At 72.3% G+C, this 57052-nt stretch carries 53 protein-coding genes and 1 riboswitch; of the genes, 30 read left to right on the forward strand and 23 right to left on the reverse strand.

Annotated features, from left to right (window positions below):
• Positions 1–398 precede the first annotated feature (398 nt).
• From F9C41_RS36195 to F9C41_RS36245, 11 genes are all read left to right on the forward strand, one after another.
• A complete protein-coding gene (locus tag F9C41_RS36195) occupies positions 399–1013 on the forward strand; it encodes a class I SAM-dependent methyltransferase (protein ID WP_230690272.1) in 615 nt (204 codons plus the stop codon).
• A gap of 17 nt (positions 1014–1030) precedes the next feature.
• Positions 1031–2737, forward strand: a complete 1707-nt coding sequence (locus F9C41_RS36200) for an ABC-F family ATP-binding cassette domain-containing protein (protein WP_155391362.1) — start codon at positions 1031–1033, stop codon at positions 2735–2737.
• Positions 2738–2827: 90 nt separating this feature from the next.
• Complete coding sequence (locus F9C41_RS36205; protein ID WP_155391363.1) at positions 2828–3421, forward strand: MBL fold metallo-hydrolase; 594 nt, start codon at positions 2828–2830, stop codon at positions 3419–3421.
• Positions 3422–3489: 68 nt separating this feature from the next.
• Positions 3490–4116: a thiamine phosphate synthase gene (thiE, locus tag F9C41_RS36210; protein ID WP_230690273.1), complete on the forward strand. Its 627-nt coding sequence runs from the start codon at positions 3490–3492 to the stop codon at positions 4114–4116.
• 183 nt (positions 4117–4299) lie between these two features.
• Positions 4300–4412: riboswitch (TPP riboswitch) on the forward strand.
• Positions 4406–5452, forward strand: a complete 1047-nt coding sequence (gene thiO, locus F9C41_RS36215; RefSeq protein ID WP_155391365.1) for a glycine oxidase ThiO — start codon at positions 4406–4408, stop codon at positions 5450–5452. (Overlaps the previous riboswitch by 7 nt.)
• Positions 5452–5652, forward strand: coding sequence for a sulfur carrier protein ThiS (gene thiS / locus F9C41_RS36220; protein WP_407924775.1), 201 nt, complete (start codon positions 5452–5454; stop codon positions 5650–5652). The genes thiO and thiS overlap by 1 nt, the downstream gene beginning before the upstream one ends.
• Before the next feature lie 5 nt (positions 5653–5657).
• Positions 5658–6428: a thiazole synthase gene (locus tag F9C41_RS36225; RefSeq protein ID WP_155391367.1), complete on the forward strand. Its 771-nt coding sequence runs from the start codon at positions 5658–5660 to the stop codon at positions 6426–6428.
• Positions 6425–7069, forward strand: coding sequence for a thiamine phosphate synthase (locus F9C41_RS36230; protein ID WP_407924776.1), 645 nt, complete (start codon positions 6425–6427; stop codon positions 7067–7069). The genes F9C41_RS36225 and F9C41_RS36230 overlap by 4 nt, the downstream gene beginning before the upstream one ends.
• Positions 7070–7201: 132 nt before the next feature.
• Complete coding sequence (gene thiD, locus F9C41_RS36235) at positions 7202–7987, forward strand: bifunctional hydroxymethylpyrimidine kinase/phosphomethylpyrimidine kinase (protein ID WP_155391369.1); 786 nt, start codon at positions 7202–7204, stop codon at positions 7985–7987.
• A 17-nt stretch (positions 7988–8004) separates the two neighbouring features.
• Positions 8005–9537, forward strand: a complete 1533-nt coding sequence (thiC, locus tag F9C41_RS36240) for a phosphomethylpyrimidine synthase ThiC (protein ID WP_155391370.1) — start codon at positions 8005–8007, stop codon at positions 9535–9537.
• Between the two features lie 165 nt (positions 9538–9702).
• Positions 9703–10479 carry a hypothetical protein gene (locus F9C41_RS36245; protein ID WP_155391371.1) on the forward strand — a complete coding sequence of 259 codons (777 nt, stop codon included), beginning with the start codon at positions 9703–9705 and terminating at the stop codon, positions 10477–10479.
• A 34-nt stretch (positions 10480–10513) separates the two neighbouring features.
• On the opposite strand, the gene F9C41_RS36250 is transcribed toward F9C41_RS36245, so the two are convergent.
• The 6 genes from F9C41_RS36250 to F9C41_RS36275 form a co-directional block, all read right to left on the reverse strand.
• On the reverse strand, positions 10514–11389 hold the full coding sequence (locus F9C41_RS36250) for a hypothetical protein (RefSeq protein WP_155391372.1): 876 nt from the start codon (positions 11387–11389) through the stop codon (positions 10514–10516).
• Between the two features lie 27 nt (positions 11390–11416).
• Entirely contained in the window at positions 11417–12505 is a 1089-nt protein-coding gene (locus tag F9C41_RS36255) for a uroporphyrinogen-III synthase (protein ID WP_155391373.1), read from the reverse strand.
• Positions 12506–12524: 19 nt separating this feature from the next.
• The gene (gene nirD, locus F9C41_RS36260) at positions 12525–12875 is read right to left on the reverse strand and encodes a nitrite reductase small subunit NirD (protein ID WP_155391374.1); all 351 of its coding nucleotides are present in this window, start codon (positions 12873–12875) and stop codon (positions 12525–12527) included.
• A complete protein-coding gene (gene nirB, locus F9C41_RS36265) occupies positions 12872–15361 on the reverse strand; it encodes a nitrite reductase large subunit NirB (RefSeq protein WP_155391375.1) in 2490 nt (829 codons plus the stop codon). The genes nirD and nirB overlap by 4 nt, the downstream gene beginning before the upstream one ends.
• A gap of 71 nt (positions 15362–15432) precedes the next feature.
• Positions 15433–16923: an FAD-dependent oxidoreductase gene (locus tag F9C41_RS36270; protein WP_155391376.1), complete on the reverse strand. Its 1491-nt coding sequence runs from the start codon at positions 16921–16923 to the stop codon at positions 15433–15435.
• Entirely contained in the window at positions 16920–19061 is a 2142-nt protein-coding gene (locus F9C41_RS36275) for a molybdopterin oxidoreductase family protein (protein WP_155391377.1), read from the reverse strand. Before F9C41_RS36275 ends, F9C41_RS36270 begins: the two co-directional genes overlap by 4 nt.
• A 317-nt stretch (positions 19062–19378) precedes the next feature.
• On the opposite strand from F9C41_RS36275, the gene F9C41_RS36280 reads away from it, so the two are divergent.
• Both F9C41_RS36280 and F9C41_RS36285 read left to right on the forward strand, forming a co-directional pair.
• Positions 19379–19639 (forward strand): DUF6364 family protein, encoded by a 261-nt coding sequence (locus tag F9C41_RS36280; RefSeq protein WP_155391378.1) that lies wholly within the window; start codon positions 19379–19381, stop codon positions 19637–19639.
• Positions 19578–19922 carry a type II toxin-antitoxin system PemK/MazF family toxin gene (locus F9C41_RS36285; protein ID WP_196280101.1) on the forward strand — a complete coding sequence of 115 codons (345 nt, stop codon included), beginning with the start codon at positions 19578–19580 and terminating at the stop codon, positions 19920–19922. The genes F9C41_RS36280 and F9C41_RS36285 overlap by 62 nt, the downstream gene beginning before the upstream one ends.
• On the opposite strand, the gene F9C41_RS36290 is transcribed toward F9C41_RS36285, so the two are convergent.
• From F9C41_RS36290 to F9C41_RS36300, 3 genes are all read right to left on the reverse strand, one after another.
• Positions 19919–20446 carry a MarR family winged helix-turn-helix transcriptional regulator gene (locus tag F9C41_RS36290; RefSeq protein WP_155391380.1) on the reverse strand — a complete coding sequence of 176 codons (528 nt, stop codon included), beginning with the start codon at positions 20444–20446 and terminating at the stop codon, positions 19919–19921. The genes F9C41_RS36285 and F9C41_RS36290 overlap by 4 nt on opposite strands.
• A 53-nt stretch (positions 20447–20499) precedes the next feature.
• Positions 20500–21093 carry a malonic semialdehyde reductase gene (locus tag F9C41_RS36295; protein ID WP_155391381.1) on the reverse strand — a complete coding sequence of 198 codons (594 nt, stop codon included), beginning with the start codon at positions 21091–21093 and terminating at the stop codon, positions 20500–20502.
• A gap of 251 nt (positions 21094–21344) precedes the next feature.
• Positions 21345–22688, reverse strand: a complete 1344-nt coding sequence (locus F9C41_RS36300; protein WP_155391382.1) for an MFS transporter — start codon at positions 22686–22688, stop codon at positions 21345–21347.
• A 347-nt stretch (positions 22689–23035) separates the two neighbouring features.
• Here F9C41_RS36300 and rplM point away from each other — a divergent pair, with 347 nt between their 5' ends.
• From rplM to glmM, 3 genes are all read left to right on the forward strand, one after another.
• On the forward strand, positions 23036–23479 hold the full coding sequence (gene rplM, locus F9C41_RS36305) for a 50S ribosomal protein L13 (protein WP_155391383.1): 444 nt from the start codon (positions 23036–23038) through the stop codon (positions 23477–23479).
• Positions 23480–23499: 20 nt separating this feature from the next.
• Complete coding sequence (rpsI, locus tag F9C41_RS36310) at positions 23500–23994, forward strand: 30S ribosomal protein S9 (protein ID WP_155391384.1); 495 nt, start codon at positions 23500–23502, stop codon at positions 23992–23994.
• A gap of 137 nt (positions 23995–24131) precedes the next feature.
• Positions 24132–25472, forward strand: a complete 1341-nt coding sequence (gene glmM, locus F9C41_RS36315) for a phosphoglucosamine mutase (RefSeq protein WP_155391385.1) — start codon at positions 24132–24134, stop codon at positions 25470–25472.
• 70 nt (positions 25473–25542) lie between these two features.
• On the opposite strand, the gene F9C41_RS36320 is transcribed toward glmM, so the two are convergent.
• Complete coding sequence (locus tag F9C41_RS36320; RefSeq protein ID WP_155391386.1) at positions 25543–26148, reverse strand: hypothetical protein; 606 nt, start codon at positions 26146–26148, stop codon at positions 25543–25545.
• A gap of 236 nt (positions 26149–26384) precedes the next feature.
• Between F9C41_RS36320 and glmS the strand changes: the two genes are divergently transcribed.
• Positions 26385–28295 (forward strand): glutamine--fructose-6-phosphate transaminase (isomerizing), encoded by a 1911-nt coding sequence (glmS, locus tag F9C41_RS36325; RefSeq protein WP_155391387.1) that lies wholly within the window; start codon positions 26385–26387, stop codon positions 28293–28295.
• 200 nt (positions 28296–28495) lie between these two features.
• Here glmS and F9C41_RS36330 read toward each other — a convergent pair whose 3' ends face one another.
• The 3 genes from F9C41_RS36330 to F9C41_RS36340 form a co-directional block, all read right to left on the reverse strand.
• Positions 28496–30274 carry an alpha/beta hydrolase gene (locus F9C41_RS36330; RefSeq protein WP_155391388.1) on the reverse strand — a complete coding sequence of 593 codons (1779 nt, stop codon included), beginning with the start codon at positions 30272–30274 and terminating at the stop codon, positions 28496–28498.
• Positions 30271–30597 carry a hypothetical protein gene (locus F9C41_RS36335; RefSeq protein ID WP_155391389.1) on the reverse strand — a complete coding sequence of 109 codons (327 nt, stop codon included), beginning with the start codon at positions 30595–30597 and terminating at the stop codon, positions 30271–30273. The genes F9C41_RS36330 and F9C41_RS36335 overlap by 4 nt, the downstream gene beginning before the upstream one ends.
• 139 nt (positions 30598–30736) lie before the next feature.
• Positions 30737–32347, reverse strand: coding sequence for an amidohydrolase (locus F9C41_RS36340; RefSeq protein ID WP_155391390.1), 1611 nt, complete (start codon positions 32345–32347; stop codon positions 30737–30739).
• A gap of 23 nt (positions 32348–32370) precedes the next feature.
• Here F9C41_RS36340 and F9C41_RS36345 point away from each other — a divergent pair, with 23 nt between their 5' ends.
• From F9C41_RS36345 to F9C41_RS36355, 3 genes are all read left to right on the forward strand, one after another.
• A complete protein-coding gene (locus F9C41_RS36345) occupies positions 32371–32745 on the forward strand; it encodes a holo-ACP synthase (protein WP_155391391.1) in 375 nt (124 codons plus the stop codon).
• A gap of 160 nt (positions 32746–32905) precedes the next feature.
• Positions 32906–34381 carry an NAD(P)H-hydrate dehydratase gene (locus F9C41_RS36350; protein ID WP_155391392.1) on the forward strand — a complete coding sequence of 492 codons (1476 nt, stop codon included), beginning with the start codon at positions 32906–32908 and terminating at the stop codon, positions 34379–34381.
• Between the two features lie 214 nt (positions 34382–34595).
• Positions 34596–35177: an endonuclease domain-containing protein gene (locus F9C41_RS36355; protein WP_155391393.1), complete on the forward strand. Its 582-nt coding sequence runs from the start codon at positions 34596–34598 to the stop codon at positions 35175–35177.
• Positions 35178–35284: 107 nt separating this feature from the next.
• Here F9C41_RS36355 and tsaE read toward each other — a convergent pair whose 3' ends face one another.
• The 3 genes from tsaE to alr all read right to left on the reverse strand — a co-directional run bounded on the left by tsaE (position 35285) and on the right by alr (position 38116).
• Complete coding sequence (gene tsaE / locus F9C41_RS36360) at positions 35285–35776, reverse strand: tRNA (adenosine(37)-N6)-threonylcarbamoyltransferase complex ATPase subunit type 1 TsaE (protein ID WP_155391394.1); 492 nt, start codon at positions 35774–35776, stop codon at positions 35285–35287.
• The gene (locus F9C41_RS36365; protein WP_230690291.1) at positions 35773–36888 is read right to left on the reverse strand and encodes an alpha/beta fold hydrolase; all 1116 of its coding nucleotides are present in this window, start codon (positions 36886–36888) and stop codon (positions 35773–35775) included. Before F9C41_RS36365 ends, tsaE begins: the two co-directional genes overlap by 4 nt.
• A 91-nt stretch (positions 36889–36979) precedes the next feature.
• Positions 36980–38116 carry an alanine racemase gene (gene alr / locus F9C41_RS36370; protein ID WP_155391396.1) on the reverse strand — a complete coding sequence of 379 codons (1137 nt, stop codon included), beginning with the start codon at positions 38114–38116 and terminating at the stop codon, positions 36980–36982.
• Between the two features lie 227 nt (positions 38117–38343).
• On the opposite strand from alr, the gene tsaB reads away from it, so the two are divergent.
• The 8 genes from tsaB to F9C41_RS36410 all read left to right on the forward strand — a co-directional run bounded on the left by tsaB (position 38344) and on the right by F9C41_RS36410 (position 46977).
• Positions 38344–39021, forward strand: coding sequence for a tRNA (adenosine(37)-N6)-threonylcarbamoyltransferase complex dimerization subunit type 1 TsaB (tsaB, locus tag F9C41_RS36375; RefSeq protein ID WP_155391397.1), 678 nt, complete (start codon positions 38344–38346; stop codon positions 39019–39021).
• A complete protein-coding gene (gene rimI, locus F9C41_RS36380) occupies positions 39018–39458 on the forward strand; it encodes a ribosomal protein S18-alanine N-acetyltransferase (RefSeq protein ID WP_155391398.1) in 441 nt (146 codons plus the stop codon). The genes tsaB and rimI overlap by 4 nt, the downstream gene beginning before the upstream one ends.
• A gap of 87 nt (positions 39459–39545) precedes the next feature.
• Positions 39546–40595, forward strand: a complete 1050-nt coding sequence (gene tsaD, locus F9C41_RS36385) for a tRNA (adenosine(37)-N6)-threonylcarbamoyltransferase complex transferase subunit TsaD (protein WP_230690274.1) — start codon at positions 39546–39548, stop codon at positions 40593–40595.
• 26 nt (positions 40596–40621) lie between these two features.
• Positions 40622–40876 (forward strand): hypothetical protein, encoded by a 255-nt coding sequence (locus F9C41_RS36390; RefSeq protein ID WP_155391495.1) that lies wholly within the window; start codon positions 40622–40624, stop codon positions 40874–40876.
• A 173-nt stretch (positions 40877–41049) separates the two neighbouring features.
• Entirely contained in the window at positions 41050–42672 is a 1623-nt protein-coding gene (locus F9C41_RS36395) for an alkaline phosphatase D family protein (protein WP_155391400.1), read from the forward strand.
• Between the two features lie 58 nt (positions 42673–42730).
• Positions 42731–43420: an HAD family hydrolase gene (locus F9C41_RS36400; protein ID WP_155391401.1), complete on the forward strand. Its 690-nt coding sequence runs from the start codon at positions 42731–42733 to the stop codon at positions 43418–43420.
• 55 nt (positions 43421–43475) lie between these two features.
• Positions 43476–45179, forward strand: a complete 1704-nt coding sequence (locus tag F9C41_RS36405) for an ABC transporter ATP-binding protein (protein ID WP_155391402.1) — start codon at positions 43476–43478, stop codon at positions 45177–45179.
• A gap of 58 nt (positions 45180–45237) precedes the next feature.
• Positions 45238–46977, forward strand: coding sequence for an ABC transporter ATP-binding protein (locus F9C41_RS36410; protein ID WP_155391403.1), 1740 nt, complete (start codon positions 45238–45240; stop codon positions 46975–46977).
• Positions 46978–47064: 87 nt separating this feature from the next.
• Here the strand turns inward: F9C41_RS36410 and F9C41_RS36415 are convergent, their stop codons facing one another.
• From F9C41_RS36415 to F9C41_RS36445, 7 genes are all read right to left on the reverse strand, one after another.
• On the reverse strand, positions 47065–48027 hold the full coding sequence (locus F9C41_RS36415; RefSeq protein WP_196280102.1) for a DNA adenine methylase: 963 nt from the start codon (positions 48025–48027) through the stop codon (positions 47065–47067).
• Between the two features lie 42 nt (positions 48028–48069).
• Entirely contained in the window at positions 48070–49245 is a 1176-nt protein-coding gene (locus F9C41_RS36420) for an ROK family transcriptional regulator (protein WP_155391405.1), read from the reverse strand.
• A gap of 29 nt (positions 49246–49274) precedes the next feature.
• Positions 49275–50420: a sugar ABC transporter permease gene (locus F9C41_RS36425; RefSeq protein WP_155391496.1), complete on the reverse strand. Its 1146-nt coding sequence runs from the start codon at positions 50418–50420 to the stop codon at positions 49275–49277.
• 116 nt (positions 50421–50536) lie between these two features.
• Entirely contained in the window at positions 50537–51307 is a 771-nt protein-coding gene (locus F9C41_RS36430) for an ATP-binding cassette domain-containing protein (RefSeq protein ID WP_155391406.1), read from the reverse strand.
• Positions 51308–51403: 96 nt separating this feature from the next.
• A complete protein-coding gene (locus F9C41_RS36435) occupies positions 51404–52489 on the reverse strand; it encodes a sugar ABC transporter substrate-binding protein (protein WP_155391407.1) in 1086 nt (361 codons plus the stop codon).
• A 412-nt stretch (positions 52490–52901) separates the two neighbouring features.
• Positions 52902–53381, reverse strand: coding sequence for a Cys-tRNA(Pro) deacylase (ybaK, locus tag F9C41_RS36440; protein ID WP_155391408.1), 480 nt, complete (start codon positions 53379–53381; stop codon positions 52902–52904).
• A gap of 88 nt (positions 53382–53469) precedes the next feature.
• The gene (locus tag F9C41_RS36445; protein ID WP_155391409.1) at positions 53470–54639 is read right to left on the reverse strand and encodes a class I SAM-dependent methyltransferase; all 1170 of its coding nucleotides are present in this window, start codon (positions 54637–54639) and stop codon (positions 53470–53472) included.
• Between the two features lie 328 nt (positions 54640–54967).
• Between F9C41_RS36445 and groES the strand changes: the two genes are divergently transcribed.
• Together groES and groL are read left to right on the forward strand one after the other, a co-directional pair.
• Complete coding sequence (groES, locus tag F9C41_RS36450; protein ID WP_186315790.1) at positions 54968–55282, forward strand: co-chaperone GroES; 315 nt, start codon at positions 54968–54970, stop codon at positions 55280–55282.
• Positions 55283–55350: 68 nt separating this feature from the next.
• Entirely contained in the window at positions 55351–56991 is a 1641-nt protein-coding gene (groL, locus tag F9C41_RS36455; protein ID WP_155391410.1) for a chaperonin GroEL, read from the forward strand.
• Positions 56992–57052: the final 61 nt, after the last annotated feature.

Below are 57052 nucleotides of genomic sequence, written 5' to 3' on the forward strand. Positions count from 1 at the left end.
GCCCGCCGGTCCGGCCGGGCGCCGCGGCACCGGGACGGCCGGGGACCGCACCGGGATGCTCGCGCGGGGGCTTGCGCTCCGAGAACCCGTCGAAGCGGTCGGGGTTCTGCGGGGGTTCGGGTGCGCGGCGCCGGCCTGTCCCGTCGGCGGCTCCCGTCCGACTTGGTGACTCAGAGTTATGGGCACTGTCGCGTAGTGACCCGTGCCGACCGGCGCCCGTGTCCCCGGGTAAGCGGGGACCGGGCGTGTCTCGGTCGCGCGGGTCACGACGGGAAGATGGCGGCCAGTCCCCCGAACCGGTGCCGTAGCCGTGAGCCATGTCGCACAGCGTAATGGACGACACAGTCGCCAATAACCCTGCGGCCGTCGAGTCCGTCCGTTCGGGGGAGAATGTGCGGGTGGGCGAGCATTACTTCACTGCAGATCCGGGCGCGTCGGCGCGCCCGCGCGAGGTCTTTTTCACCATCGAGGGACAGGAGTACGACCTGGTAGCAGCGGGTGGTGTGTTCTCCGCCACCCGCCTCGACCCGGGCACGACGGTGCTGCTGAAGAAGGGCGAACTGCCCGCGCCGGGCACCGCCGGAAATTTTCTGGACCTGGGCTGCGGGTACGGCCCGATCACCATGGTGCTGGCCACCCGGGCTCCGCTGGCCGAGATCTGGGCGGTCGACGTCAACTCGCGCGCCCGCGACCTCACCGAGGAGAACGCGCAGCGGCTGAAGGTGGCCGACCGGGTGCACGTCGCCGAGCCGGACGGGGTGCCGGCCGACGTCGAGTTCGCGCAGATCTGGTCCAACCCGCCGATCCGGGTCGGCAAGGAGGAACTGCACCAGCTGCTGCTGCGCTGGCTGCCGCGACTCGCCCCGGACGGCACGGCCTGGCTGGTCGTCGCCAAGCACAAGGGCGCCGACTCGCTGCAGCAGTGGCTGGCCGCCCAGGGCTGGCAGGCCGACCGGCACGCCAGCGGGTCGGGTTTCCGGGTGCTGAAAGTGACTCGCCCCCGGCCGGTCTGATCAGGCAGTATTCCCGCGTGGGATACGTGGATGTGGCCGGCGTGGCGTACACGCTGCCGGACGGGCGCGAACTCTTCTCCGACGTGTCGTTCCGCGTCGGCGAGGGGGCCAAGGTGGCGCTGGTCGGCCCGAACGGGGCCGGCAAGACGACGCTGCTGCGGATGGTCTCCGGCGACCTGCCGGTGCCCACCGGCGGCATCGCGCGCTCGGGCGGCCTCGGCGTGATGCGCCAGTTCATCGGCATGCTGGGCTCCTCGGCCGCGACCGGGGTGCCCGGCGGGGCCGAGATGACGCTGGCCGAGATGGCGCTCGGGCTGGTCGAGCCGCGGCTGCAGGCCGCGGGCGCGCGCCTGGTCAAGGCGGAGCAGGCCATGCGGGTGGCGGATTCGCGGGGCAAGCTGACCAGCAGCGCCCAGCAGGCGCAGCTGCGCTATGCGGAGGCGCTGTCGGCGTTCGGCGAGGCCGGCGGGTACGAGGCCGAGGTGCTCTTCGACACCGTCGCCACGCTCATCCTGAACCTGTCCTGGGACGAGTGCCGGGACCGGCCGGTGCGCACCCTGTCCGGCGGCCAGCAGAAGCGTTTCGCGCTGGAGCTGCTGCTGCGCGGCACCGACGAGGTGCTGCTGCTCGACGAGCCGGACAACTTCCTCGACGTGCCCGCCAAGCGCTGGCTGGAGCAGCGGCTGCGCGAGTCGAAGAAGTCCGTCCTCTACGTCTCGCACGACCGGGAACTGCTCAACCAGACCGCCGACCGGGTGGTCGCGGTGGAGGGCGGCAGCGCCTGGACGCACGTCGGCTCGTTCGCGTCGTGGCACGAGGCGCGGGTCGCCCGGCACGACAGCATGGAGGAGCGCCGCCGCCGCTGGGACGAGGAGCACGAGAAGCTGCGCACGCTGATGCTGATGTACAAGCAGAAGGCGGCGTACAACGACGGCCTGGCCTCGCGTTACCAGGCTGCGCAGACCCGGCTGCGCAAGTTCGAGGAGGACGGCCCGCCGCCGCTGCCGCCCAAGGACCAGCAGATCCAGATGCGGCTCAAGGGCTCCCGCACCGGCAAGCGCGCCGTCATCTGCGAGCAGCTGGAGCTGGAGAACCTGACCTTCCCGTTCGACCTGGAGCTCTGGTACGGCGACCGCCTGGCGGTGCTCGGCGCGAACGGCACCGGCAAGTCCCACTTCCTGCGCCTGCTGGCGCAGCAGGCGCACGGCGGCGAGGACTCCGGGCGCTCGGCCGACGGCGCGACACACGCGAAGGTCAAGCACACCGGCGTCGTGCGCCTCGGCGCGCGGGTCGTGCCCGGCCACTTCTCGCAGACTCACGACCGGCCCGACCTGGCCGGCAAGGAACTGATCGACATCCTGTGGCGCGGTGACACACACCGGCCGTCGCTGGCCCGCGAGGCGGCCTACAAGGTGCTCGACCGCTACGAGCTGGCCAAACAGGCGGAGCAGCGCTTCGGCACGCTGTCCGGCGGCCAGCAGGCCCGCTTCCTGGTGCTGCTGCTGGAACTGAGCGGCATCACCCTGCTGCTGCTCGACGAACCCACCGACAACCTCGACCTGGCCAGTGCCGAGGCTCTGGAACAGGGCCTGCTCGGCTTCGAGGGCACCGTCGTGGCGGTCACCCACGACCGCTGGTTCACCCGCGGCTTCGACCGCTTCCTGCTGTTCCAGGCCGACAACGAGGTGGTGGAGACCCCCGAGCCCGTCTGGGACGTCCGCTGACCGCTGCCCCGTGCGATGTTGGCACGTTTCCGGCGATCGGTGGCATCCGTGCCACTCGTCAAGATCGGCATGGCCCACGATGATGATCACATGAACGACGCACCCCTCGGCCGTGCCGCCGCCCTCCACATCCTGGCTACCGGATACACCACGTCGACCGGCCCCGGCGTGGCCGCGACCGTCTCCCTGGTCCTCGACGGCGACCTGCGCATCGTGTTCGACCCGGGCATGGTCGCGCATGCCTCGGTCATCCCCGATGCGCTCGCCGCGCTCGGGCTGGAGCCGTCCGACGTCACCGACGTCGTGCTCAGCCACCACCACCCGGACAACGTCATCAATGCCGGGCTGTTCACCGCGGCGCGCATGCACGACCACAAGGCGATCTACCGGGGTCACGAGTGGACCGACCGGGACGCCGAGGGCTACGTGTTCTCCGACTCCGTACGGCTGATCAGCACGCCGGGCCACAGCCACGAGGACATCACCCTGCTCGTCGGCACGCCGGAGGGCGTCGTGGCGCTCGCGGGCGACCTGTGGTGGCGGGCGGACGGGCCGGCCGACGACCCGGTCGCGCCGGACCGCGACCAGCTGCGGGCCAGCCGGGAGCGCGTGCTGGCCGTGGCCGACCTCGTGGTGCCCGGCCACGGTGCGCCGTTCACGCCGGACGGCACCACTCCCCGCTAGCCCGGTGGACGGCGGCTGTCACGGGAGGGCGCATCCCATTCACCGATGAGAATCGATAGGGTATGGGCATGGCGCTGGGGAGACTCCATCTGATCACCGACGGCAGGCCCGGCAGGGATCCGGTCGCCCTGGTGCGGGCCGCGTTGCGCGTGGCCACGCCCGACCTGGTCATCCAGTTCCGGCCGGCGGACGACTGGACCGACCGGCTCGCGTACGAGCTGGCCAACCAGATCGTCGCGCTGTGCCGCCCGGCCGGGGTCCCGGTGCTGGTCAACGACCGGCTGCACGTCGCGCTCGCGACCGGGGCCGCCGGCGGCCACGTGGGCGCGGACGATCTGCCGGTGTCGGCGGCCCGGCGGCTGCTCGGCCCGGCCGCAGTGCTCGGCGCGACCTCCCGGCTGCCCGCGACCGCCCTGCGCGCGGTCGGCGACGGGGCCGACTACCTGGGAGTCGGCCCCTGCTATGCGACGTCCTCGAAGGACGGTCTGCCGGTGTCGATCGGCCCCGAGGGCCTGCGTGCGGTGGCCCGGCAGTGCGCGGGCACCCCGATCATCGCCATCGGCGGCATCACCGCCGCCCGCGTGCCCGAGTTGCGGGCAGCCGGAGCCCATGGGGTCGCCGTCATCGGCGCGGTCTCCGACGCCGCCGACCCGTCCTATGCCGTCGCGGAGCTGCTCGCCGCCGTCGCGTCCTGAAGCGACGCCGGAGGGTGTCCGGCGTGCCCAGGACACGTGCCGGGCGCGCCGTCGCGACGCGGGCCGGGTGTGGCGAGGGTCGCGGCGGGCCGGGCACGGGTTGCCTCGAGGTGCGGACGGGGTTACGCTCCCGACAGTCGTCACAGACGGCAACACACCTGTAACGCGTGAACCACATTGAACCAAGAACCCCACGGGAGCCCGGTGAACCGGGCTGAGAGGGGAGCTGATCCTCGCTCCCGACCGTAGAACCTGATCCGGGTAATGCCGGCGCAGGGAGGAGGCCGCGGTGGCACCCCTTTCCGTATCCGTCGTCGGCGGCGGCATCATCGGGCTCAGCATCGCCTGGGAGTGCGCCCGCCGCGGGCACGCCGTCACCGTGCACGACCCCGATCCCGGCCGCGGCGCGTCCCATGTCGCCGCGGGCATGCTGGCCCCGGTCGGGGAGTCCTACTTCGGCGAGCGGGAGCTGACCGCGCTGCTGCTGGAGTGCGCCCGGCGCTGGCCGGGGTACGCGGCGGAGCTGGCCGCGGCGACCGGGCACGAGCTGGGGCACCGGACCGAGGGCACGTTGCAGGTCGGGCTGACCGCCGACGACCTCGCGCAGCTGCGCCGGCTGTGGACGTACCAGCGGGAACTGGGCGCGGAGGTGGTCGCGCTCGACGGCGACGGGCTGCGCGAGCGGGAGCCGCTGCTGCACCCGCGGGCACGGGGCGTGCTGGTCGAGTCGGATCACCAGGTCGATCCGCGCCGGGTGGTGGCCGCGCTGTGCGAGCTGGTCCCGGTGCGCCGGGAAGCCGTACGCAGGCTGTCCGATCTCGACGCCGACGTGGTGGTGCTCGCCGCGGGCTGCGCCAGTGCCGCGCTGGGCGGGCTGCCGGTGCGGCCGGTGCAGGGCGCGGTCCTGCGGCTGCGCGGCCAGGCCGCGCCGCGCCACGTCATCCGGGGGTACGCCGACGGCCACGCCGTCTACGTGGTGCCCCGCCGCGACGGGGAAGTGCTGGTGGGGGCGACGGTCGAGGAACGGGCCGACGGCCACGCCACCGCGGGCGGCGTACGCGACCTGCTCCGCGCGGCCACCGACCTGGTGCCGGAGCTGGCCGAGCACGCACTGGTCGAGGTGTCGGTGGGACAGCGGCCCGGCACCGCCGACAACGGACCGATCGTGGGCGAGCTGGCACCCGGTGTGCTGGTCGCCACGGGGCACTACCGGCACGGCGTGCTGGCCGCCCCGTACACCGCGTCAGCCGTCGCCGACCTGGTCGACGGCGCGACGCTGCCCCTGCTGTGGGAACCCTTCACCCCGCAGCGCCTGACCGCCGGAGGTATCGAATGATCACCGTGGTCGTGAACGACACACCCCGCCCCACCAAGCGCGGCGAGACCGTCGCCGACCTGATGGCCATCCTCGACGTGCCGTCGCGCGGCGTCGCCGTCGCGGTCAACGGCGAGGTCGTGCGACGCGCCGACTGGCCCGCGCACCGGCTGCTCGACGGGGACCGGGTCGAGGTCCTCACCGCGGCGCAGGGCGGCTGACCGGCATGGACGACCGGTTCGTACTGGGCGGAGTCGAGTTCGGCTCCCGGCTCATCCTCGGCACCGGCGGCGCGAGCAGCCTGCACTCGCTGGAGCAGGCGCTGCTGGCGGGCGGCACGGAGCTGGTCACCCTGGCGCTGCGGCGCATCGACCCCGGCCTGCCGGCCGGACTGCTCGACGTGCTGGAGCGCTGCGGGGTGCGGCTGCTGCCCAACACCGCGGGCTGCTACACCGCCGCCGACGCGGTGCGCACGGCGCACCTGGCGCGGGACGCCTTCGACACCGACTGGATCAAGCTGGAGGTGATCGGGGACGACCGCACGCTGCTGCCCGACGCCGTCGAGCTGCTGCGGGCGGCCGAGCGGCTGGTCGACGACGGGTTCACCGTGCTGCCGTACACCACCGACGATCCTGTCCTGGCCCGGCGGCTGGCCGACCTGGGCTGCGCCGCGGTGATGCCCGCGGGCGCGCCGATCGGGTCGGGGCTGGGCATCTCGAACCCGCACCACATCGAGCTGATCCGGGAGGCCGTACGCTGCCCGGTCATCCTCGACGCCGGGATCGGCACCGCCAGCGACGCGGCCCGCGCGATGGAGCTGGGCTGCGACGCGGTCCTGCTGGCCAGCGCGGTGACCCGGGCCGCCGACCCGGTGGCGATGGCCACCGCGATGCGCCACGCGGTGCTCGCGGGACGCCTCGCGTCGCAGGCCGGGCGCATCCCGGTGCGCCGCCACGCGCTCGCCTCCACGGCCGCGGACGGGCTCCCGACATGGTGACCGGGCCGCGTTCCGGCGCGGTGCGCGGCGTGGTCGTGGTGACCGACCGCCGCCAGGCGGCCCGGCCGCTGGTCGACGTGGTCGCCGGGGCCGTGACCGGGGGCGCGCGGATCGTGCTGCTGCGGGAGAAGGACCTGCCGCGCACGCAGCGCCTGCGGCTCGCGGCGGCCCTGCGCGAGCTGCTCCGCCCCGTCGGTGGGCTGCTCATCGTGGCCGGTCAGGACACCCTCGACGGGGAGGCGCTGCACCTGCGCGCGGGCGCGGTCGGCCCGCTGGGGCGGCCCCGGCTGCTGGGCCGCTCGTGCCACGACGAGGCGGAACTCGACCGGCTGTCCACCGAGGACTACGTGACGCTGTCGCCGGTCTTCCCCAGCCGCAGCAAGCCCGGTCACGGCCCGCCGCTCGAACCTGCCGGGCTGTGCCGCCTGGCCGCCCGCGCGGGCCGTCCGGTACTGGCGCTGGGCGGGGTCGAGACACCCGAGCTGGCCGCGGCCTGCCGTGACGCCGGGGTCGCCGGGGTGGCCGTGATGGGCGCGGTGATGCGGGCCGCCGATCCCGCGCAGGCGTACGCGCGGCTGCGTGCCGCATGGGACGGCGTGTGCGACGGATCATCGCGCGACGGCGGGAGAGTGCTGGCATGAGCGAACGCAGTGAGCGAGTCAGCAGGTTCGGCGATGCCGTTGACGAGCGCAGCGAGGAGATGGCATGAGTGAACGCAGTGAGCGAGTCAGCAGGTTCGGCGTTGCCGTTGACGAGCGCAGCGAGGAGATGGCATGACCACTCCCTACTTGGTCCTCACCATCGCCGGCTCGGACAGCAGCGGCGGCGCGGGCATCCAGGCCGACCTGAAGACCTTCGCGGCACTGGACTGCTACGGCGCGAGCGTCATCACCGCGGTGACCTCGCAGAACACCAAAGTCATCACGGACGTGCACCCGATGCCGCCCACCGTGGTCGCCGCGCAGCTCGGCGCGATCCTCGACGACATGCCGGTGGCCGCGGTGAAGGTCGGCATGGTCGCCAGCGGGGAGATCGCGGCGACCATCCGGGCCCGCGCCCGCAACGGCGAGCTGCCGAAGATGGTGCTCGACCCGGTGCTGACCGCGTCGACGGGGCGGCGGCTGGGCGTGGTCAGCGCGATCGAGCGGCTGCTGCCGTACGCGACCGTCGTCACGCCCAACATCGACGAGGCGTCGGCGCTGCTCGGCTGGCAGGTCAGCACCCCCGCGGACATGGCCGGCGCGGCGGCGCAGATGGCCTCGCACGGCCCGGCCTGCGTCGTGGTGACCGGTGGCGACCTGGGCGGTCCGGAGGTCGTGGACGCGGTGTGGACCGCCAACGGGGCGCGTTTCCTGCGCTCGCCGCGCGTGGAGACACCGAACGACCACGGCACGGGCTGCACCTTCTCGGCGGCGATCGCGGCCCGGCTGGCGCACGGCTACCCGGTCGACGACTCGATCGCCTACGCGAACCGCTACGTCCGCTCGGCGCTGCTGGCGGCGGCGGAGTGGCGGCTCGGCAGCGGAGCCGGTCCGCTGAACCATTTTCCCCGCCTGTAGCTCAAGGAGGCAGCAACATGAGGCGCAAGGTCTACGTATCGGGGTCCCGCCCCGACATCCAGGTGCCGTTCGCCGAGGTCGACCTGACCGACGGCAGCACCCCGGTCCGGCTCTACGACACGTCCGGTCCGGGGGTCTTCGACCACCTGCCGCGGACGAACTGGGTGGCCGACCGCAGGCTCCACGGCGCGCCGGTCACCCAGCTCGGCTGCGCCCGGGCCGGGATCGTCACGCCGGAGATGGAGTACGTGGCCGTGCGCGAGGGCGTCACGCCCGAGCTGGTGCGGGACGAGATCGCGGCCGGCCGGGCGGTGCTGCCCGTGAACGTGAACCACCCCGAGGTCGAGCCGATGATCATCGGTAAGGCGTTCCTGGTGAAGGTCAACGCCAACATCGGCACCTCCGCGGTCACCTCCGACGTCGCGGAGGAGGTGGAGAAGCTGACCTGGGCCACCCGCTGGGGCGCGGACACGGTGATGGACCTGTCCACCGGCCCGCGCATCCACGAGACCCGCGAATCGATCATGCGCAACTCGGCCGTGCCGATCGGCACCGTGCCGATCTACCAGGCGCTGGAGAAGGTCAAGGGCGACCCGCTCAAGCTGACCTGGGAGATCTACCGCGAGACCATCATCGAGCAGGCCGAGCAGGGCGTCGACTACATGACCGTGCACGCGGGCGTGCTGCTGCGCTACGTGCCGCTGGCGGCGGACCGGGTCACCGGCATCGTGTCGCGCGGCGGCTCCATCATGGCGGCCTGGTGCCTGGCCAAGCACCGGGAGAACTTCCTCTACACCAACTTCGAGGAGCTCTGCGAGATCTTCGCGAAGTACGACATCACCTTCTCCCTGGGTGACGGGCTGCGTCCCGGCTCGATCGCCGACGCCAACGACGAGGCGCAGTTCGGCGAGCTGCGTACGCTCGGCGAGCTGACCGAGCTCGCGTGGCGGCACGACGTGCAGGTCATGGTCGAGGGACCGGGACACGTGCCCATGCACAAGATCAAGGAGAACGTGGACCTGCAGCAGGAGGTGTGCCACGAGGCGCCCTTCTACACGCTCGGCCCGCTGACCACCGACATCGCCCCGGCCTACGACCACATCACCAGCGCCATCGGCGCCGCGATGATCGGCATGTACGGCACCGCGATGCTCTGCTACGTCACGCCCAAGGAGCACCTGGGGCTGCCGGACCGCGATGACGTCAAGGCGGGCGTGATCGCGTACAAGATCGCGGCGCACGCCGCGGACCTGGCCAAGGGGCACCCCGGCGCGCAGGACTGGGACGACGCGCTGTCCAAGGCCCGCTTCGAGTTCCGCTGGGAGGACCAGTTCAACCTGTCCCTGGACCCGGAGACCGCGCGCTCCTATCACGACGCGACCCTGCCCGCACCCGCCGCGAAGACCGCGCACTTCTGCTCCATGTGCGGCCCGAAGTTCTGCTCCATGCGCATCAGCCAGGAGCTGAAGGAGTACGCCGCGAAGGGCATGGCCGACAAGTCCGCCGAGTTCGTCGCCTCCGGCGGCCAGGTCTACCTCCCCCTCGCCTGACCACCGCCGCTTGATCATCCGACTTGCCTGGCACCCGTGCGTATCTTGAGGCCGGATACGACCAGGTGCCAGGCAAGTCGAATGATCTGCAGGGGTCCGACGCAACCTGATGGGGTGTTCGGGCGTGTCTGGTTCCATCGGTGGAATCCAACACGGGGAGAGCCCATGCGAACGATCACGAACCACACGTCCACTCCCGACATCGTGCGTGGCACGCCGGGCCGGGGGATCCGCCGTGCCTCGGTCGCCTGCCTGCTCGGCGCGCTGGTGAGTGCCGGGCTGCTCGGCTGCGACCCGGCCGCGCCGCCGCAGACCTCACCGCCGCAGGCATCGTCGGCGCAGGCATCGCCGACGGGGGCCGGGGCGGGCGGCACCGTGGCCGCCTCGCCGTCGGCGCCACCGGTCGGGCTCACCGAGCTGCCTGATGCAGCGTTCCTCGTCCCCGCCGACCTTGGCACCGGATTCCGGGTGCTGACCGACGAGCCGATGGGCGACGGCTTCGAATACAGCCTCGACTACTGCCGACGCAACGGGCAGTGGGACGGCACGCCGGAGGGGCCGAGCGGATCGTCGATGTCGGCGAAGACCGCGCGGCAGGTGGTGTTCGCGGGCCCGGACAGTTTCCTGTCGCTGCAGTGGATCTGGGCGCTGCCCTCCGTCGACCAGGCGCGTCAGGCGATGGCCCACGCGCGTGCCGGGTTCGAGCACTGCGCCGTGGTGAAGCTGAACGGGGCGACCGACACCTTCACGATCCTGAAGTCGGGCTTCGCCGGGGACGAGTCCATGCTGGTCCGGCACGGTGAGCGGCACCTGCTGCTGTTCGTGCGTGCGGGCGCGGCGTACGCCTCGGTGGACCTCGCTCGCAGCTTCGACGCGGCGCGCGCCGAGGCGCTCGCGGACCTGGCCGTACAGCGGATCTGCGACGCGACGCCGACCTGCTGAACCTGGCCGACCCGTGCGGCGGTCGCCGCACGGGTCAGAGGACGCCGGGGCGGCGGGGGGCCAGGGCGACGATGGACGAGGCGATCAGGCCGACCACCACGGCGATCATCGCGCCCAGGTAGGCGTCGGCCTGGTCGGTGAGCGCGCGGGAGATGCCGGGGCCGCCGATGACGTACGCCATGGCGACCGGCAGCGGGCCGACCGCCCCGGACAGCGCGATCAGCAGCCGCGACCTCCCGCCGTGCCGGGCGATCAGCGCACAGGCCAGCGCCACCAGCAGGGCGATCACGGGCATCGAGAACGAGGCCCGGGGGATCGGCTGCAGGCCGCTGATGTCGAGCACGCCCAGCCGCATCGGGTCGTAGTACTCGCCCAGCGCGTCGCGGTTGCGGCCGAACCCGGTGGTGTCCAGGTAGGACACGATCGCCAGCAGCCACACCAGGCCGGTGCAGGTCCACAGGTTGGCGGCCAGCGGGATGCGGCCCACCGCCAGCAGGGCGACGAACAGGCCCGCGACGACTCCGGCGGCCACCGCGATGGCGGCGGTCAGCTCCGGGTCGAAGGTCGCGCTGAGTTTGGCGTACTGCACCGGTTGCAGCGTCAGCGGGAAGGCGGCCGCGGCCGCGCCCAGCGCCGCGGCCAGGGCGGTCGCGATGCGCACCGCGGCGCCGATGCGGCGGCGGTCCCGCAGGGCCAACCCGGCCGCGAAGGTGGCCCCGCCGGCCACGGCGACGATGATGAACCACACCACCCAGGTCAGCTGGAGGTTCCAGTCGTTGTCGGTGCCCGCGGTGAACTCGCGGTCCAGCCGTAGCACGTCGAGTCCATAAACGACGCCGAACTGAGCGGCCGCGACCAGCGCCGCCATGCCGAACGCCGCCGCCAGCAGCCTGCCCCAGAAACGCATCACGCGGGGACCATACGTCCGTTGGCGGTTTCAGTCCACCGGCAGCCGGTAGCCCCTTTTGACCACCGTCTGGACGAACGCGGGATCGCCGAGACCGGCCCGCAGCCGGGCCACGGCCATCTCGACGGCGTGCTCGTCGGCGCCGCGCGGCAGCGCGGGCAGCAGCGAGGCCCGCGAGCGCACCTTGCCCGGCATCGAGGCCAGTGCCCGCAGCACCGCCATCGGGGCCGGGGCCAGCGGGCGCAACTCGCCGTCCACCATCGCCGCGTGGCCGCGCAGGGTCAGCTGGTGCTCGGCGACCTGCAGCGTGACCGCCCGCCGGGGCAGCTCGTCGGCGATCGCGCGGACCAGCGCGCCGAGCCGGGCCCGCGCCGGGGCGATGACCGGGATGCCGTGCCGGATCAGCGGCGCGGCCGTCACCGGCCCGACGCATGCGGCGATCACGTCGGCCCGCAGCGCCTCCAGGACCGCGTCCCCGCCCGGCCCAGCGGCCGCCAGCAGCGCGCCGACGGCCGGGGCCGAGGTGAACGTGATGGCGTCGACCAGGCGGTTCGACACGAGGTCGACCAGCCGGTGCAGCGGGGCCGAGTCCAGCGGCGGCGCCCAGCGGTAGACCGGCACCTCGATGACCTCGGCGCCGGCGGCGCGCAGCGACGCGCAGAACTCCGGCTGCTGGTCGCCGTGCAGCTGCACGGCCACCGTCTGCCCGCCCACGCCGCGCTTGAGCAGGTGGGCCAGGCACTCGTCGCAGCTCTCCGAGTCCGGCGACCACTGGTCGTGCAGGCCCGCCGCCCGCACCGCACCGCGCGCCTTCGGGCCGCGGGCCACGATGTACGCCTCGGCCAGCACCGCCCGCAGCGGGTCGGCCAGACCCCAGCCCTCGGCGGCCTCCAGCCAGCCGCGCATGCCGATGCCGGTGTTGGCGACCACCACGTCGGGCGGCGTGTCCAGGCAGCGCCGCGTGGCCTCGCGCAGCTGGGAGTCGTCGTGCAGCGGCACGATGCGCAGCGCGGGGGCGATGACGACCCGCGCGCCGCGCCGTTCGAGCAGCGCGGCGAGCTCGTCGCGCCGCCGGTCGGCGGTGACCCCGACGGTGAATCCCGCGAGTTCGCTCATGATCGGGTCTCGCCGGGTGCGGTCATGGCCTTTCCACAGCCACTTCGACCACGTCGCCGTTGCGGCGGATGGGATACGTCGGCACGGCCACCCCGCTCACGTCCAGGCACTCGCCGGTACGCAGGTCGTACACCTGCTTGTGCAGCGGGGACGCGACGGTGGGGGCGTCGCCGCGGGTGCCGACGATGCCGCGCGACATCACCTGCGCGCCCGCGATGGGGTCGCGGTTGCTGATGGCGTGGAGCTCGCCGGAGAAGGTACGGAAGATCGCGATCTGGACGCCGTCGACGAGTGCGGCGACCCCGCGCTCGGCCTCCAGCCGGGCGTACGAGCAGATCGCCGTCCAGGTGACGGTCATGGTCGCCGTGGTCATCGGGCACCTCCCAGGGTTACCGGCACCGGACCCCGGGCAGGGATCTTCTGCCCGCGCTCGACCTCGAAGCTGATGTCGGGGTCGGGCGTGCCCGGCGCGTTGACGAACGAGACGAAGCGTGCGAGGCGCTGCGGGTCCTGCAGGGTGGCCTGCCACTCGTCGGCGTACGACCCGACGTGCCGGGCCATCTGCGCGTCGAGTTCCTCGCACAGTCCCAGCGCGTCGTCGACGATGACGGCGCGCAGGTGGTCGAGACCGCCCTCCATCGCCTCCAGCCAGGCAGCGGTGCGCTGCAGCCGGTCGGCGGTGCGGACGTAGTACATGAGGAACCGGTCGATGGTGCGGATCAGCTCCTCGGTGGTGACGTCGGTGAGGAACAGGTCCGCGTGCCGGGGCCGGAACCCGCCGTTGCCGGCGACGTACAGGTTCCAGCCCTTCTCGGTGGCGATGATGCCGAAGTCCTTGCTGCGGGCCTCGGCGCACTCGCGGGCGCAGCCGCTGACCGCGGACTTGAGCTTGTGCGGGGCGCGCAGGCCCCGGTAGCGCAGTTCCAGCTCGATGGCGAGGCCGACGGAGTCCTGCACGCCGTACCGGCACCAGGTCTCGCCGACGCAGCTCTTCACCGTGCGCAGCGCCTTGCCGTAGGCGTGCCCGGACTCGAAGCCCGCGTCCACCAGCCGGTGCCAGATCTGCGGCAGCTGCTCCACCCGCGCGCCGAACAGGTCGATGCGCTGGCCGCCGGTGATCTTCGTGTAGAGCCCGAAGTCGCGGGCCACCTCGCCGATCACGATCAGCTTCTCTGGGGTGATCTCGCCGCCGGGAATGCGCGGCACCACCGAGTACGTGCCGTCGCGCTGGATGTTGGCCAGGAAGTGGTCGTTGGTGTCCTGCAGCGCGGCTTCCTCGCCGTCGAGGATGTAGCCGTTGTTGACGGCGGCCAGGATCGACGCGATCGCGGGCTTGCAGATGTCGCAGCCGCGGCCGGTGCCGTGCGCGGTCACCAGCTCCGTGAACGAGCGGATGTTGCGCACCCGGATGATGTCGAACAGCTCCTGGCGCGAGTACGTGAAGTGCTCGCACAGCGCCTTGGACTGCACCACCCCGCCCGCGGCCAGCAGTTGCTTGAGCAGCGGGATGCACGAGCCGCAGCCGGTGCCCGCCTTGGTGCACGCCTTCAGGCCCGGCACGTCGGTGCAGCCGCCGGCGATGGCGTCGGTGACGTGGTCCTTGGTCACCGCGTGGCAGGAGCACACCTGCGCGGTGCCGGGCAGTTCGGCTTTCGCCGACCCGTCCCCGGCCGGGGCGAGCAGCGCCAGCGGCGGTGCGGGCAGCGGCCCGCCGAGCGAGGCCCGCAGCGTGGGGTACGCGCTGGCGTCGCCGACCAGGATGCCGCCGAGCAGGGTCTTCGCGTCGTCGGTGAGCAGCAGCTTGGCGTACACGCCGGTGACCTGGTCGGTGACGACCACGTCGAGCCCGTCGGCGAACGGGGCGCCGAAGCTGGCCACGTCCACGCCGAGCAGCTTGAGTTTGGTGGAGGTGTCGGGGCGGGCCATCGTCGCCTCGCCGCCGGTCAGCCGGTCGGCGACCACCTCGGCCATCGCGTAACCGGGCGCGACCAGGCCGTAGCAGACCCCGTCGGTCTCGTCGAGGGACAGCGCCGCGCACTCGCCGATCGCCCACACCGCCGGGTCGGCGGTCGCGCACGCGGCGTCGACCGTGAAACCACCACGCGGGCCGCGGACCAGACCGGACGGCTCGGCCAGCTCGTCGCGGGGCCGGATGCCCGCGGCGACCACGACCACGTCCACGTCCAGCGAGCCGCCGTCGTTGAACAGCATCCGGCGTACGCCGCCGGCGTCGCCTTCCAGGCCCGCGCAGCCGCGCCCGGTGTGCACGGCGACGCCCAGCGCCTCGATGTGCCGCTTGAGCACCGCGCCGCCGCCCTCGTCCACCTGCAGCGGCATGAGCCGGGGCGCGAACTCGACGACGTGCGTGGTGATGCCGAGCAGCTTCAAAGCGTTCGCGGCCTCCAGGCCGAGCAGGCCGCCGCCGAGCACCGCGCCGATCCGGCGGCCGCCCGCGGTCGCCCAGTCCTTCAGCGCCGCGAGGTCGTCCAGGGTGCGGTAGACGAAGACGCCGGGCAGGTCGGCCCCGGCGATCGGCGGCACGAACGCCCGCGAGCCGGTGGCCAGCACCAGCGCGTCGTACGGCGTCTCGCCGGAGGCGCTGTGCACGACCCTGCGGGCACGGTCGATCCCGGTGACGGCCTCGTTCAGCCGCACCGCGACCCCGTGGGGCGCGCCGCCCAGGTGCAACGCCCCGGCGTCGTAGTCGTCGAACCAGGCCGACAGCCGCACCCGGTCGTACGCCGGACGGTCCTCCTCGGCGAGCACGGTCACCGACCAGCCGTCCGCGGCCCGCTCCGCGAACGCCTCCAGGAAGCGCTGCGCCACCATGCCGTACCCGGCGACCACAAGTCTCTTCATGCCGTCACCTCGCTGCGCTCGGCTCCGACATGTTCTTCGAGCCGCATGATGAGCTCACTGCGTTCGCTCATTCAGGACACCCCCACACTGTCTGAGGTGGACAGCCACCCGACGATGCCGTCAACCGCGTCCTTGCAGCTGCCGCAGCCGGTGGTGGCGCGCGTACGGGCGACGACGTCGTCGAGCGAGCGGGCGCCGGAGCGCCAGCAGCGCACCAGCGCGCCCTTGGTGACCGTGTTGCACTGGCACACGGTGGCGTTGTCGGGCATGAGCGCGGGCGTGGTCGTGGCGACCGGCGCCTCCACGCCGCCCAGGGACCGCCCGAGCAGCAGCGCGCGCCGGTCGCGCGGCACCAGGCCCCTGCGGTCGAAAAGCTGGATGACCTGGCCGACGCTGGGGTTGTCGCCCAGCATCACCGCGCCGGTCAGCCGGTCGTCGCGGATGACCAGGCGGGCGTAGGTGCCCCGGGCCGGGTCGGCGAAGCTGACGTCCTCGCAGGCGGGGTCGGGTTGCAGGCTGCCCATCGCGGCCAGGTCGATGCCGGAGGCCTTGAGCCGGGTGACCGGCGAACTCGGCACGTACATTGCGTCGGGGTCGGCCCCGGTGAGCCGGGCGGCCAGCACCCTGGCCTGCTCCCAGGCCGGGGCGACCAGCCCGCCGACGACCTCGCCGAACTGCGCGCAGTCGCCGATGGCCGATACGCGCCGGTCCGAGGTGGCGAGCCGCTCGTCGATGACGATCCCGCGCTCCACCCGCAGCCCCGCCGCGCGGGCCAGACCGGTCTCGGCGCGCACCCCGCAGGCCAGCACCAGCAGGTCGGCCCGCAGGTTGCGGTCGTCCAGGCGCAGTGTCACCCCGTCGGCGTCGGCGCTCACCCCGGTCGCGGACGACGCCAGGTGCACGGCCACGCCCAGCTCGGCGAGGGTGCGCACCAGCACGGCGCTGGCGCCCTGGTCGAGCTGACGCTCCATCAGGTGGCCGACGCCGTGCACGACCTCGACGGCCAGCCCGCGCCCGGCCAGGCCGCGGGCGGCCTCCAGGCCGAGCAGTCCGCCGCCGAGCACGAGCGCGGTGCGCGCGCCCTGCGCGGCGTCGAGGATGCGGCGGCAGTCCTCCAGCGTCCGGAAGGTGGCGACGCGCGGGTGCGGCTGCTCCAGTCCCGGGATCGGCGGCACGATCGCCTGCGATCCGGTGGCCAGCACCAGGTGGTCGTAGGTCAGTTCCTCGCCGTCGTCGAGGGTGACGGTGCGGGCGGCGCGGTCGATGCCGGTGACGGTCACCCCGGTGCGGGTCTTCACCCCGTGCCCGGCGGCCTCGGTCAGCGTGATGTCGGTTTCGCCGTGCTTGCCGGCCAGCACGCTGGACAGCAGGATGCGGTTGTAGGCCCGGTGCGGCTCGGCGCCGAGCACGGTGACCTCGACGCCGGACGCGGCCGACAGCTCCGTCGCCAGCCGGGCCCCGGCCATGCCGTACCCGATGACGATCACGTGGTGGGGGGAGGTGCGGGGTCGGTCGGCGGGCGGCAGGGCCGAGCCATGCCGCGCGGTGTTGCCAGGGTTCATGGTGTCACCGGCTCGATTCGTACGGCACAGACCTTGAACTCCGGCATCCGTGAGATCGGATCCAACGCGTCACCGGTGAGCGAGTTGGCCCGGCCCGTGCCGGAGTAGTGGAAGGGCGCGAAGAGGGTGTCGGGTCGGATCGTGGTGACGACGCGGGCGGGCGCGATCATCTCGCCGCGGCGGCTGAGCACCCGCACCGTGTCGCCGTCGTCGATGCCGAGCCGCTCGGCCAGATCCGGGTGCAGCTCGACGAACGGCCCGCCGGGCAGCGCCGCGATGCGGCGGGTCTGCGCGCCGGACTGGTACTGCGCCAGGACCCGCCCCGTGGTGAGGTAGAGCGGGTACTCGGCGTCGATCTCCTCGGCCACCGGCCGGTGCTCCACCGCGATCATGCGGGCGCGACCGTCCGGGGTCGGGAAGCCTTCTTCGAAGAGCCGCGGCGTGCCTGCCCGGTCCGCCGCGGGGCAGGGCCAGAAAACGCCGTTCTCGGCGTCCACCCGCTCCCACGTGACGCCTGCGTAATCGGCCACCCCGCCGGCGGTGGCCCGCCGCAGCTCTTCGAAGACGGCGTACGGCTCGGCGGAGAACCCGCCGGACCGCTCGCCACCGGTGACGGAGCGACCGTCCCCGGTTCGGCCGAGCCGGAAGGCCAGCTCGGCCATCACCGCCAGATCCGTCCCTGTCCCTGGCGGTGGCTTGCGAAGAGCCCGGCGCCGCAGCACCCGGCCCTCCAGATTGGTCATGGTTCCGTCTTCCTCGGCCCACTGTGCCACGGGAAGCACCACATCGGCGATCGCGGCGGTCTCACTGAGCACGAAATCGCAGACGACCAGCAGGTCCAGCGACTTCAGCCGCTCGGTGATCCGGGCCGCGCGGGGCGCGGAGACCACCGGGTTGGAGCCGAACACCAGCATCGCCTTCGGCCCGCCGGGTTGCCCGAGCGCGTCGAGCAGCTCGTACGCAGACAGGCCGGGACCGGGCAGGCTGTCGGGGTCGACGCCCCACACGCCGGCGACGTGCGCCCGCGCGGCCGGGTCGTCGATCTTCCGGTAGCCCGGCAGCTGGTCGGCCTTCTGCCCGTGCTCGCGGCCGCCCTGGCCGTTGCCCTGCCCGGTGAGGCAGCCGTAGCCGGAGCCGGGCCGCCCCGGCAGGCCGAGGGCCAGCGCCAGGTTGATGAAGGCGGTGACCGTGTCGACGCCCTTGGCGTGCTGCTCGGCGCCGCGCGCGGTCAGGATGATCGCGCGGCCGGCGGCGGCCAGCGCCCGCGCGGTGGCCTCCAGGTCGGCGACGGGCACTCCGGTGAGCAGCTCCACCCGGGCGGGCCAGTAGCCGGCGACGGTCTTGCGGACCGCGTCCCAGCCGGTGGTGCGCTCGGCCAGGTAGGCCGGGTCGGTCAGGCCCTCGGCGACCACGATGTGCAGCAGGCCCAGGGCCAGCGCCAGGTCGGTGCCGGGGGTGGGCTGCAGGTGCAGGGTGGCCGCGCGTGCGGTCGGGGTGGCCCGCGGATCCACCACGATCTGGGTGCCGCCGCCCTGGCGCTGCTCGGTGAGGTAACGCGCGAAGGGCGGCATGGTCTCGGCGACGTTCGCGCCGATCAGCAGCAGGGTGTCGGCGCCGGCGATGTCGGCCATCGGGAACGGCAGCCCGCGGTCGATGCCGAAGGACCGGTTGGCGGCGGCCGCCGCCGAGCTCATGCAGAAGCGGCCGTTGTAGTCGATGTTGGCGGTGCGCAGCGCGACCCGGGCGAACTTGCCCAGCGTGTACGCCTTCTCGTTGGTGAGCCCGCCGCCGCCGAACACGGCGACCGCGTCGCGCCCGTGCGCGTCCTGCACCCGGCGGACGCCGTCGACGATGAAGTCGTATGCCTCGTCCCAGGTCGCCGGCTGTCCCTTGATCAGCGGGGTGGTCAGCCGCTCGGGGTGGTCCAGCAGCTCGGCCGAGGTCCAGCCCTTCTGGCAGAGCCCGCCGCGGTTGGTGGGGAAGTCGCGGGCGGCGACCTCGACCCGCCCCTGCGGGGTCTCGCGCAGCGTCATCCCGCACTGCAATGCGCAGTACGGGCAGTGGGTGGCGACCTCACGCGCGGATTCGAGCAACGGCAATGCCGTTACTCGAGTGGCGGGTGGGGCCGAGGGCGTCATGTGCGAAATCCTGCGGTCCGGGAGTTTCGCTGCGGCGTCCCCCGTGTTTCCAACCTGCTAAGAGCGGCGCACGTCGCCCGCGAAAGCGCTGTTGGTGACGGTGGCCACGCCGAAGGGCCCGCCGGAGAAGGCGTTTTACGGGGTCGGCCGTCCAGTGACGATGATGATCGTCCGAATGGTTGATTACCCCATCCGGGCGCTTACGGTTACGATGACGTCACAGTGCGTGAAAGTGCTCAGAATGGGCTATTTTCACTCACGGATCTGGCATGAAGAACAGGATGACTCGTGGTCACACCGGGCGTAATCTAATCGGCATGACTGCCAAAGTAACGCTGTCCTTCACGGACGAGACGATTGAGGAAGCGCGCCGGTACGCCGAGCGCGACGGGCTGTCGCTGTCGGCTTGGATGGACCAAGCCGCGCGGGAGAAGGCCCTGCGGGAGTTGTTCACCGCGCACGCGGACGTGGTGCGCCGGGCGGGCATCGACCGGCTGGAGAAGAACGCGCTGGACGATGAGCGCGAAGTCGAATTGGTACGCCTGGAACTGTCAGGACGGGGGCGGCGTGCTGCGTAGAGGCGAGATCTGGCGTATCGACGGAGCCCGGGAAAGGCTCGGCCTGATCATCAGCTCGGATGTGTACAACAGCACCGATGTGCCGATCGTCATCGTCGCGGAGGTCGTCGAGGAGGACGAGCTCCGCGACTCGCCGCTGGCGGTGCCGATGGGCGAGCTGATCATCATGCCCGACCGGGTGTCGTCACCCATGAAGAAGTGGTTCACCGACATGGTGGACGTCGTCGACACCGACACGATGCGCAGGGTCGGCCGGGCCTTGCGCATCATCCAGGACCTCTAGTCGCCTGCGGTCAGGTCGTCGCCTGAACAGTCGGCTTCTTCCTTGGGGCACTGCGCCCGCATCGAGGTGTGCAGCGGAGTGAACAGCTCCGTCAGCTGTGCCAGTTGCTGCGGTGTCAACCGGTCGATGAAGATCGCACGGACCAGCTCGACGTGATACGGCGCGACTCGCTGGATCGTCTCCCACCCCTCGTCGGTGAGCACGGCGAACTGTCCCCGCCGGTCGGACGGGCAGCTCTGCCGGCGCACCAGCCCGGCCCGCTCCATCCGGGTGATCTGGTGTGACAGCCGGCTCTTCTCCAGCAGCATCGCCTGTGCCAGCTCCGACATGCGCAGGCGCCGGTCGGGCGCCTCGGAGAGGCTCACCAGCACGCCGTAGTCGGTGCCCGAGAGGTCGTGCTGCGTCATCCCGCGCTCAAGCTCTGCCATCACCAGCTTCGCCGTGGTGATGAAACTGCGCCATGCCGCCTGCTCCGGCTCGGTCAGCCAGGGGACGGCCGTCGTCTGGGTTGCGGTGGTCGCCATGAATCACACCCTAGAGGGGTGGGGACAGAGGTCCCCACCCCTCATCGTCTCTATCAGGCCGTCTTTACGACATCGTCGTAGTCGAGCCGGGGGTTGCGGTCGAACCAGGCGCCCTCGCCCGGCTTGCCGATGTTCACCACGGCCAGCACCTTGTGCTCGCCGTCGGCGAAGAACTCCTTCTCGATGCCGGTCGCGTCGAAGCCGGTCATCGGGCCGGCGGCCAGTCCGGCCGCGCGCACGCCCAGGATGAAGTAGCCCACCTGGAGCGCGGCGTTGAACTGCGCCGTGTTGGCGCGGGCCGCGTCGTCGCCGGTGAACCAGTCGCGGATGCCGGGGGCGTGCGGGAACAGGTCGGGCAGCCGGTCGTGGAAGTTCGTGTCGGCGGCGAGGATCGCCACCAGCGGAGCCTTGCCGGTCTTCGCCTTGTTGCCGTCGGCCATCTGCTCGACCAGGCGCTCGCGGGCCTGCTCGGAGCGCACCAGCACCACCCGCAGCGGCTGCATGTTGAGCGAGGTCGGCGCGTACTTGACCAGGTCGTAGATCGCCCGCACCTGCTCGTCGGTCACCGGCTCGTCGGTGAAGGTGTTGGCGGTGCGCGCACTACGGAACAGCAGCTCCTGCGCGTGGTTGTCGAGAACGAGCGACATTGTGTTTCCTCCGAAGTCGGTCTGGCCATGTCAGCCACCTGTCACCAACTTTGGTGAACCTTCAACTATTTCGCAAGAGACCACGCTGTGGCGTACCCGACACCGCACCCGCCTTGATCAGCAGATTTGCCAGGCAGGTGGGCGTATCCGTGCTCAAGATACGCCCACCTGCCTGGCAACTCGGATGATCGAGGGCGAAAGGCCCCGACCCCGGAGGCGGCCGGGGTCGGGGGTGGGGGAGGGATGGAGGGTCAGACGCCCGCGTGGGCGAGGCTGGGGGCCTGCGCCACCAGGACGCGCCGGCGCAGGTAGCACCACCAGGTGACGGCCAGGCAGGTGCCGTACATCACTGCGAACCAGCCGAAGGCGGTGCCGATGCCGCCGGTCGCGTTGATCGAGTCGCTGATGGCCCGGGGCAGGTAGAAGCCGCCCAGCGCGCCGACCGCGCCGGCGATGCCCAGCGTGGCCGCCGACTCCCGCTTCGCGGTGGCCAGATCGGCCGAGGTGGCCGCGAAGATCGCCGGGATCATGCGGTAGGTCGACCCGTTGCCCGCGCCGGCCGCCGCGAACAGCAGCAGGAACGCGCACAGGAAACCGGCCATGCTCTTGGCCTGGACCGCGGTGATGACGCCGTACGAGCCGAGGCCCATCACCACGAAGCAGGCCGCCGTGACCCGGGCCCCGCCGACCTTGTCCGACAGCCAGCCGCCGAACGGGCGGGTCAGCGAGCCGACCAGCGGGCCGGTGAACGCCAGAGTGATCGTCGCCGCGCCCAGGTGGGCGGTGGGAGCCTGCGGGAACTGGAGCTTGAGCACGAGCGGGAAGGCGGCGGAGTAGCCCAGGAACGAGCCGAAGGTGCCGATGTAGAGGAAGGACATGATCCACGTGTGCGCCCGCTTGACCGTGGCGAACTGCGCCTTCAGCGGCGACTTCGCCACCTCGAGGTTGTTCATGAACAGGCGTGCGCAGAGCGCGGCGGCCAGCACCAGCGGCAGCCACATCAGGCCGCCGTACACCAGCCCGAACGACAGCGCGATCGGCACCACCAGCTGCATCACGCTGATGCCGAGGTTGCCGCCGGCCGCGTTCAGGCCGAGCGCGACGCCCTTCTCCTTCTCCGGGTAGAAGAAGGAGATGTTCGTCATGGAGGAGGCGAAGTTGCCGCCGCCCAGGCCGGCGGTCGCGGCGACGAGCAGCACCGCCCAGTACGGCGGCTTGGCGGTGACCGCGAACACCATGCCCGCGATCGGGATCAGCAGCAGCAGCGCGCTGATCATGGTCCAGGTGCGCCCGCCGAACCGGGTCACCGCGAAGGTGTACGGGATGCGCATCAGCGCCCCGATCAGGTTCGGCAGGGCGACGAGCCAGAACTTCTGGTCGACGGTGAACGGGAAGGCGGTGGCCGGCATCGCCACCACCACGACGCTCCAGAGCGTCCACACCGAGAACCCCAGGTGCTCGGCGAAGATGGAGAAGACCAGGTTCCGCCGGGCGACTCGGCGGCCGGTGGAGGCCCAGAACTGCGGGTCCTCGGGGTCCCAGTTGCTGATCGCGGCGGGCTTCGATGCCGGCGGCGCAGGCGCGATGGCGGTCATGGCCAGCAGGTTACGAACGTGTGATTGCCACGTTGTTCCGATGCGCGTACCCGTGGTGTGAACCCTGCCGCACCGTGCGGCCTCGATCGCTGTGAGCGGGGGCCGCGAAATCGGACATCGAACGGCATACCACTAGGCAAGCAGGCCGTTTTGACCTCGCCGCGGGGCACCGGGTATCGTTAGCGGCTGTTGTGCGAGAGGTGGCGTCGAGCCGGTAGTCCTGATGCTCAGGTAGGCTTGTCGTTCGCGCGCCGGTCCGTTTGCGACCGGCCGGCATCGCAGAATCCGTTGATCGTGGGCAGGTTCGCCCGCGGTCACACAGACCTACGACGAGACAAGGTAGACCTGTGCGTACGTACAGCCCGAAGCCGGGTGAGATCGAGCGTCAGTGGCACGTTATCGACGCTTCTGACGTCGTGCTGGGCCGGCTCGCCACCCACACCGCCAACCTTCTGCGCGGTAAGCACAAGCCGACTTTCGCGCCGCACGTCGACACCGGCGACTTTGTGGTCATCATCAACGCCGGCAAGGTTGCCCTGACGGGCAACAAGCGCGCGACCAAGATCGCTTACCGGCACTCCGGTTACCCGGGTGGTCTGAAGCAGATCGGCTACGAGGAGCTGCTCACCAAGCGCCCCGAGAAGGCGATCGAGCTGGCCGTCAAGGGCATGATCCCCCACAACCGGCTGGGTCGTCAGATCATGTCGAAGCTGAAGGTCTACGCTGGCGCGGAGCACCCGCACGCGGCTCAGCAGCCGGTGCCGTTCGAGATCAAGCAGATCGCGCAGTGAGCGCGGACGAAGGAATCACCATGACCGACACTTCCGTGCCGACCCAGGCCGTGGTCGAGGCTGAGGCTGAGGCCTCGGTCGTCGCCACTGCCGTCGCTGTCAAGCCGGCCACCCCGAAGTTCAAGGGCGACCGGCCGATCCAGACCGTTGGCCGCCGCAAGCAGGCCATCGTCCGGGTGCGCCTGATCCCCGGCTCCGGCAAGATCACCTGCAACGGCCAGGACCTGGAGAAGTACTTCCCCAGCAAGGTCGCGCAGCAGTCGGTCCGTGAGCCGCTGGTGACCGTGGAGAAGACCGAGGGCCTCGACATCGTCGCCAACCTGCGTGGCGGCGGCATCAGCGGCCAGGCCGGCGCGCTGCGCCTGGCCATCGCGCGGGCGCTGATCGAGCTCGACATCGACGACCGCCCGGCGCTGAAGAAGGCCGGCTTCCTCACCCGCGACGCCCGCGTCACGGAGAGCAAGAAGTACGGTCTCAAGAAGGCCCGTAAGGCCCCGCAGTACTCCAAGCGTTGATCGCTGTCTACTGATCGGCCGGGCACGCTCCTGCTTCACGGCGGGGTGGCGTGCCCGGCCTTTCGACTTTGGGCCCTCATCCGGGGTCCGGGTCGGCTTGAACCCCTCCTTTCGCACCCCACAGAAAGGGCCACCGAATGGCACGCCTTTTCGGCACCGACGGCGTACGCGGTCTGGCCAACGCGGACCTCAGCCCCGAACTCGCCCTCTCGCTGGCTGTCGCCGCGGCGCACACCCTGCCCGACCCCGATCGTGAGCAGCCGCCGCTGGTGGTGGTCGGCCGCGACCCCCGCGCCAGCGGGGAGATGCTCGAGGCGGCCGTGGTCGCGGGCCTGGCCAGCGCCGGTGCGAACGTGGTGCGGGTCGGCGTGCTGCCGACGCCCGGCGTGGCGTACCTGACCGCCGAGGTGCGGGCCGACTTCGGCGTGATGATCTCCGCCAGCCACAACCCGATGCCGGACAACGGCATCAAGTTCTTCGCCGCCGGTGGGCACAAGCTGACCGACGAGCAGGAGGACGCCATCGAGGCCGCGCTCGGCGCGACCTGGACGCGCCCCACCGGCGCGGCGGTCGGCCGGGCGCACGACCTGCTCGACGGTGCCGAGCACTACACGACGCACCTGGTGGAGGCCACCGGCCACCCGCTCGCCGGGCTCAAGGTCGTGGTCGACTGCGCGCACGGCGCGGCCAGCGACGTGGCGCCCGACGCGTTCCGCGGGGCCGGGGCCGAGGTGGTCGCCATCAACGCCGAGCCCGACGGGCTCAACATCAACGACGAGTGCGGCGCGACTCACCTCGGCCCGCTGAAGGCGGCCGTGGTCGAGCACGGCGCGCACCTGGGTATCGCGGTCGACGGTGACGCCGACCGGTGCCTGGCGGTCGACGCGTCCGGTGCCGAGGTGGACGGCGACCAGATCATGGCGATCCTCGCGCTGGCCATGCGCGACGCCGGCACGCTGGTCAACGACACCCTGGTCGCGACGGTCATGAGCAACCTCGGGCTGCGCATCGCCATGCGTGAGGCCGGCATCACCCTGGTCGAGACGAAGGTCGGCGACCGGTACGTGCTGGAGGAGCTGCGGGCCGGCGGCTTCAGCCTGGGTGGCGAGCAGAGCGGCCACGTCGTCTTCACCGAGCACGCGACCACCGGCGACGGTGTGCTCACCGGCCTGCGGCTGCTGGCCCGCGTGGCGCAGACCGGCAAGTCCCTGGCCGAGCTGGCCGCCGTGGTGAACCGGCTGCCGCAGGTGCTGATCAACGTACGGGTCGCCGACAAGGCCGTTGCCCGCGCTCCGGAGATCCTCGCCGCGGTCGCCGCGGCCGAGGCCCAGCTCAGCGGGACCGGCCGGGTGCTGCTGCGCCCGTCGGGCACCGAGCAGCTGGTCCGGGTGATGGTCGAGGCCTCCGGCGAGGACATCGCGCAGAAGATCGCCGAGGACATCGCCGCCGACGTGCGGGCGGCCAGCCCGGCGGTGTGAACGTCAGCGTCACGTGAATCAGGGGGCGTCTCCGCGACCGCGGAGACGCCCCCTGATCAGTTCTACGGTGTCAGCCGCCCACGAACACACTCACGCAGGTCGCCGACGAGCCCGTGCCGGCGCGCTTCTGCCGCTCGGTGCCGTCGACGGAGATGGAGCAGCCGGTCACGTTCGCGTCGCCGCCCGGCGCGCCGAAGGCGATCACCGACAGGCCGAACGAGTCGGTGTTCAGCGTGAAGTTCTTGGTCCACGGCAGGGTCACCGTCTCGCTCGGCGTCTTGCCCGGCCCCTCCGAGTACGTGATCAGCGCCTGGCCGGTGCCCTCGACGGCGTAGCGCACCGAGTGCGAGCCGGTGGCGTCCCCGGTCGCCACGCCGACGCTGGGGATCATGTTCGGCAGGTCCTCGATCGCCTCGTTCGCCTTGTAGAAGAGGTAGTAGCCGCCGACGCCGCAGACAGCGCACAGCAGCAGCACGACACCCAGGATGATGCCCACGATCAGGCCGGTCTTGCTCTTCTTCGGCGGCTGGACCGGCGAGCCGTAGGCCGGGGTGCCGTAGGCGGGCGTGCCGTAGGCGGGCGGCTGGTTGGGCTGCCACGGGGGCGGTGCCGGCTGGTTCGGGTCGTACGCGGGCGGCTGCGCCTGGTTCGGGTCGTACGGAGGGGGGTAGCTCATGCCTTCTTCTCCTGGCTGCGCTCGTCGGCGGGGGAGGCGGCGCGTCGGGCCGGGGACCCGCTCCGCTCGCTCACCCGCGGATGGTAGGCCCCCCGCGCTCTCCCGCGACACGCGGTGGCAGCAATCCGTCACTAATCGGGCAGGCCGAGGTCCGTCCAGGTTGCAATCAAATCCGGTGCGTGATTGACCGGGTTCTGAACATGCAATGTGAGTGAAACTCCGCTAAGGTAACGGGCATGTGCGGGATCGTGGGATACGTGGGCGGCCAGCAGGCGCTCGGTGTGGTGTTGGACGGGCTGCGGCGGCTGGAATACCGGGGTTACGACTCCGCCGGCGTCGCCGTGCTGGCGAACAGCAGGCTGCTTCTGGCCAAGAAGGCCGGCAAGCTTTCGAATCTGGAGAAGATGCTGGCCGAGACTGCCGAGGCCGACCTGCGCGCGGGGACCACGGGCATCGGTCACACCCGCTGGGCCACCCACGGCGGTCCCACAGATCGCAACGCGCACCCGCACCTGTCGGCCGACGGCCGCATCGCGGTGATCCACAACGGCATTATCGAGAACTTCGCGAAGCTGCGGGCCGAATTGCAGGCCGAAGGCATCGAGTTCGCCAGCGACACCGACACCGAGTGCGTCGCGCACCTGCTGGCCGCCGAGCTGGCCGGGATCGCGGGCAGCCCGCAGGCGCTCGCCGACGCGATGCGCCGGGTCTGCGGCCGCCTGGAGGGCGCGTTCACCCTGCTGGCGGTCGACGCCCAGGCGCCCGGCGCCGTGGTCGGCGCGCGCCGCAACTCCCCGCTCGTGGTGGGCCGCGGTAACGGCGAGAACTTCCTGGCCAGCGACGTGAGCGCGTTCATCGAGCACACCCGCGAGGCGGTCGAGCTCGGCCAGGACCAGATCGTGCTGATCACCGCGGACACCATCGAGATCACCGACTTCGCGGGCAACCCCGCGCAGGGCCTCGACTACCACGTGGACTGGGACGCCCGCGCCGCCGAGAAGGACGGCCACGCCTGGTTCATGCTCAAGGAGATCGCCGAGCAGCCCCAGGCCGTGGCCGACACGCTGCGCGGCCGCATCGGCGAGACCGGCGAGATCATGCTCGACGAGGTCCGGCTGACCGACCAGGACCTGCGCGACGTCGACAAGGTCTTCATCGTCTCCTGCGGCACCTCCTACCACGCGGGTCTGGTCGCCAAGTACGCCATCGAGCACTGGACCCGGATCCCGTGCGAGGTCGAGCTGGCCAGCGAGTTCCGCTACCGCGACCCGGTGCTCGACCGGTCCACGCTGGTCGTGGTCATCTCCCAGTCGGGCGAGACCATGGACACCCTGATGGCGCTGCGGCACGCCAAGGAGCAGAAGGCCCGGGTGCTGGCCATCTGCAACACCAACGGCTCGACCATCCCGCGCGAGTCCGACGCCGTGCTCTACACCCACGGCGGCCCCGAGATCGCCGTCGCCTCCACCAAGGCGTTCCTGACCCAGCTCGCCGCCTGCTTCCTGGTCGGCCTGCACCTGGCCCAGGTGCGCGGCGTGAAGTACGCCGACGAGGTGGCCGCTGTCGTCGCGCAGCTGCAGGAGATGCCCGCGAAGATCGAGAAGGTGCTGGCGGGCATGGACCCGGTCCGCGAGCTGGGCCGCGAGCTGGCCGACAACAAGGCGTCCACGGTGCTGTTCATCGGCCGCCACGTCGGCTACCCGGTGGCGCTGGAGGGCGCGCTCAAGCTCAAGGAGCTGGCGTACATGCACGCCGAGGGCTTCGCCGCGGGTGAGCTCAAGCACGGCCCGATCGCGTTGATCGGCGGCCCGGCCGACGACGAGGCGGGCAACCCCGTCGGCCACGGCACGCCCGTGATCTGCATCGTGCCGTCCCCGGCCGGGCGCGGCCTGCTGCACGACAAGATCGTGAGCAACATCCAGGAGGTGCGGGCCCGTGGCGCGCACACCATCGTCATCGCCGAGGAGGGCGACGACGCGGTCATCCCGTACGCCGACGTGCTGATTCGGGTGCCCCGCACGCCCACGCTGCTGGCGCCGTTCGTGACCACCGTGCCGTTGCAGGTGCTCGCCGCGGCGATCGCCGATGCGCGCGGGCACGACGTCGACCAGCCGCGCAACCTGGCCAAGTCCGTCACGGTCGAGTAGCCGGCGCGAGCCGCCCGGCCCCGGTGGCCTGCCTGTCACGGCAGCCACCGGGGCCGTTTCGCGCACCGTCACGCCGCCGCGTCCGGGTTGCCGCGTGCCCACCGTCATGCCGGCGCGCCCAGGTTGCCGCGCGCCCACCGGTCATGTCGGCACGCAGACCGGTCCGCCGGTGGCGGCAGCGCATCGAGTCGACTCGGCGGTCACCGGTCACCGGTCACCGGTCGCCGGTCACGGCGCGGGTCGGCGGCGGCTTCGTGCTCGCCGGTGACGATCTCGGCCAGGCTCTGCAGGGCTGGATTGTCCTCGTGGAAGTAGGCGGCGTGCGCGTCGAACGGGTCGGTGCCGGGGGCCGCCGCGAACACCCGTGCGCCGAACTGTTCGGACGACGGGTCGACGCCGTGCCACAGATCGGCGTTGCCGCGCACCACCGCGTCCGCCGCGGAACCCGCCAGGACGAACCCGGGACCGCCGAGCGCATTCAGCGCCAGCTCGCCCTTCGAGGACGCGAACAGCACGATGTCGTTGCTGGTCGTGGACGCCCACACGTGGCCCGCGTGCCCGAGGTCGGCGGCGCTGTCCACGCCCATCCCGGGGCTGCCCAGGGCGACGATCTCGTCGGCGAGCACGGTGCCTTCCCGCTCGGCCACCCCGATCGCGAGACTGCCGTACGAGTGCCCGATCAGGCTCAGCCGCGCGGGACCGTCCTCGTGCGCGGCGGCCAGCCCGGTCTGGAACGAGCCGAGGTCGTCGCGGGCGGCCAGCGCGGCGCGCTCGCTCATCGCGTCGACGCCGTCCGGCGGGTCGTAGCCCAGCCACATCACCGTCGCCGTGGTGGCGTCCGGGGCCAGCGCCGATGCGCGAGCCTGCACCGCCGCGGCCCGGTCCACCTCACCCGCGAAGCGGTCGAGTGACGCGCCCACGCCCGGCACGTAGGTGGCCACGTTGTCGCTGCCGTCGGGGTCCCCCAAGGCCACCACCAGCCGGCCGTCCCCGCTCGGGTCCAGCCGCAGCAGGTAGGCCCGGGTCGGGCCCTGATCGAGCCGCTCGGCCAGGCCGGTCAGTGCGGTCAGCCGCTGCCGCGCGCCCGGCTCCGGCGGGTGGGCCGCGACGGCGTCGCGCAGCCGGTCCAGCTCCCGGTCGAGCAGTTCCCGGTTGGCGCGGTCGCGCACCGCCGCGGGCACCCCGTCGAGCCGGCCCAGCTCCTCGGGCTTGGCGCCCACCAGCCAGGCCCGCTCGGCCTCGGTCAGCCCGGCCCACCACCGGGCCACGTCCGCCGGCGTGCCGCGCGCGGGCAGCGACACGGCAGTGCCGGTCCACCCCTGCCCGGCCGCCTTGGCCAGTGCGATGAGACGGCGGGCGGTCTCCTCGTCGCTCGCCCGCGCCTCCCGCACGACCGCTTCGATCTCGGCGGAGACCTGCATCGCCAGCGCGACCTCCGATGCTCCGGGAGTCCGGCCCGACAGCGAAACCGGGCCTGCTCCGCCGCGCGGCGAAGCGGCAGCACGCCCGGCGAACTCCGCCGGAACGTGTCCCCGGCCGCCGGGGACCTGTCCCGGGCTCTCCGGCACCGCGCCCTGCCCGCCGGGCGTCCCCGCCGGACCGCCCCGCGGCACGTCCGGCACGACGATGCTCACCTGCCCGTCCGCGGACACCTGCACGGCGGTGCCGCGCACCGCGGACAGCGCCTCGGCCAGCCGACGCTGCAGCGCCCGGACCCGCTCGGCGTGCCGCCACAGCAGCTGATCGACCTCGAGCAGCGCCGGGGGAGCGGTGGCCAGCCGGCGGACCAGGGCCGACCCGGACTCGCGGGCCGCGACGGCGGCGGTGCCACCGTGCCAGGCCTGGTCCTGCCGGGCGAGCTGTCCCGCCAGGTCGTCGTGGTGATCGTCGAGACCCCGGCTCAGCCGTCGCCAGGCGGCGGCCCCTTCGGCCCAGCGCGCCGGGTCAGCGGCCAGCAGCAGCGCGTACGAGACGGTCATCGGCGCTCACCCGCTGCGGCGATCTTGCGGGCCAGCCCCGAGTCGCGTTCGGCGTAGCTCAGCCCGGCCACGCAGAGCCGCTCGCCGAAGGCGGTCAGGTCGCCGGAGAAGGCAGCCAGGTGGGCCCCCAGCTCGTGGGCCAGCCGGACCTGCACGCCGCTCACGGCCCACCCCGACGACCCGCTGGTGAGACCGGCGGCGTGGGGCACCTCGCCCGCGACCGCCTCGGCCAGCCGGGCCAGCACGCCACCCAGTCTGATCAGCTCGTCCGGCTCGACGTGCACCGGCTCGGGCACGGTTCCGGAAGGGTTCTCGGCATCCATACCGGCGATGCTTCCCGCCCCGCGGCCGCCGCGGCCAGCCCTGTGGATAACTCGGAGCCCGGTTGCCCACAGGTTGTCCACAGCCCTTGTCCACAGCTGACGGTGCTGGTAGAGGGCCTGTGGACAACTCCCGGGCGGGTCAGCCGCCGTGGACCAGCCGGCCGGCCACCCAGGTCAGCTCGGCGCGCGCGGCCCCGATCTCCGAGGGCGGCCCCGCGAACGGATCCCGGTCGAGCACGGTCAGGTCCGCGCGCAGGCCCGGCGCGATGCGTCCGGCGTCGTCGAAGTGGTTCACGTACGCCGAGCCGGTGGTGTACGCCGCCAGCGCCGAGTCCAGATCGATCGCCTGCTCGGGGCCCAGCGGCGGCTCGTCGAACCGGTAGCCGACCCGGTTCACCGCCACGTGGATCGCGCGCATCGGGTCGGGGTCGGACACCGGCCAGTCGCTGCCAGCGGCCAGCCGGCCCCCGGCGGTCTGCACCGCTCCGAACGGGTACTGCCAGGTGGTGCGCTCCGGTCCGAGGAACGGGATGGTCAGCTCGTCCATCGCCGGTTCGTGCGCGGCCCACAGCGCCTGCATGGTGACGGTCAGCCCGAGCCGGCCGAAGCGCGGCACGTCGGCAGGGTGCACGACCTGCACGTGGGCCACGTGGTGGCGCAGCGGCGAGCCCGCGACCGGCCGCACCGCGTCCAGCACCTCGCGGGTGGCGCGATCGCCGATGGCGTGGAAGTGGACCTGGAAACCGGCCGCGTCCAGTGCCGACACCACCTCGGTCAGGTGCGCCGGGTCGACCCGGGAGAAGCCGCGGCGGTCGGTGGCGCAGCCGCAGCCGTCCAGGTACGGCTCGATCATCGCGGCGGTGAAGTTCTCCGCCACCCCGTCCTGCATGATCTTCACGGTCTCGGCGCGGAAGTTCGGCCCGCCCGCGGTCCGCGCCCGCTCCCGGTGTGCCCGCAGCTCGTCGAGCTGCTCCAGGCCGCGCGACGGCTCCCACCACAGCGCGCCGCGCACCCGCGCGGTGAGCAGCCCCGCCGCGTCGGCGGCCAGGTACGCCTCGAACGGGTCCGGCCAGCCGCCGTAGTCGCCGAGGATCGCGTCCTGCCAGGCGGTCACGCCCAACGCGTGCAGCCGTGCCTGGGCCAGCAGCAGGGCCCGCCGGATCTCGGCCGCGTCCGGCCGCGGCGCGACCTCCCCGACCAGTTCCATCGCGCTCTCGTGCAGCACCCCGGTGGGCTCGCCGTCGGCGTCGCGCTCGATCCGACCGCCCTCGGGGTCGGCGGTGTCCCGGTCGATCCCGGCCAGCGCCAGCGCGCGGGAGTTGCACCAGGCGCTGTGCGCGTCGCGTACCGCGAGATAGACCGGGCGGTCCGGGACCACCCGGTCGAGCATGGCCCGGTCCGGCTGGCCGCCGCCGAAGGCGTCGTAGGACCAGCCCGCGCCCATCACCCACGTCTGGTCGGGATGCGCCCCGGCATACCGCGCGACCTCGCCCAGGTAGGCGGTCGCGTCATGCTGCTCGGTCAGCTCGCAGCGCAGCAGGTTCAACCCGGCGAAGACCGGGTGCACGTGTGCGTCCTGGAAGCCCGGCAGCAGCAGCCGGCCGGCCAGGTCGACCACCTCGGTACGCGCCGTGGCGAGCTCTCCCACCGCGTCGTCGGGGCCGACGGCGACGATCACGCCGTGGTCCACCGCCACGGCGGTCGCGCCCGGCGACCCGTACACGTTCCCGGAGCGAAGTACCAGATCCACACCTGAGACCTTAAGGTCAACACGTGATTGTCTCGGTGGGCAACGACGTCGTCCTGGTCGACCGCTTCGCACAGGCGCTGCGGCGCACCCCGCAACTGACCGAGCGCCTGTTCACCGAGGCCGAGCGCACCACGCGCAGCGGCAACCCGCGCTCGCCCGAATCGCTGGCGGCCCGGTTCGCGGCCAAGGAGGCCGTCGCCAAGGCGCTGGGCGCGCCGGCGGGCATGCAGTGGCACGACTGCGAGATCGTCGTCGACGCCGACGGCCGCCCCTGGCTGACCGTCTCCGGCACCGTCGCCGCGGTCGCCGCCGAGCGCGGCATCGAGCGCTGGCACCTGTCCCTGTCGCACGACGGCGGCATCGCCGCCGCCATGGTCATCGCCGAGGCGGGCCGGTGAGCGCGCCCCGCCCGGCTAGGTCGGCCGCTGCGGCAGGTGCCCGGCCCGCCACCGCGGCGGGTCGTGTCCAGGCCGGGTTCGGCGAACCGGCCGCACCGGGTTCGGCCACGGGCGGCGGGTGCGGCGGGCGACACTCAGACGAGCGGAACGGGGTCATCGCATGAGGTCGGTCTATCGCGTCGCGCAGGTGCGGGCCGCCGAGTCCGCGCTGATGGCGACGCTGCCCGCGGGCACGCTGATGCACCGCGCGGCCGCGGGGCTCGCCCGCCGCTGCGCGGTCACCCTGCGCGGGCACGGCGGGGTGTACGCCTCCCGGGTCGTGCTCCTGGTCGGCCCCGGTGACAACGGCGGTGACGCGCTGTTCGCCGGGGCGCTGCTCGCGCGGCAGGGTGTCCAGGTCGGCGCGCTGCTCAGCGATCCGGCCCGCGCGCACGCCGAGGGCCTGGCCGCGCTGCGCGGCGCGGGTGGCCGGGTGCTGACCGACTGGCCGAAGCGAATCGACCTGGTCGTCGACGGGCTGCTCGGCATCGGCGCGACCGGCGCGCTGCGCGGCACCGCGCTGACCCTCGCCGAGCAGCTCGCCGAGCTGGCCCCGCGCCCGCCCGTGATCGCGGTGGACGTGCCGTCCGGGGTCGCCGTGGACACCGGCGACGTGCCCGGTGTCGCGATCCGCGCCGACGTCACCGTCGCCTTCGGCTGCCTCAAACCCGCGCACGTGGTCGGGCCGGCCGCGGTGCAGGCCGGGCAGGTGGAACTCGTCGACATCGGGCTGGTCCCGCACCTGGTCGGCGACCCGGCGCTGCGCGTCGCCGACACCGCCGACATCGCCGCCTGGTGGCCGCACCCCGGGCCGATCTCGGACAAGTACACCCGTGGCGTCGTCGGCGTGGCGACCGGTTCGGCGGGCTATCCCGGTGCCGCCCTGCTCTCCCTGTCCGGCGCGCTGGCCGGGCCGGCCGGGCTGGTCCGGTATGCCGGGTCGGCGCACGAGCTGGTGGTGCCCGCGCACCCCAGCGTCATCGCCGCGCCGCGCGTGGCCGAGGCGGGCCGGGTGCAGGCCTGGGTCTGCGGCAGCGGGCTGGGCACCGACGAGCGGGCCGCGGGCGAGGTGCGCGCCGTGCTGGCCGCGCCGGTGCCCGCGCTGCTCGACGCCGACGCGATCACCCTGCTGGTCGACGGCTCGATGGCCGGCGAGCTGCGCCGTCGCGACGCGCCGACCGTGCTCACCCCGCACGACCGGGAGTACGCCCGGCTCGCCGGTGCGGACCCCGGCGACGACCGGGTCGCCGCCGCCCAGAAACTCGCCTCGTGGACCCGCTCGGTGGTGCTGCTCAAGGGCGACCGCACCGTCGTGGCCGGACCGTCCGGCGAAGCCTGGGTCAACCCGACCGGCACGCCGGTGCTGGCCACCGGGGGCACCGGCGACGTGCTGTCCGGCCTGCTCGGCTCCCTGCTCGCAGCCGGGCTGCCCGCGGTCCGCGCGGCGGTCGCGGCGGCCTACGTGCACGGCCTGGCCGGTCGCATCGCCGCCGAGTCCGGCCCGGTGACCGCCGTCGACGTGGCCGCCTCCCTCCGCGCCGCCGTCGCCTCCCTCACCCGCACCCCCACCGGCACCGCCCCCGTCCGCCCCACCTGACCGGGTGAGCCCACCAGCCGGTTCTGCAGTTTCGGGGAAACTGCACCTATCCAGACGCGAGTTCGTGCAGTTTCCCCGAAACTGCGAGCCCGACGCGAGTTATCCACAGGGGGTGGAGCGGGGGTTGGGGTTTTGGGGCAGGGTGTGCGGGTGACTCGGAGTCCGCGGCGGCCGCGTGAGCTTGTCAACAGGATCTTCTTGGCGCAGGAGGCCCTTGAGCGTCCACACGACTGATATCGAATCCGCCGAGCTGCTGACCCATGGCGGGCTGCGGGTCACTTCTCCGCTGCGTACCTGCTGGGATCTGGCGCAGTGGTGCGAACTCGCCGAAGCCGTCGCGCACATCGACTCGCTGCTCGGCAAGGGCGTGGTCAAACCGGCGGAGCTGGAACGGTATGCGCTGGCTCGCGCCGGTCGGCGGGGTGGGAAGCGGTTTGCCCGCGCGGTCGGCTTCGCCGACCCGGGTGCCGAGTCGCCACCGGAGTCCCGGACACGGATCGCTCTGGTGCTGGCCGGGATGCCACGACCGGTCACCCAACACGTCGTCGAAGACCGCGGCCGCTTCGTCGCACGCGTCGACCTGGCCTGGCCGCAGTATCGCGTCGCGGTCGAGTACGACGGTGTGTGGCATGCGGAGGCGGGGCAGTTCCACCGCGACCGGCAGCGACTCAACCGCCTGGTCGGGCAGGACGGGATCGTCCTGCGCCTCACCGCTCAACGCCTACGCGACGACCTCGACGGCTTCACCGTCGAGGTCCGTGCCGCCCTCCGCTCCCGCGGCTGGCGCGCCCGCTGACCCCGTACCTCGGTGTCCCTTGCACTTTCAGGGAAAGTGCAGCTACGAGCCGCTGGATTCGTGCAGTTTCCCCGAAACTGCAGAGCCGTCACGGCGGGGCGCGCGGGTCAGGCGTGGGTGGCGGTGGCCTCGTCGAGGGTGGTGATGCGGGTGGGCCAGTCGCCGTGGTGGGGGATGAGGTCGATGGTGCGGGCGTCGTCGTCGCGGCGGTCGATGCGGACCTCGAGGTAGGCGTCGGCGAGTTGTTCGACCATGCCCTCGCCCCACTCGACCAGGGTCACCGAGTCCTCGACCGACGCGTCCAGGTCGAGGTCGTCGACCTGGGCGCGGGGGTCGGTGACGTTGCCCAGCCGGTACGCGTCCACGTGCACCATCGGCACCGTGCCGCCCGCGGCCGGGTCCGGGCGGTGCACCCGGGCGATGACGAACGTCGGCGAGGTGACGTCGCCCAGCACCCGCAGCCCGCGCCCGATGCCCTGGGCCAGCGCGGTCTTGCCGGCGCCGAGCGGGCCGCTCAGCACGAGGAGGTCACCGGGGCGCAGCACGGCGGCCAGCCGTACGCCGAAGTCGCGGGTGTCGTCGACGGTCTTGAGGATCACAGCAGCTCCAGCTCGTCCAGGAACGTGATGAGGGCCTGGTTGACCTCGTCGGCGTGCTCCAGCATCACCACGTGGCCGCTGTCGGGGATCAGCACCAGCTTCGCGTGCGGCAGCAGCCGGCAGATCTCCTCGGAGTGGGACACCGGCGTGATCAGGTCGGCGTCGCCGACGACGACCATGACGGGCACCTGGTTCAGGGCGCGCAGGGCCGGGTAGCGGGCGTGGCTGTTGATGGTGCGCAGGTAGCGGGCGACGGTCTCGGTGGTGGTGCGCGAGTTCATCTGCTCCACGTACGACACGAGCGCGGCGCTGGGCTTGTCGCCGCCGAAGCCGTACCGCCGGGTCAGCAGCCAGGCGAGGTCGGTGCTGGCCTGCCGGGCCTTGTCGATCATCGGGCCGGTGAACCGGGCCGCGCCGGTGAGCAGGGCGAGCAGCGGGCCGCTGGTGCGGTTGAGGATGTCGGGCAGGTTGCCGTAGCTGACGCCGTCGAGCTGGCCGCCGGAGGTGGAGATGAGCACAGCCCCGGCGACGCGGTCGGCGAACAGCTCGGGGTGCTGCTCGGCGCAGGCCATGATGGCCATGCCGCCCATCGAGTGGCCGACCAGGACGATCGGGCCGACCGGGGTGGTGGCCTTGATGACGTCGTAGAGGGCGTCGCCGAGCGCGGGCAGCTCGTACTCGCCCTCGTGCAGTGCGCTGGACAGGCCGTGGCCCGGCTGGTCGTAGAAGACCATCCGGTGCTCGCCGAGGGCATCCAGGGCCTTGCGCTGGAAGTGGAAGGTGCCCTGGTCGAGGCAGAAGCCGTGGACGAAGATGATGGTCGGCTCGGGCGGGCCGGGCTTGCCGAACTCGACCGCGATCCCGTCCACCGGCTCGACGATCTCCACGTGCAGCTGTACGCCGTCGTCGGTGGTGACGGTCATCGTCTCGTCGTAGGGCAGGCGGCCGAAGGGCTCGTCGGCGAACGGGTCGGTGTCCTGGCGGCGGGTGCGCTTGACGACCAGGCGCTCGACGGCGACGCCCGCGGCGACACCGGCCGCCGCGACGCCGATGACCGCGCCGATCAGCCCGGCCTTGCGGCGCGTGCCCGCCACCGGTTTGTCCTTGGCCACGGCCTTGTCCTCGGCCACCGCGTCGCTCACGAGATCACCCCGTCGATGTGCCTGCCGTGCCCGGCCGGGTGCGGCCGCAGGTGACGCTCGCTCACGCGGCATCACCGCGGTAGATCCGCGGTACCCGGGTGCTGCCGAAGCGCGTCACGATCTCGTAGTTGATGGTGCCGACGGCCTCGGCCCAGTCGTCGGCGGTGGGCTCGCCGTCGTCGCCGGGCCCGAACAGCACCACCTCGTCGCCCTCGGCGACCTCGGCGTCGCCGACGTCGACCACGAACTGGTCCATGCAGACCCGCCCGGCGACGGTGTACCGGCCGCCGTTGAGCTGCACCGGGCCCAGGTTGGAGGCGTGCCGCGGCACACCGTCGGCGTAGCCGAGCGGCACCAGCGCGACGGTGGACGCCCGCTGCGTGACGTAGGTGTGCCCGTAGGAGACGCCCTGGCCGGCGGGCACGCGTTTGGCCAGCAGCACCCGGGCGCGGGCGGTCATCGCCGGGCGCAGCGCGGCGCGCACCGCGGGATCGTCCAGCGGCGACAGGCCGTACACGGCGATGCCGGGGCGGACCAGGTCGAAGTGGGTGTCGGGCCGGGTGAGCGTCGCCGCGGAGTTGGCCATGTGACGCAGTTGCGGCTCGACGCCGAGGCGCTTGGCGACGTCGAGGGCGTCGGCGAAGCCGGCCAGCTGGCGGTCGACGGTCTCGTGACCGGGGGCGTCGGCGCAGGCGAAGTGGCTCCACACGCCGATGACTTCGGCGTAGCCGTCGGCCTGGGCCTTGCCCGCGGCCTCGACGAGCTGCGGCCACTCGGGCGCGGCCGCGCCGCTGCGGGACAGCCCGGTGTCGATTTTGAGGTGGATCCGCGCGGCCCGTCCGGCCTCGCGTGCTCCGGCGGTCACCGCCGCGAGCTGCGACAGGCTGGCGACGCTGAGGTCCACGTCACACCCGATCGCCCGGCCGACCGGCTGGCCGGGCAGCCACAGCCAGGCCAGCACCGGAGTGGCCAGGCCCGCGTCGCGCAGCCCGAACGCCTCGTCCAGGGTGCAGACGCCGAGCCAGGTCGCGCCGCCGGACAGCGCGGCCCGCGCCGAGGCGACCATGCCGTGCCCGTAGCCGTCGGCCTTGACCACTGCCATGACCTCGGCAGGCGTGTTCGACCGCAGCGTGCGCACGTTGGCACGGATCGCGTCGAGGTCCACCACGACCTGGGACTGAGCGTCGGCCTGCCACATGAGTCCCAGCCTACCCAGCAGTACGCCGCGGACCCCCGAGGGTCGTGCTCCGGTCCCACGTGGTGCCGCGGCGAAGGCGCGCGGCGCGTTCCGGAAAGCCGATCGAGAACCCGTGCCGCCGACACGCGCGCCCCGGCGCTGTCGCGCCGCACCGGGGGACACGCCACGGGCCGGGCACAGGTTCATGATCATCAGGGTGCCGAGGGCGGCACAGTAGGGTGGGGGGCGTGTTGGTGCTGGTGTTGGATACCGCTACGCCTGCGGTGACGGCGGCGTTGGCCGAGGTCCAGTCGTCCGGGCACGCCGTGTTGGCGCAGCGGGCGACGGTGGACGGTCGTGCGCACGGGGAGCTGCTCGCTCCGCAGATCGACGCGCTGCTGGCCGAGGCCGGGGTCAAACCCCGCGACCTCGCCGCGGTGGTCGCCGGAGTCGGGCCGGGCCCGTTCACCGGGCTGCGCGTCGGGCTGGTCACCGCGGCCTCGCTGACCATGGCGCTGAACATCCCCGCGTACGGCGTCTGCGCGCTGGACGCGCTCGGCCTGCGCACCGCGGGCCGGGCGCTGGTGGCGACCGACGCGCGGCGGCGCGAGGTCTACTGGGCGGTGTACGCCGACGGCAGCCCGCTGACCGGCCCCGCCGTGGACAAGCCCGCCGACGTCGCGCCGCGGCTGGCGGAGTTCGCGGTGACCGCCGCGGTCGGCGAGGGCGCGGCGAAGTACGCCGACGTGCTCGGCCTGCCCGCCGGTGCGGCGCTCTACCCGGAGCCGTCGGCGATCGTGGAACTCGCCGCGCAGCGCGTGCGCGACGGCGCCCCGAGTGAGCCGCTGACGCCGCTCTACCTGCGCCGGCCGGACGCGGTCGAGCCGTCCGCCCGCAAGCCCGCGCTGTCCGCGAGCGAGCGATGAAGATCGAGCGGCTGCGCTGGTGGCAGATCGAGGATCTGCTGCCGGTCGAGGCCGACCTGTTCGGCGCGGAGGCGTGGACCGCGGCGATGTTCTGGAACGAGCTGGCCAACGGCCACCACTACCTGATCGCCACCGAGGACGACGGCACCGTGCTCGGTTACGCCGGTCTGGCCGTGGGCCAGGGCGAGGGCTGGGTCAACAACATCGCGGTGCGCCGGGACGCGCAGCGGCGCGGCATCGGCCGGGCGCTGCTGGAGGCGCTGCTGGCCGAGGGCCGCCGACACCAGGTCAAGCAGGTGCTGCTGGAGGTCGCCGCGGACAACGCGCCCGCGCAGCGGCTGTATGCCGGCTACGGCTTCGAGGTGATCGGCATCCGCAAGGGCTACTACCAGCCGAGCAACACCGACGCACTGGTGATGCGGCGGGAGGAGCCGTGAGCGAGCGCAGCGAGCGAACCGGATGGCTCCGGCAGCCTCATGCCGCCGACGAGCGCAGCGAGGAGAAGGCATGAGCGAGGAGAAGGCGTGAGCACCAGCGAACCCCTGGTTCTGGGGATCGAGAGCAGCTGCGACGAGACCGGCGTGGGCATCGTGCGGGGGCACACCCTGCTGGCCGACGCGCTGGCGTCGAGCGTGGACGAGCACGCCCGCTTCGGCGGGGTGGTGCCGGAGGTGGCCAGCCGCGCGCACCTGCAGGCGCTGGTGCCGACGCTGCACCGGGCGCTGGACGAGGCCGGGGTGACCCTGGCCGACATCGACGCCATCGCCGTCACCGCCGGGCCAGGCCTGGCCGGGGCGCTGCTGGTCGGCGTAGCCGGGGCCAAGGGCCTGGCGCTGGCCACCGAGAAGCCGATCTACGGCGTGAACCACCTCGCGGCCCACGTCGCGGTGGACACCCTGGAGCACGGCCCGCTGCCGGAGCCGGCGATCGCGCTGCTGGTCTCGGGCGGGCACTCGTCGCTGCTGCGGGTCGACGACCTGGCCCGCGGGGTGACCCCGCTGGGCGCGACCATCGACGACGCGGCCGGTGAGGCCTTCGACAAGGTGGCCCGGCTGCTGGGCATGCCGTTCCCGGGCGGCCCGCCGATCGACCGGGCGGCCCGCGACGGCGACCCGCTGGCGATCACCTTCCCGCGCGGCCTGACCGGGCCGAAAGACCTGGTCGAGCACCGGTTCGACTTCTCCTTCTCGGGGCTGAAGACGGCCGTGGCGCGCTGGGTCGAGGCGCGGGAGCGTTCGGGCGAGCCGGTGCCGGTCAACGACGTGGCGGCAAGCTTCCAGAACGCGGTCTGCGACGTGCTGACCCGCAAGGCCATCGACGCCTGCCGGACCCAGGGCATCGAGACCCTGGTCATCGGTGGCGGCGTGGCGGCCAACTCGCGGCTGAAGGCGATGGCGGCCGAGCGCGCGGCCCAGTACGGCATCACCGTGCGGGTGCCGCGGCCCAAGCTGTGCACCGACAACGGGGCCATGGTGGCGGCGCTCGGCGCGCATCTGGTCGCCGCCGGAAACGCACCGTCCAAGCTGGACTTCGCGGCCGACTCCGCGATGCCGCTCACGCTTGTCGGGGTGTAACTTTGCCCGGTGCTGAGGGCGACGACGTGATCGTGCGTATGTGGGAGGTGCGCGCGTATCCGCGTACCTTCACGGATCTGCTGACCTGGGTCTGCGACGAGGCGGTGCCGCGGCTGGAGGTCGAGCCGCTGCACATCGCGAGCGAGGTGTTCTCCTCCACCGACCTGCGCGTCGTGGTGATCTCCCGCTGGCGCGGCGACCCCCGCCCCCTCGCCGACCCCCCGGACGGCCTCGCCGCCCGCTCCCCCCACATCTGGGACTTCACCCCCGTCGACCGCTGACCCGATCCCCGCACCGCTCCCCGCGGAGATCGCTGTTTGGTGTCAAGAACTGCGGTGTCACCGCAGGAAGCGACACCAAACGCCGATCTTGAAAAGGCGGCGGCGTGGCGCGCGGCCGGTGGTGGCGCGGGCGGTGACGATGAGGGTCACCCCCTGGTCACGTGGGAGTGCGCATGGTCTCTCGGCGGGGTGTGCTGGTGGGTGGCGGCGCCGTGGTCGTTGCCGGACTGTTCGGGCGGCCGGCGAGCGCGACGGGTCCCGCGGCCGATCCGTTCACGCTGGGGGTGGCCTCGGGGGATCCGTCCCCGGACGGCTTCGTGATCTGGACCAGGCTGGCGGTGGCGCCGATGGCCGAGGACGGCCGCGGGGGCATGGCCGACCAGGCGTACGAGGTCTGGTGGCAGGTCGCCCACGACGACCGCTTCACCCGGCTCGCCGCGTCCGGCATGAGCTGGGCGGAGCCGTCCTGGGCGCACAGCGTGCACGTCGAGCCGAGGGGCCTGGAGCCCGGCCGGGAGTACTTCTACCGCTTCGGCGTGGACCGCTGGACCTCACCCGTCGGACGCACCCGCACCGCGCCGGCCCGTGCCTCGCTGCCGACGGCCCTCGGGCTGGCGTTCCTGTCCTGCGCGCAGTACGAGCACGGTTTCTTCACCGGCTACCGCCGGATCGCGGAGTCCGAACCGGAGCTGATCGTGCACCTGGGCGACTACGTGTACGAGTACGCGGCCCGCGTCTACAACGCGCCGAGCGGCAACGTGCGCGACCACGCGGGCCCGGAGACCCAGACGCTGGCGCACTACCGGCAGCGGTTCGCGCAGTACAAGCTGGACCCGGATCTGCAGGCGGCGCACGCGGTCGCGCCATGGGCGGTGGTTTTCGACGACCACGAGGTCGACAACAACTGGGCGGGCCCGGTGCCCGAGCGGCCGAACCCGCGCTTCGACGCGCGCCGCACCGCGGCGATGCGGGCGTACTGGGAGAACATGCCGCTGCGTAACGCCCGGCAGCCGCGCGGCACGGCGCTGCCGCTGCACCGCCGGGTGCGCTGGGGCAGCCTGGCCACCTTCCACCTGCTCGACACTCGGCAGTACCGCGACGACCAGGGCTGCGGCGACGGCTACCGGGACTGCCCGGCGGCGTCCGACCCGGCCCGCTCCATCCTCGGCGCGGCGCAGGAGAAGTGGCTGCTTGACGGGTTCCGGCGCAGCGGCGCCACCTGGGACGTCCTGGCCCAGCAGGTCTTCTTCGCGCAGCGCGACCGGGATCCGGGGCCGGTCCTGAGCACGAGCCAGGACGCCTGGGACGGGTACGCGGCCTCGCGGCAGCGGGTGGTGCAGGGCTGGCTCGACGCGAAGGTGCGCAACGCGGTCGTGCTCACCGGGGACGTGCACGCGCACTGGGCGGCCGACGTGAAGCTGGACTTCGCCGACCCGCACGCGCCGGTGGTGGGCTCGGAGCTGATCTGCACCTCGCTGACCACGGGCGGCGACGGGCTCGACTCGGACCCGGCGACGCACCCGTTCCTGGCCCACAACAAGCACCTGCACCTGTACAACGGTCAGCGCGGCTACGTGCGGGCCACCGTACGGCCCGCCGAGCTGACCGCGGACTTCATGACCCTGCCGTACGTGCACCGCGCCGGAGCACCCGCCCAGCGCAAGGCAGGCTTCGTGATCGCGGACGGGGTGCCCGGCCTCCAGCGGCGTTACCTGCGTCCGTTCAACGGGCCGCAGGGGCTGTCGCCGCAGGAGCAGGCGGACCGGACGGTGTGGGCGGAAACCGAGCGCCCGTGACGATTTACGGGCCGTGCGGAGGTGCCGTGAGCGTCCGGTACTCCGGTAACCTCTGCGCGTGCTGGACATCCGGAGGACGCGTCGGCGGGGCGCGATCCTGTTCGACCTCTACCAGACCCTGATCCCGGATCGGACGTCGGCGCAGCGCGACGAGGTCAGCCGACGGATGGCCGGGGCGCTGGGCGTGGATCCGGACCGGTTCGCCACCCTGTTTCGGGGCACGATGCACGCCCGCATGCGCGGCGAGTTCGGCACGCTGGGCGAGACCATCCGCACGCTGGCCTACCGGCTGGGCGGCGAGCCGACGGACACGGGCGTGCGTTTCGCGGAGGTGGCCCGGCTGCGGTTCACCCGCGAGCTGCTCTGGCCCTCGGCCGCCGTGCTGTCGGTGCTGGACGGGCTGCGCGCGGCGGGGCACCCCCTGGGGCTGGTCACCAACTGCTCGACGGAGACCGTGACGCTGTGGCGGGAGCAGCCGCTGGCACCGCGCTTCGACGTCGCGGGCTTCTCCTGCCTGCTCGGGGTGACCAAGCCCGACCCGGTGCTGTTCCTCAAGGTCTGCGGCGATCTGGGGGTCACGCCGCAGGAGTGCGTCTTCGTCGGCGACGGGCACGGGGGCGAGCTGGCGGCCGCCGCGGCGCTGGGCATGCGGGTGGTGCGCACGGTCGAGCACGCGGACAGCGATCCGCACTGGACCGGGGAGACCATCCACCGTCTGGGTGACCTGCCAGGGCTGCTGGCTGCCTGAATGCCGGGAAAACCGCTGGCGTTCGGCAGGGCGGCCTAGTAAGGTCACCCCCGCTATGCGTTCCTTACCTCTGGCCGATCCCGGCACCCCCGACAGCAGGTCAGCCTTCCGATATCTGTGGTGGCTGGCCTCGCACCAGTTCCGGACCATCGGCTTCGGCATGTTCTTCGGCATCACCTGGATGCTGGTGGGCGCGCTGATACCCATGGTCATCGGCAAGGCGATCGACGCCGGCATCACCACCAAGGACACCTCCGCCCTGGCCCGCTGGGCTGGGGCGTTCCTGCTGCTGGGGCTGGTGCAGGCGGGCAGCGGCATCATGCGCCACCGCAACGCGGTGTTCAACTGGATGTCGGCGAACTTCCGCACCGTGCAGGCAGTGGTGCGGCACACCAACCAGCTCGGCGCGACGCTGCCCAAGCGCATGGCCACCGGCGAGGTCGTCGCCATCGGCGCCGCCGACACCAGCCACATCGGCAACGCGCTCGACATCACCGCGCGCGGCGCGGCCGCGATCGTCAGCCTGATCACCGTCACCGTCATCCTGCTCACCGCGTCGGTCAAGCTCGGCCTGGTGGTCCTGCTCGGCGTGCCCGTGCAGATGGCGGTGGTGAGCCTGCTCATCAAACCGCTGCACCGCCGTCAGCAGGCGTATCGCGACCAGCAGGGCGCGCTCACCGGTCGAGCCGTGGACATCGTCGCCGGCCTGCGCGTGCTGCGCGGCATCGGTGGCGAGCAGGTCTTCGCCGACCGCTACCGGACCCAGTCGCAGCAGCTGCGCGAGGCCGGGGTGCGGGCGGCGCGCATCGACTCCCTGCTGGAGTCGATCCAGGTGCTGATGCCCGGACTGTTCCTGGCCCTGGTCACCTGGCTCGGCGCGCGGCTCGCGGTCGCCGGCGAGATCGGACCGGGTGACCTGGCGGCCTTCTACGGATATGCCGCGTTCCTGGTCATGCCGATGCGCACGCTGGCGGAGATGCTGGAGAAGATGACGCGCGGCCACGTCTCGGCGGGCCGGGTGCTCAAGGTGCTGCGGCTGGAACCGGAGATCACCGCCCCGGCGTCACCGCGGCCGCTGCCCGAGCACGGCGCGCTGGTGGACGTGAAGTCCGGCCTGTCCCTGCGGCCGGGCGTGCTGACCGTGCTGGCCGCGGACCGGCCCGAGGACGCCATCGAGATCGCCGACCGGCTCGGCCGCTACGCCGAGGGCGAGGTGACTCTCGGGGGAGTGCCGCTGTCGGCCGCGACCCGGGACGAGGTGCGGGCGCGCATCCTGGTCGCCGACAACAACGCCCGGCTGTTCAGCGGCCTGCTGCGCGAGGAGCTGGACCCGACCGGGGCGGCCGGTGACGAGCAGATCCTGGCGGCGCTGCGCGCGGCCAGCGCCGAGGAGGTCCTCGACGCGCTGCCGGACGGGCTCGCCGCGTTCGTCGCCGAGCGGGGGCGGGAGTTCTCCGGCGGGCAGCAGCAGCGCTTGCGGCTGGCCCGCGCGCTGCTGGCCGACGCGCCGATCCTGATCATGGTCGAGCCGACCAGCGCCGTCGACGCGCACACCGAGGCCCGCATCGCGCGCCGCATCGGCCCTGCCCGCCGGGGCCGCACCACACTGCTCGCCAGCACCAGCCCGCTGCTGCTGGACCAGGCCGATCACGTCGTCTTCGTCGACGACGGCAAGGTCATCGCCGAGGGCGCCCACCGCGAGCTGCTGGCGGCCGAGCCCCGCTACCGCGCCGTCGTGACAAGGAGCGTGGACGCGTGAGCGAGCGAACCAGGACGCAGCAGACTCAGGCCGCCGACGAGCGCAGCGAGGAGACGGCATGAGCAGGGTTCAGCTGCCGGTCGCGGACGCGGCCACGGTGCGCCGGTATGCCCGGCAACTGCTCGGCCGGCACCCCGGCGCGCTCGCCCGCGTGGTCGTGCTGCACGGCCTCGCCGCGCTGGCGGGCCTGGTCACCCCCTACCTGCTCGGGCGGCTGATCGGCGGCATCGGCACTGGCATGACGCTGTCCGGCGTCGACGGCATCGCCCTCGCGCTGGTGACGTTCGTGCTGGTGCAGGCCGTGCTGACGCGGTTCGCCGCGTTCGCCTCGGCGACGCTGGGCGAGCGGGTGCTGGCCGAGCTGCGCGAGGAGTTCGTCGACCGGGTGCTGGCGATCCCGCTGTCCACCGTGGAACGGGCGGGCACCGGCGACCTCGTCACGCGTACCAGCCGGGATGTCGCGCAGCTGTCGCACAGCATGCGCCGCGGCGTGCCGGAGACGCTGATCGCCCTGATCACGCTCGTGCTGACGGCGGCCGCGCTGGTCTGGCTGTCCCCACTGCTGGCGCTGCCCTGCCTGGTCGGCGCGCCGATCATCGTCGGCGGCGCCCGCTGGTACCTGCGCCGCGCGCCCAAGGCCTACCTGCGTGAGAACGCCGCCTCCTCCGAGGTCATCGACGGGCTGACGGAGACCTTCGACGGCGCGCGCACCACCGAGGCGCTGCGCACCGGCGCGCGCCGGATCGCGCGCACCGACCACGACCTGCGCGAGCAGTACCGGGCCGAGCGGGGCACGCTGCGGCTGCGCACCTTTTTCTGGCCGATCGTCGACCTGGGCTTCACGCTGCCGGTGGCGGCGACGCTGTTCCTGGGCGGCTGGTTCTACATCCAGGGCTGGGTGCCGCTGGCACTGGTCGTCACGGCCGTGTTCTACGTGCAGCAGCTGATCGAGCCGATCGACCGGCTGCTCGGCTGGGCCGACGAGCTGCAGGTCGGCGCGACGTCACTGGCCCGCCTGCTGGGCGTGGCCGAGATCGCCGACGACCGCGAGGTCACCGGAGTGCGCCCCGACTCGGAGCGGCTCACCGCGACCGACGTGCGCTACGCGTACACCGCGGGCCGCGACGTGCTGCACGGCGTCGACCTGTCCATCGCGCCCGGCGAGCGGCTGGCCATGGTGGGACCGTCAGGTGCGGGCAAGTCGACCCTGGGCCGGCTGCTGGCCGGCATCGACGGCCCGCGCACCGGCACCGTCGCCGTCGGCGGCGCGCCGCTGGTCGAGCTGCCGCTGGAGGAGCTGCGCGGCCACGTCGCACTGGTCACCCAGGAGCACCACGTCTTCGTCGGCACGCTGCGCGACAACCTGGCGCTGGCCCGGCCGGACGCGTCCGAGGCCCGGCTGCGCGAGGCGCTGGCCGCCGTCGACGCCCTGGACTGGGTCGATGAGCTGCCCGAGGGCCTCGACACCGAGGTCGGCGGTGGACGGCACGAGATCTCGCCCGCGCAGGCGCAGCAGCTCGCGCTGGCCCGCCTCGTCCTGGCCGATCCGCACACGCTGGTGCTGGACGAGGCCACCTCGCTGATCGACCCGCGCGCGGCCCGGCACCTGGAGCGTTCGCTGGCGGCGGTGCTGGACGGGCGTACGGTGATCGCCATCGCGCACCGGCTGTTCTCGGCGCACGACGCCGACCGGGTCGCCGTGGTGGAGGACGGGCGCATCGCCGAGCTGGGTTCCCACGACGAACTCGTCGCCGCCGACGGCTCCTACGCCGCCCTCTGGCGCTCCTGGCAGTCCTGACCACGTTCCGCAGCCCGTCTTTCATGGACGGTGGCCTATCTGGATGAGTTCGATCGCCGAAACTTCATCTGGATAGGCCAACGTCTATCAGGGGGCGGGCGAGCCGGCCGAGGCCGGTCCGATCAGGGCCGCGTGGACCGCGTCGGGGCCGCCGAGGCGAGCGGCCAGGGCGGGCGAGAGGTAGAGGGATTCAACGGTGCGGGTGTGCCTGCCGTTGAGGGTGGCCTGGGAGGACGTGCCCGCGTCCAGGTGGAGGTGGAGCAGGCCCAGGTCAGCGGGTAGCGGATCGCCGTAGCTGCGCTCGCCGGTGCTGCCGTCGCGGGACAGGCCGTCGTACGACAGCAGGAACGACGTGCCCCGGCCGACCGCCTCGCGTAAGCGGGCCACGAACGCGTCGCGCGGCAGCCCGGCCATGTACCGGTGGTCCCGGGCCTGGCTCACGCCCTGGTAGGGCGGGTCGAGGTAGACCACGTCCCCGGGTAGCGCCCGGCTCAGCACGTCGGCGTAGTCGGCGGTGTGCGCCCGGCAGCCGGCCAGCACCCGGGCGGTGGCGGCCAGCCGGGCGCGCATCGCGTCGGGGCGAGCGCCTAGCCGCCGCCGGTCCGGGCCCTGGTTGAAGCCGCCCTCGCGGTTGTAGCGCACCGCCGCCTTGACGCAGCGGGCGAGCAGGTAGAGCAGGCAGTGCGGCTCGTGGGTCTCGTTGAAGCGGGTGCGCACCGCGTCGTAGTACGCCTTCGGGTCGCTCAGCTGCTCGTGCCACAGCCGCTCGTAGTCGGCGGCCAGCGCCAGCGGCTCGGCCAGCACCCGCTGCCACAGCCGCATCAGCGGCTCGTTCACGTCGCTGATCTCCGCGGTTTCGCCGATGTGCAGGTGCCGGGCGGCGATGGCGACGGCGGCCGACCCGGCGAACGGCTCCAGCAGCCGGACGGTGTCCGGCGGGAGCAGGGGCACGATGGCGTGCGCGAGCTGCCGCTTGCTGCCCTGGTACGGGATCGCGTGGGGCGCGTCGGCGAGGCCGGCCAGGCGACGGGGCGGGAAAGGGGCGAGCACAACCATCCATTGTGCTGGATGGTTCGGGCTACCGGCCGGTATTCACCCCAGCGGGTCGGCGAGCAACTGCTCGAAGGCGAGTTCCGCCGCGCCCAGCAGGGCCGCGTCCCCGCCCAGTTTGGGCGTGCGCAGCCGGACGTGCTCACGGGTGGCGGGCAGGCCGATGCTGTTCAGGCGGCTGCGCACCTGCGCCGCCGCGGCCAGGTACACGTCGCGCAGCGTGCCGCCGAAGATGACCAGTTCCGGGTTGAAGATGTTGACCAGGTTGGCCACGCCGAACCCCAGCCAGTCGCCGACCTGGCGTACCGCGACCTGCGCGGTGGCATCGCCCCTTGCGGCGGCCTCGACCACGGCCAGCACCGCTTCGCTGCCCTGGATGGTGTCCCGGCCGGCCGCGCGCAGCAGCGCGTGCTCGCCGATCTCGGTCTCCCAGCAGCCGCGGGAGCCGCAGCCGCAGGGGCGGCCGTGCGGGTTGACCACCATGTGGCCGACCTCGCCGCCGTATCCGCCGTGCCCGGTGACCCGGCGACCGCCGGCGATGATGCCCGCGCCGACGCCGACGTCGCCGTACATGTAGATGATGTTGTCGCAGCCCACGGCGACGCCGCGGGTGTGCTCGGCCAGCGCGCAGAGGTCCGCCACGTTGCCGACGGCGACCTGCGGCAGCAGGTCGGGCAGCCGGTCCTGCAGGGCGTGCCCGAGCGGCTCGTCCAGCCAGCCCAGGTGCGGCCCGAGCCGGACCAGGCCGTCCTCGCGGCGGACCAGCCCGCACACGGCGATGCCGGCCCCGATGCACCGGGCCTGCGGCTTGACGGTCTCGGCCATCTGCGCGACGAACTCGGCGACGGGGCGTACCGCCTCGATGGCCTCGCCGCGCGGGCGCGGCGACTCGCGCTGGTCCAGGATGACGCCGCCCAGCCCGACGCGGGCCACCCGGACCCGGTCCACCTCCACGCTCGCGGCGTAGGCGTAGACCAGTTCGGAGGACGGGCGCACCACCAGTGACGGGCGGCCGGCGCGGCCGGTCTCCCGCGGCGCCTCCTCGCTGACCAGGCCGACAGCGGCCAGGTCAGCGGTGAGGGCGCCGATGGTGGAGCGGTTGAGACCGAGTTCGGAGGTGAGCTCGGCACGGGAGATGGAGCCGCGCACGTGTACGAACCGCAGCAACGCGCCGAGGTTCTGCCGACGGATCTCCTCCTGGCTCGGTCCCGCTCGCATGATTCTCCCGTTTACAGGCGTACGTCGGTTCAGCTGCTCGCGGCGGAACGCCTGCGCGAGAAAGCGTCCACGCTCGCCGCCAGCAGCAGCACGATGCCGGTGGCAACGTACTTGTACGCCGAACTCCAGCCGACCAGCCCCATGCCGTTGATGATCATCGTGATCACCAGGCCGCCCAGGACGGCGTCGAGCACGCGGCCCTTGCCGCCGAAGAGGCTGGTGCCGCCGATGACGGCCGCCGCGACGCCGTACAGCAGCACGTTCGAGCCGCCGGTGTTCGGGTCGACGGAGCGCGCCATGCTGGCGGCCAGGATGCCGCTGACCGCCGCCATCGCGGAGCAGATGACGAACGCGGAGATGCGGATGCGGTCCACGGCGATACCGGCTCGGCGGGCCGCCTCGCGGTTGCCGCCGACGGCGTAGATGTGGCGACCGAAGGCGGTGCGGCGTAGCACGAACGTCCACACCAGCAGGAGCACACCGATCACGGGCACCACGATCGGCACGCCCTTGAGGGAGAACAGCGCGTTGCGGCTGCGCTCCTCGTTCAGCACCGCGACCGCGACGCCGACGAGCACGGCCAGGCCCACCACGCGGAAGGTCACGACCTGCCACAGCAGCGCGGGCAGGCCGCGGCGGCGGCGGTTGCGCTGCTGGATCAGCTGCGTGGCGGCGAAGCCGAGCACGGTCAGCGCGCCCAGGCCCCAGCCGACCGCCGGCGGCATGAACTCGTTCTCCAGCGAGATGATGACCTCGTTGCGGACCGAGATGTTGGTGCCCTCGTCCAGCAGCCACAGCACCGTGCCCTGGAAGGCCAGGAAGCCGGCGAGGGTGACCACGAAGGAGGGGATACCGACCTTCGCCACCAGGAAGCCCAGTAGCAGGCCGATCACGACACCGGTGGCGATCGCCGCGGCCACCCCGACGTACCAGGGGAAGCCGTGCGTGGTCAGCATGATCGCGAGCACCGCGGCACACACGCCCGACGCGAAGCCGGCGCTGAGGTCGATCTCACCGAGCAGCAGCACGAAGACCAGGCCCATGCCGAGCACGACGATCGGGCCGGCCTGCGTCAGCAGGTTGGCGAAGTTGAGCGGGGTGAGGAAGGACGGCCGGGCGGCCGAGAAGACGACCGTCAGCACGAGCATGCCGAGCACCGCCGGCAGCGCGCCCATGTCACCGCCGCGGACCCGCTGCCCGTAGCCGCGCAGGTAGCCCCAGAGGCCGCCGTCGTCCTTCGCCGGGACCGCGGCCTTCTCCCCGGTCTCGTAGGGGTTCGTGGTGGTCGCGCTCACGCTGCGGCTCCTTCCTCGACGAGGCCCAGCGTGCCGCTGCGGCCGGAGGTGATCAGCTCGACCACCTGCGAGTGGGTGACGTCCGACGTCTTCACCTGGGCCGCCATCCGTCCCAGGTAGAGCGCGGCGATCCGGTCGGAGACAGCGAACACGTCGTTCATGTTGTGGGAGATCAGTACAACGGCCAGACCGTTGTCGGCCAGGCGGCGGACCAGCTCCAGCACCTGCTGGGTCTGCGCCACGCCGAGGGCGGCGGTCGGCTCGTCGAGGATGACCAGCTTGCTGTTCCAGAGCACGGCCTTGGCGATGGCCACGGTCTGCCGCTGGCCGCCGGAGAGGCTGGCCACCTGCTGGCGTACGGACTTGACGGTGCGTACGGACAGACCGGCCAGGGTCTGCTGGGCGAGCTGCTCCATGGTCGGCTCGTCGAGGATCATGCCGCTCTTCTTCTCACGGCCCAGGAACATGTTCTGGACGATGTCGAGGTTGTCGCAGAGGGCGAGATCCTGGTAGACGATCTCGACGCCGTGGCTCGCGGCGTCGCGGGGGTTGTGCACGTGGACCTGCTTACCCTCCATCAGGTATTCGCCTGAGTCGATGGGGTAGATCCCGCCGATGCACTTGACCAGCGTTGACTTGCCGGCGCCGTTATCGCCGACGAGTGCGGTTACCTCGCCTGGGTGGACCGTGAAGGCGACGTCCCGCAGCACCTGCACCGGGCCGAAGCTCTTGTTGATCCCACGCAGTTCGAGTAGAGGGGTTCCCATCTGGGCGCTCCGTTCGAGGGGTTACTGCCTGTTCCACAGATGTGGTCCCCGGGTGCCTTGCGACCCCGAGGACCACATTCCGGACGTACGGCGAGGTCAGCTGATGCCGGCCTCGGTGCACTTGGCCGCGAAGTCGGCGGTGCACAGCTCTGCCTTGGTGACGTAGCCGTCGGTGACGACGTCCTTCACGTTGGCGAAGTAGATCGCCTGCGGCTCCAGCAGGACCGAGGGAACGTCCTTGCCAGTCTCGGAGTCCTTGGTGGTCTGCGAGACGGACTTGGTCTCACCCTTGGCCAGGGCGATCGCCAGCTCGGCGGTCGCGGTGGCCTCCTTCTTGACGGCCTTGTACACGGTCATGCACTGGTCGCCGAGGAGGATGTTCTGCAGGCCCTGCACGGTCGCGTCCTGGCCGGTGACCGGGACCTTGCCGTTGAGCTTGTTCTTCTTCAGGATGGAGATCGCCGCGTTGCCCAGGCCGTCGTTCGCCGCGAGCACGCCGTCGATCTTGCCGTTGGCCTTCGTCAGCATCTGCTCGAAGAGCACGCCGCCCTGCGCGTTATCCCAGTCCGGCACGGCCTGGTCAGCAGCGAGGGTGTAGTCCTTGGCGTCGTACTTCGGCTTCAGCACCGACACGCCGCCCTCCTTGAAGAGGGTCGCGTTGTTGTCCGTCGGCGAGCCGTTCAGCTGCGCGATGGCCGGGTTCTTCACGTTCTTCTCGGTGAGGCACTTGACCAGGCCCTCACCCTGCAGGCGACCGACCGCGACGTTGTCGAAGGACACGTAGTACTTCGCGTTGCCGCCCAGCGTGAGCCGGTCGTAGTCGATCGTGGGGATGCCCTGGGCCGCGGCCTTGTCCAGCACGGCCTTGCCGGTGCCGGAGTCGAGGTTGACGATGACCAGGACGGTGACGCCCTTGGTGATCATCTGGTCCGCGAGGCTCTGGAACTGGGTCTTGTCACCCTGGGCGTTCTGGATGTCGTACTTGACGTTGGCGGCCTTGAAGGCCTCCTCCAGGTACTTGCGGTCCGCGGTCTCCCAGCGGGCCGAGGACTTGCTGTCCGGCAGGATGACGCCGATGTAGGGCGTCTTCGAGTCGGCGGGCTGGGCGTCTTCCGCACAGGCGGCCAAGCCGCTGACGGCCATCAGGCCGGTCATGGCTACAGCCAGGATCCCTTTGCGCATCGTTGCTCAAATCCTCTCGGATTCAGGGGTGTGTATTCAGGTGGTGCGGGCGGCCCCGCCGGGTTCCGGTTCCAGGCGAGTCCAACAGCGTTCATCAGTGCGTGAGGCCGGTCACACGGGGTTTTGTTGTGTGCGACAACGTATGCGCAACAAATGCAAACGCGCAAGCCCAAGGTTTGTTGTTGGCAATAACAATTCAGCAACGTCCCCGTAACCCGCCCGCTCGCTGCCCTTTCCCGCCGCGCCGATCTTGCGCGATTTGTGGGCACGACACGCTCAATCCCGGCAATCGGACAACGCCGGGGCGGCCGGCGGGCGGCTGGTTCCAAGATCGCGGGTTCGCGTCAGAACCCTGGGTGCTACCGCAGGTTTTGACCCGAAATGGCAATCTTCGTGCGACCGGGCGCGGGGGTCAGGCGCGGGCGATGGGGGCGAGGGTGGCCGAGGTGAGGCGGACCAGGTCGGCGGGGGCCAGGCGGAGCTGGAGGCCGCGCTTGCCGGCGGAGACGTAGATCAGGTCGCCGTCGAGGGCCGACTGGTCGATCACCGTGGGCAGGCGCTTGCGCTGGCCGAGCGGGCTGATGCCGCCGCGGACGTACCCGGTGGTCTTCTCGGCGAGGTCGCGGTCGGCCATGGCCGCCTTCTTGCCGCCGGCCGCCGCGGCCAGCGCCTTCAGGTCGATCTCGCCGGTCACCGGCACCACGGCCACGGTGAGCGCGCCGTCGACCTCGGTGACCAGCGTCTTGAACACGCGCGCCGGGTCGGCCCCGATCGCGTCGGCGACCAGTGCGCCGTAGTTGGGGGAGTCGGGCGAGACCTCGTACGGGTGCAGCGTGTGCTTCACCTTCTGCTTCGTGAGCAGTGCTGTCGCGGGAGTCCCCTGGCTGGCCACGCCGCGATGCTACCGCCGCCGCGGGCCGGGGAGTCGATCAGGGACTTGTGGACACGAAACGCCGTCGAGCCGTGCCATAAGTTCATGATCAACCCGGTGGGGGGAGGGGGGTGGCGAGGATGGCGAGGGGGGTGGTGGCGGTGCGGGTGAGGAGGAGGGAGGCGGGGTTGGGGCCGGCGAGGCGGAGGTCGCGGCGGAGTTGTTCGACGTCGAGGGCGCTGCCGCGTTTGAGGATCTCGAGGCGGCCGACCTGGCGGTCGCGGAGGACGGCGCGCAGGCGCTTGAGGGAGAACGGGAGGACCTCGTCGACGGCGAAGCAGCGGCCGAACGGGGAGGCGATGGGGGTGTCGGACCAGATGTAGGCGATGTGGGGGTCGGCGAGCCAGCCGCCGTGCGCCGCGGCGAACTCGGCGACCAGGTGGGCGCGGACCACCGCGCCGTCGGGGTCGGTCACGTAGCGGCCGGGCGGGGCGACCGGTGCGGTCTGCTCCCCGCTGCCGGTGAGCTCGTGCGGGACGCCGTCGCGGAACACCGTGGCACGGCGCGGTGACGACGCCAGGGGGCCGCACCAGGCCGCGGCCTCGACCACGTCGCCGTCGACGGAGACCAGTTCCAGCTCGCAGCCCGGGGGCAGCAGTGCCTGGTCGATGCCAGGGGCGAGCTTGAGCACGGTGCGAGGTACGCGCTGCGGCAGGGACAGCACCCAGTCCCACGGCGGCGAGTAGTCCTCGGGGCGGAACACGCGGCGGCCGCCGCTGCGCCGGGCCGGGTCGCAGAACACCGCGTCGACCTGGCTCAGGTCGAAGTCCTGAGCGTCGCCGCAGGTCACGGTCGCGTCGGGGACGTTGAGCGCGGCGCAGGCGGCGGTCAGCGGGTCGGCGTCGACGCCGTACGCCCGGATGCCGGTGGCGGCGACGGCGCGCAGGTCGGCGCCGAGGCCGCAGCCCAGGTCGGCGAGGGCTGTCGTGCCGGCGGCGTGCAGCCGGGCCGCGCGGCGTTTCGCGACGATCTCGCGGGTGGCCTGCTCCAGCCCGGCACGGGTGAGGAAGACCCGTCCGGCGTCCGCGCCGAACTTGGCCGACGCGCGGCGGCGCAGCGAGACCTGGGTGAGGGCGGCGGCGGCGAGGCCGGGCGGCACGCCGCGGGCCCGCAGCGCCGAGGCGGCGGCCAGCTCGTCGGTCCCGGCCAGCTCCGCGGCCAGGTCCAGCGCCGCCACACCGTCGGGGGTACGCAGCTGCGCGAGCTGATCGAGATCCACGCCCTCATTCTGGCAGCGGCTCCGAGCGTGCACCGGCGCGGTGGAGGGCGGATCGAGGACGTCACAGTCGGGTTCGACATGCCCCCGCTGAGCGCTGGACACCAGGTGAATCGGATAATTCACCGAGTGGCGGCTGGCACTCTCCTTGACTGAGTGCTAGACGCGGCATAATGTTCGGAGTTAGCACCCTGCCATGCAGAGTGCTAACGCATGACCCGCCCGGCGACGCCGACACCCGCGACGACGGCTGCGTTCGGGCGAAGACTTGACCAGAAGACAACACCCGGGTCTCGTGCCGCGAGAACCCGGGGCTATACCCCAGGAGGGTATGCTCGTGACTACCGCGACGAAGGTTGCGATCAAGCCGCTCGAGGACCGGATCCTGGTCCAGGCGAACGAGGCTGAGACCACCACCGCGTCAGGCCTCGTGATCCCCGACACCGCCAAGGAGAAGCCGCAGGAGGGCACCGTCCTCGCCGTCGGCCCCGGCCGCGTCGACGACAAGGGCACCCGCATCCCGGTGGACGTCAAGGTGGGTGACAAGGTCATCTACTCGAAGTACGGCGGCACCGAGGTCAAGTACGCCGGCGAGGAGTACCTGCTGCTCTCCGCCCGCGACGTCCTCGCGGTCGTCGAGAAGTGATCCGTGCGATGCCCCGGCACGCCCTCGCGGGCGGGCCGGGGCATCGTGACGTTTAAGGGAGACGATTGATGCCTAAGATCCTTGCCTTCTCCGACGAAGCGCGGCACCTGCTGGAGCACGGTGTCAACGCGCTGGCCGACACCGTCAAGGTCACGCTCGGCCCCAAGGGCCGCAACGTGGTCCTCGACAAGAAGTTCGGCGCGCCCACGATCACCAACGACGGCGTCACCATCGCCAAGGAGATCGAGCTGTCGAGCCCGTACGAGAACCTGGGCGCGCAGCTGGTCAAGGAGGTGGCGACCAAGACCAACGACGTCGCCGGTGACGGCACCACCACGGCCACCGTGCTGGCCCAGGCGATGGTCCGCGAGGGCCTGCGCAACGTGACCGCGGGCACCAACCCGGCGGGCATCAAGCGCGGCATCGACGCGGCCGTCACCAAGATCAGCGACGCGCTGCTGGCCAAGGCGACCCCGGTCGCCGACAAGTCGGACATCGCGCAGGTCGCGACGATCTCGGCGCAGGACTCCACCATCGGTGAGCTGATCGCCGAGGCGATGGACAAGGTCGGCCGGGACGGTGTCATCACCGTCGAAGAGGGCTCGACCATGACCACCGAGCTCGACATCACCGAGGGTATGCAGTTCGACAAGGGCTTCATCTCGCCGCACTTCGTCACCGACCCCGAGTCGGGCGAGGCCGTGCTGGACGACCCGTACATCCTCATCACCACCAGCAAGATCTCCTCGATCGAGGAGCTGCTGCCGCTGCTGGAGAAGGTGCTCCAGACCAGCAAGCCGCTGCTGATCGTGGCCGAGGACGTCGACGGCCAGGCGCTGAGCACGCTGGTGGTGAACTCGATCCGCAAGACCGTCAAGGTCGCCGCGGTGAAGGCCCCCGGCTTCGGCGACCGCCGCAAGGCGATGCTGCAGGACCTCGCCGTGCTCACCGGCGGTGAGCTGATCGCACCCGAGCTGGGCTACAAGCTCGACGGCGTCACCCTGGAGCAGCTCGGCTCGGCGCGCCGCGCCGTCATCACCAAGGACACCACCACGATCGTGGACGGTGGCGGGTCGCAGGACGAGGTCAACTCGCGGGTCTCGCAGATCCGCAAGGAGATCGAGGCCTCGGACTCCGACTGGGACAAGGAGAAGCTGGGCGAGCGCCTGGCCAAGCTGTCCGGCGGCATCGCCGTCATCAAGGTCGGCGCCGCGACCGAGGTCGAGATGAAGGAGCGCAAGCACCGCATCGAGGACGCCATCGCGGCCACCCGCGCGGCGGTCGAAGAGGGCATCGTCCCCGGTGGCGGCGCCGCGCTGGCCCAGATCGTCAGCGTGCTCGACGACGACCTGGGCTTCACCGGCGAGGAGAAGGTCGGCGTCTCGATCGTGCGCAAGGCACTGGTCGAGCCGCTGCGCTGGATCGCGCAGAACGCCGGTCACGACGGCTACGTCATCGTGCAGAAGGTCCAGGCCAGCGAGTGGGGCACCGGCCTCGACGCGGCCAAGGGCGAGTTCGTCGACCTGGTCAAGTCCGGCATCGTCGACCCGGTGAAGGTGACCCGCAACGCGGCCATCAACGCCGCGTCGATCGCCGGCCTGCTGCTCACCACCGAGTCGCTGATCGTCGAGAAGCCGGCCAAGTCCGAGCCCGCGGGCAACGGCCACGGCGGCCACGGCCACGGCCACTCGCACGGCCCGGGCTTCTGAGCCTGAGCAGTCGACAGTGACAGCGGGTCCCGGCCTCGGCCGGGGCCCGCTGTCGCCTTTC

It is taken from the genome of Catellatospora paridis (assembly GCF_009720365.1).
Taxonomy (GTDB): Bacteria; Actinomycetota; Actinomycetes; order Mycobacteriales; family Micromonosporaceae; genus Catellatospora; species Catellatospora paridis.

Excerpts from the sequence above, each read along its gene's own strand:
- rimI (WP_155391398.1), top strand. The coding sequence starts at position 39,018 with ATGAAGATCGAGCGGCTGCGCTGGTGGCAGATCGAGGATCTGCTGCCG.
- F9C41_RS36395 (WP_155391400.1), top strand. The coding sequence starts at position 41,050 with ATGGTCTCTCGGCGGGGTGTGCTGGTGGGTGGCGGCGCCGTGGTCGTT.
- F9C41_RS36435 (WP_155391407.1), bottom strand. The coding sequence starts at position 52,489 with ATGCGCAAAGGGATCCTGGCTGTAGCCATGACCGGCCTGATGGCCGTC.
- F9C41_RS36295 (WP_155391381.1), bottom strand. The coding sequence starts at position 21,093 with ATGTCGCTCGTTCTCGACAACCACGCGCAGGAGCTGCTGTTCCGTAGT.
- thiD (WP_155391369.1), top strand. The coding sequence starts at position 7,202 with ATGACCACTCCCTACTTGGTCCTCACCATCGCCGGCTCGGACAGCAGC.
- F9C41_RS36405 (WP_155391402.1), top strand. The coding sequence starts at position 43,476 with ATGCGTTCCTTACCTCTGGCCGATCCCGGCACCCCCGACAGCAGGTCA.
- glmS (WP_155391387.1), top strand. The coding sequence starts at position 26,385 with ATGTGCGGGATCGTGGGATACGTGGGCGGCCAGCAGGCGCTCGGTGTG.
- thiE (WP_230690273.1), top strand. The coding sequence starts at position 3,490 with ATGGCGCTGGGGAGACTCCATCTGATCACCGACGGCAGGCCCGGCAGG.
- glmM (WP_155391385.1), top strand. The coding sequence starts at position 24,132 with ATGGCACGCCTTTTCGGCACCGACGGCGTACGCGGTCTGGCCAACGCG.
- alr (WP_155391396.1), bottom strand. The coding sequence starts at position 38,116 with ATGTGGCAGGCCGACGCTCAGTCCCAGGTCGTGGTGGACCTCGACGCG.
- rpsI (WP_155391384.1), top strand. The coding sequence starts at position 23,500 with ATGACCGACACTTCCGTGCCGACCCAGGCCGTGGTCGAGGCTGAGGCT.
- groL (WP_155391410.1), top strand. The coding sequence starts at position 55,351 with ATGCCTAAGATCCTTGCCTTCTCCGACGAAGCGCGGCACCTGCTGGAG.
- F9C41_RS36270 (WP_155391376.1), bottom strand. The coding sequence starts at position 16,923 with ATGAACCCTGGCAACACCGCGCGGCATGGCTCGGCCCTGCCGCCCGCC.
- nirD (WP_155391374.1), bottom strand. The coding sequence starts at position 12,875 with ATGACCACGGCGACCATGACCGTCACCTGGACGGCGATCTGCTCGTAC.
- F9C41_RS36290 (WP_155391380.1), bottom strand. The coding sequence starts at position 20,446 with ATGGCGACCACCGCAACCCAGACGACGGCCGTCCCCTGGCTGACCGAG.
- F9C41_RS36320 (WP_155391386.1), bottom strand. The coding sequence starts at position 26,148 with ATGAGCTACCCCCCTCCGTACGACCCGAACCAGGCGCAGCCGCCCGCG.
- F9C41_RS36245 (WP_155391371.1), top strand. The coding sequence starts at position 9,703 with ATGCGAACGATCACGAACCACACGTCCACTCCCGACATCGTGCGTGGC.
- nirB (WP_155391375.1), bottom strand. The coding sequence starts at position 15,361 with ATGAAGAGACTTGTGGTCGCCGGGTACGGCATGGTGGCGCAGCGCTTC.
- thiC (WP_155391370.1), top strand. The coding sequence starts at position 8,005 with ATGAGGCGCAAGGTCTACGTATCGGGGTCCCGCCCCGACATCCAGGTG.
- groES (WP_186315790.1), top strand. The coding sequence starts at position 54,968 with ATGCTCGTGACTACCGCGACGAAGGTTGCGATCAAGCCGCTCGAGGAC.
- F9C41_RS36285 (WP_196280101.1), top strand. The coding sequence starts at position 19,578 with ATGAGCGCGAAGTCGAATTGGTACGCCTGGAACTGTCAGGACGGGGGC.
- F9C41_RS36335 (WP_155391389.1), bottom strand. The coding sequence starts at position 30,597 with ATGGATGCCGAGAACCCTTCCGGAACCGTGCCCGAGCCGGTGCACGTC.
- F9C41_RS36425 (WP_155391496.1), bottom strand. The coding sequence starts at position 50,420 with ATGGGCGCGCTGCCGGCGGTGCTCGGCATGCTCGTGCTGACGGTCGTC.
- F9C41_RS36225 (WP_155391367.1), top strand. The coding sequence starts at position 5,658 with ATGGACGACCGGTTCGTACTGGGCGGAGTCGAGTTCGGCTCCCGGCTC.
- F9C41_RS36330 (WP_155391388.1), bottom strand. The coding sequence starts at position 30,274 with ATGACCGTCTCGTACGCGCTGCTGCTGGCCGCTGACCCGGCGCGCTGG.
- F9C41_RS36205 (WP_155391363.1), top strand. The coding sequence starts at position 2,828 with ATGAACGACGCACCCCTCGGCCGTGCCGCCGCCCTCCACATCCTGGCT.
- F9C41_RS36410 (WP_155391403.1), top strand. The coding sequence starts at position 45,238 with ATGAGCAGGGTTCAGCTGCCGGTCGCGGACGCGGCCACGGTGCGCCGG.
- F9C41_RS36350 (WP_155391392.1), top strand. The coding sequence starts at position 32,906 with ATGAGGTCGGTCTATCGCGTCGCGCAGGTGCGGGCCGCCGAGTCCGCG.
- F9C41_RS36275 (WP_155391377.1), bottom strand. The coding sequence starts at position 19,061 with ATGACGCCCTCGGCCCCACCCGCCACTCGAGTAACGGCATTGCCGTTG.
- F9C41_RS36300 (WP_155391382.1), bottom strand. The coding sequence starts at position 22,688 with ATGACCGCCATCGCGCCTGCGCCGCCGGCATCGAAGCCCGCCGCGATC.
- F9C41_RS36420 (WP_155391405.1), bottom strand. The coding sequence starts at position 49,245 with ATGCGAGCGGGACCGAGCCAGGAGGAGATCCGTCGGCAGAACCTCGGC.
- F9C41_RS36280 (WP_155391378.1), top strand. The coding sequence starts at position 19,379 with ATGACTGCCAAAGTAACGCTGTCCTTCACGGACGAGACGATTGAGGAA.
- F9C41_RS36430 (WP_155391406.1), bottom strand. The coding sequence starts at position 51,307 with ATGGGAACCCCTCTACTCGAACTGCGTGGGATCAACAAGAGCTTCGGC.